This window comes from Streptococcus sp. OMI870, assembly GCF_047460295.1.
GTDB lineage: Bacteria > Bacillota > Bacilli > Lactobacillales > Streptococcaceae > Streptococcus.
On the sequence record NZ_JASHGM010000006.1, the window covers coordinates 1 to 56596 of the forward strand.

The 56596-nt window shown below is 41.1% G+C and carries 68 protein-coding genes and 1 pseudogene (1 of these 69 cut by a window edge); 9 read left to right on the forward strand and 60 right to left on the reverse strand.

Annotated features, from left to right (window positions below):
• Window positions 1-173: 173 nt before the first annotated feature.
• From QM968_RS09005 to tgt, 31 genes are all read right to left on the reverse strand, one after another.
• Window positions 174-1445, reverse strand: coding sequence for a gamma-glutamylcysteine synthetase (locus QM968_RS09005; RefSeq protein ID WP_414383613.1), 1272 nt, complete (start codon window positions 1443-1445; stop codon window positions 174-176).
• 254 nt (window positions 1446-1699) lie between these two features.
• Window positions 1700-2086 carry a 50S ribosomal protein L17 gene (gene rplQ / locus QM968_RS09010; RefSeq protein ID WP_003002399.1) on the reverse strand — a complete coding sequence of 129 codons (387 nt, stop codon included), beginning with the start codon at window positions 2084-2086 and terminating at the stop codon, window positions 1700-1702.
• Window positions 2087-2097: 11 nt separating this feature from the next.
• On the reverse strand, window positions 2098-3036 hold the full coding sequence (locus QM968_RS09015) for a DNA-directed RNA polymerase subunit alpha (protein ID WP_009732031.1): 939 nt from the start codon (window positions 3034-3036) through the stop codon (window positions 2098-2100).
• A 45-nt stretch (window positions 3037-3081) separates the two neighbouring features.
• Entirely contained in the window at window positions 3082-3465 is a 384-nt protein-coding gene (gene rpsK / locus QM968_RS09020; RefSeq protein WP_001118385.1) for a 30S ribosomal protein S11, read from the reverse strand.
• A 23-nt stretch (window positions 3466-3488) separates the two neighbouring features.
• Entirely contained in the window at window positions 3489-3854 is a 366-nt protein-coding gene (gene rpsM, locus QM968_RS09025) for a 30S ribosomal protein S13 (RefSeq protein WP_003009631.1), read from the reverse strand.
• Window positions 3855-3871: 17 nt separating this feature from the next.
• Complete coding sequence (gene rpmJ / locus QM968_RS09030; protein WP_001808836.1) at window positions 3872-3988, reverse strand: 50S ribosomal protein L36; 117 nt, start codon at window positions 3986-3988, stop codon at window positions 3872-3874.
• Window positions 3989-4011: 23 nt separating this feature from the next.
• Complete coding sequence (infA, locus tag QM968_RS09035; RefSeq protein ID WP_001029883.1) at window positions 4012-4230, reverse strand: translation initiation factor IF-1; 219 nt, start codon at window positions 4228-4230, stop codon at window positions 4012-4014.
• A 116-nt stretch (window positions 4231-4346) separates the two neighbouring features.
• Window positions 4347-4985, reverse strand: a complete 639-nt coding sequence (locus QM968_RS09040; protein WP_009732030.1) for an adenylate kinase — start codon at window positions 4983-4985, stop codon at window positions 4347-4349.
• Between the two features lie 96 nt (window positions 4986-5081).
• Window positions 5082-6392, reverse strand: a complete 1311-nt coding sequence (gene secY / locus QM968_RS09045; RefSeq protein ID WP_009732029.1) for a preprotein translocase subunit SecY — start codon at window positions 6390-6392, stop codon at window positions 5082-5084.
• Between the two features lie 12 nt (window positions 6393-6404).
• Window positions 6405-6845 (reverse strand): 50S ribosomal protein L15, encoded by a 441-nt coding sequence (gene rplO, locus QM968_RS09050; RefSeq protein ID WP_009732028.1) that lies wholly within the window; start codon window positions 6843-6845, stop codon window positions 6405-6407.
• A gap of 145 nt (window positions 6846-6990) precedes the next feature.
• A complete protein-coding gene (gene rpmD, locus QM968_RS09055) occupies window positions 6991-7173 on the reverse strand; it encodes a 50S ribosomal protein L30 (RefSeq protein WP_002894509.1) in 183 nt (60 codons plus the stop codon).
• A gap of 14 nt (window positions 7174-7187) precedes the next feature.
• Window positions 7188-7682, reverse strand: a complete 495-nt coding sequence (gene rpsE / locus QM968_RS09060) for a 30S ribosomal protein S5 (RefSeq protein WP_006595182.1) — start codon at window positions 7680-7682, stop codon at window positions 7188-7190.
• Window positions 7683-7699: 17 nt separating this feature from the next.
• Complete coding sequence (gene rplR, locus QM968_RS09065; RefSeq protein ID WP_003010871.1) at window positions 7700-8056, reverse strand: 50S ribosomal protein L18; 357 nt, start codon at window positions 8054-8056, stop codon at window positions 7700-7702.
• Between the two features lie 83 nt (window positions 8057-8139).
• Window positions 8140-8676: a 50S ribosomal protein L6 gene (rplF, locus tag QM968_RS09070; protein ID WP_009732027.1), complete on the reverse strand. Its 537-nt coding sequence runs from the start codon at window positions 8674-8676 to the stop codon at window positions 8140-8142.
• A gap of 192 nt (window positions 8677-8868) precedes the next feature.
• On the reverse strand, window positions 8869-9267 hold the full coding sequence (gene rpsH / locus QM968_RS09075; protein ID WP_003010897.1) for a 30S ribosomal protein S8: 399 nt from the start codon (window positions 9265-9267) through the stop codon (window positions 8869-8871).
• Between the two features lie 213 nt (window positions 9268-9480).
• On the reverse strand, window positions 9481-9666 hold the full coding sequence (locus QM968_RS09080; protein WP_001085699.1) for a type Z 30S ribosomal protein S14: 186 nt from the start codon (window positions 9664-9666) through the stop codon (window positions 9481-9483).
• 17 nt (window positions 9667-9683) lie between these two features.
• Window positions 9684-10226, reverse strand: coding sequence for a 50S ribosomal protein L5 (gene rplE, locus QM968_RS09085; protein ID WP_003009606.1), 543 nt, complete (start codon window positions 10224-10226; stop codon window positions 9684-9686).
• A 23-nt stretch (window positions 10227-10249) separates the two neighbouring features.
• Window positions 10250-10555 (reverse strand): 50S ribosomal protein L24, encoded by a 306-nt coding sequence (gene rplX, locus QM968_RS09090; RefSeq protein WP_003002315.1) that lies wholly within the window; start codon window positions 10553-10555, stop codon window positions 10250-10252.
• A gap of 74 nt (window positions 10556-10629) precedes the next feature.
• Window positions 10630-10998, reverse strand: coding sequence for a 50S ribosomal protein L14 (gene rplN, locus QM968_RS09095; protein ID WP_003002384.1), 369 nt, complete (start codon window positions 10996-10998; stop codon window positions 10630-10632).
• A 25-nt stretch (window positions 10999-11023) separates the two neighbouring features.
• Window positions 11024-11284: a 30S ribosomal protein S17 gene (gene rpsQ / locus QM968_RS09100; RefSeq protein ID WP_000440801.1), complete on the reverse strand. Its 261-nt coding sequence runs from the start codon at window positions 11282-11284 to the stop codon at window positions 11024-11026.
• Window positions 11285-11307: 23 nt separating this feature from the next.
• Window positions 11308-11514: a 50S ribosomal protein L29 gene (rpmC, locus tag QM968_RS09105; protein ID WP_003002350.1), complete on the reverse strand. Its 207-nt coding sequence runs from the start codon at window positions 11512-11514 to the stop codon at window positions 11308-11310.
• A gap of 9 nt (window positions 11515-11523) precedes the next feature.
• Window positions 11524-11937 carry a 50S ribosomal protein L16 gene (rplP, locus tag QM968_RS09110; protein ID WP_000960947.1) on the reverse strand — a complete coding sequence of 138 codons (414 nt, stop codon included), beginning with the start codon at window positions 11935-11937 and terminating at the stop codon, window positions 11524-11526.
• A 3-nt stretch (window positions 11938-11940) separates the two neighbouring features.
• Window positions 11941-12594 carry a 30S ribosomal protein S3 gene (rpsC, locus tag QM968_RS09115; protein ID WP_118228622.1) on the reverse strand — a complete coding sequence of 218 codons (654 nt, stop codon included), beginning with the start codon at window positions 12592-12594 and terminating at the stop codon, window positions 11941-11943.
• A 12-nt stretch (window positions 12595-12606) separates the two neighbouring features.
• The gene (gene rplV, locus QM968_RS09120; protein WP_000818139.1) at window positions 12607-12951 is read right to left on the reverse strand and encodes a 50S ribosomal protein L22; all 345 of its coding nucleotides are present in this window, start codon (window positions 12949-12951) and stop codon (window positions 12607-12609) included.
• An 11-nt stretch (window positions 12952-12962) separates the two neighbouring features.
• Complete coding sequence (gene rpsS, locus QM968_RS09125; RefSeq protein WP_000533766.1) at window positions 12963-13244, reverse strand: 30S ribosomal protein S19; 282 nt, start codon at window positions 13242-13244, stop codon at window positions 12963-12965.
• Between the two features lie 96 nt (window positions 13245-13340).
• The gene (gene rplB / locus QM968_RS09130; protein ID WP_000512900.1) at window positions 13341-14174 is read right to left on the reverse strand and encodes a 50S ribosomal protein L2; all 834 of its coding nucleotides are present in this window, start codon (window positions 14172-14174) and stop codon (window positions 13341-13343) included.
• A 17-nt stretch (window positions 14175-14191) separates the two neighbouring features.
• A complete protein-coding gene (locus tag QM968_RS09135) occupies window positions 14192-14488 on the reverse strand; it encodes a 50S ribosomal protein L23 (protein WP_003009593.1) in 297 nt (98 codons plus the stop codon).
• The gene (gene rplD, locus QM968_RS09140) at window positions 14488-15111 is read right to left on the reverse strand and encodes a 50S ribosomal protein L4 (protein ID WP_003009591.1); all 624 of its coding nucleotides are present in this window, start codon (window positions 15109-15111) and stop codon (window positions 14488-14490) included. The genes QM968_RS09135 and rplD overlap by 1 nt, the downstream gene beginning before the upstream one ends.
• A 24-nt stretch (window positions 15112-15135) precedes the next feature.
• Window positions 15136-15762: a 50S ribosomal protein L3 gene (gene rplC / locus QM968_RS09145; RefSeq protein ID WP_414383616.1), complete on the reverse strand. Its 627-nt coding sequence runs from the start codon at window positions 15760-15762 to the stop codon at window positions 15136-15138.
• Window positions 15763-15843: 81 nt separating this feature from the next.
• Window positions 15844-16152, reverse strand: a complete 309-nt coding sequence (rpsJ, locus tag QM968_RS09150) for a 30S ribosomal protein S10 (protein ID WP_003009585.1) — start codon at window positions 16150-16152, stop codon at window positions 15844-15846.
• A 378-nt stretch (window positions 16153-16530) separates the two neighbouring features.
• Complete coding sequence (gene tgt / locus QM968_RS09155) at window positions 16531-17673, reverse strand: tRNA guanosine(34) transglycosylase Tgt (protein ID WP_009732026.1); 1143 nt, start codon at window positions 17671-17673, stop codon at window positions 16531-16533.
• 154 nt (window positions 17674-17827) lie between these two features.
• Here tgt and QM968_RS09160 point away from each other — a divergent pair, with 154 nt between their 5' ends.
• Window positions 17828-18697 (forward strand): DUF975 family protein, encoded by an 870-nt coding sequence (locus tag QM968_RS09160; protein WP_414383618.1) that lies wholly within the window; start codon window positions 17828-17830, stop codon window positions 18695-18697.
• A 69-nt stretch (window positions 18698-18766) separates the two neighbouring features.
• Here the strand turns inward: QM968_RS09160 and QM968_RS09165 are convergent, their stop codons facing one another.
• From QM968_RS09165 to hisS, 16 genes and pseudogenes are all read right to left on the reverse strand, one after another.
• Window positions 18767-19219 carry a CoA-binding protein gene (locus tag QM968_RS09165; RefSeq protein WP_414383620.1) on the reverse strand — a complete coding sequence of 151 codons (453 nt, stop codon included), beginning with the start codon at window positions 19217-19219 and terminating at the stop codon, window positions 18767-18769.
• A 134-nt stretch (window positions 19220-19353) separates the two neighbouring features.
• Window positions 19354-21999, reverse strand: coding sequence for a DNA polymerase I (polA, locus tag QM968_RS09170; RefSeq protein WP_414383622.1), 2646 nt, complete (start codon window positions 21997-21999; stop codon window positions 19354-19356).
• Window positions 22000-22256: 257 nt separating this feature from the next.
• Window positions 22257-23720, reverse strand: coding sequence for an alpha-L-fucosidase (locus QM968_RS09175; RefSeq protein WP_414383624.1), 1464 nt, complete (start codon window positions 23718-23720; stop codon window positions 22257-22259).
• A gap of 136 nt (window positions 23721-23856) precedes the next feature.
• Window positions 23857-24633, reverse strand: coding sequence for a tryptophan synthase subunit alpha (gene trpA / locus QM968_RS09180; RefSeq protein ID WP_414383626.1), 777 nt, complete (start codon window positions 24631-24633; stop codon window positions 23857-23859).
• A 1-nt stretch (window position 24634) separates the two neighbouring features.
• Window positions 24635-25840: a tryptophan synthase subunit beta gene (gene trpB, locus QM968_RS09185; RefSeq protein ID WP_414383628.1), complete on the reverse strand. Its 1206-nt coding sequence runs from the start codon at window positions 25838-25840 to the stop codon at window positions 24635-24637.
• Window positions 25830-26417 (reverse strand): phosphoribosylanthranilate isomerase, encoded by a 588-nt coding sequence (locus tag QM968_RS09190; RefSeq protein WP_414326737.1) that lies wholly within the window; start codon window positions 26415-26417, stop codon window positions 25830-25832. Before QM968_RS09190 ends, trpB begins: the two co-directional genes overlap by 11 nt.
• Complete coding sequence (gene trpC, locus QM968_RS09195; RefSeq protein ID WP_414383630.1) at window positions 26404-27171, reverse strand: indole-3-glycerol phosphate synthase TrpC; 768 nt, start codon at window positions 27169-27171, stop codon at window positions 26404-26406. Before trpC ends, QM968_RS09190 begins: the two co-directional genes overlap by 14 nt.
• On the reverse strand, window positions 27168-28172 hold the full coding sequence (gene trpD / locus QM968_RS09200; RefSeq protein WP_414383719.1) for an anthranilate phosphoribosyltransferase: 1005 nt from the start codon (window positions 28170-28172) through the stop codon (window positions 27168-27170). The genes trpC and trpD overlap by 4 nt, the downstream gene beginning before the upstream one ends.
• Before the next feature lie 9 nt (window positions 28173-28181).
• Window positions 28182-28742 (reverse strand): annotated as a pseudogene (locus tag QM968_RS09205) (aminodeoxychorismate/anthranilate synthase component II); the annotation flags it as partial.
• Window positions 28739-30097: an anthranilate synthase component I gene (gene trpE / locus QM968_RS09210; protein ID WP_414383632.1), complete on the reverse strand. Its 1359-nt coding sequence runs from the start codon at window positions 30095-30097 to the stop codon at window positions 28739-28741. The pseudogene QM968_RS09205 and the gene trpE, both read right to left, overlap by 4 nt.
• 504 nt (window positions 30098-30601) lie before the next feature.
• Window positions 30602-30964, reverse strand: coding sequence for a DUF1304 domain-containing protein (locus QM968_RS09215; RefSeq protein WP_414383634.1), 363 nt, complete (start codon window positions 30962-30964; stop codon window positions 30602-30604).
• A gap of 15 nt (window positions 30965-30979) precedes the next feature.
• On the reverse strand, window positions 30980-31408 hold the full coding sequence (locus QM968_RS09220; protein WP_414383636.1) for a MarR family winged helix-turn-helix transcriptional regulator: 429 nt from the start codon (window positions 31406-31408) through the stop codon (window positions 30980-30982).
• Window positions 31409-31673: 265 nt separating this feature from the next.
• Window positions 31674-32303, reverse strand: coding sequence for an HAD-IA family hydrolase (locus tag QM968_RS09225; protein WP_414383638.1), 630 nt, complete (start codon window positions 32301-32303; stop codon window positions 31674-31676).
• Window positions 32300-33577 (reverse strand): MATE family efflux transporter, encoded by a 1278-nt coding sequence (locus QM968_RS09230; protein ID WP_414383640.1) that lies wholly within the window; start codon window positions 33575-33577, stop codon window positions 32300-32302. Before QM968_RS09230 ends, QM968_RS09225 begins: the two co-directional genes overlap by 4 nt.
• Before the next feature lie 50 nt (window positions 33578-33627).
• Window positions 33628-35112 carry a threonine synthase gene (thrC, locus tag QM968_RS09235; RefSeq protein ID WP_414383642.1) on the reverse strand — a complete coding sequence of 495 codons (1485 nt, stop codon included), beginning with the start codon at window positions 35110-35112 and terminating at the stop codon, window positions 33628-33630.
• Between the two features lie 161 nt (window positions 35113-35273).
• Entirely contained in the window at window positions 35274-36557 is a 1284-nt protein-coding gene (gene hisS / locus QM968_RS09240; RefSeq protein WP_414326750.1) for a histidine--tRNA ligase, read from the reverse strand.
• 172 nt (window positions 36558-36729) lie between these two features.
• On the opposite strand from hisS, the gene QM968_RS09245 reads away from it, so the two are divergent.
• Window positions 36730-37071: a metal-sulfur cluster assembly factor gene (locus QM968_RS09245; protein WP_223363937.1), complete on the forward strand. Its 342-nt coding sequence runs from the start codon at window positions 36730-36732 to the stop codon at window positions 37069-37071.
• 48 nt (window positions 37072-37119) lie between these two features.
• Here QM968_RS09245 and ilvD read toward each other — a convergent pair whose 3' ends face one another.
• Window positions 37120-38823, reverse strand: coding sequence for a dihydroxy-acid dehydratase (ilvD, locus tag QM968_RS09250; RefSeq protein ID WP_414383644.1), 1704 nt, complete (start codon window positions 38821-38823; stop codon window positions 37120-37122).
• A 191-nt stretch (window positions 38824-39014) separates the two neighbouring features.
• On the opposite strand from ilvD, the gene QM968_RS09255 reads away from it, so the two are divergent.
• The 4 genes from QM968_RS09255 (at window position 39015) to rpmG (ending at window position 40740) form a co-directional block, all read left to right on the forward strand.
• On the forward strand, window positions 39015-40037 hold the full coding sequence (locus QM968_RS09255) for an SPFH domain-containing protein (RefSeq protein ID WP_314837045.1): 1023 nt from the start codon (window positions 39015-39017) through the stop codon (window positions 40035-40037).
• A 2-nt stretch (window positions 40038-40039) separates the two neighbouring features.
• Complete coding sequence (locus tag QM968_RS09260; protein WP_003011522.1) at window positions 40040-40240, forward strand: PTS ascorbate transporter subunit IIC; 201 nt, start codon at window positions 40040-40042, stop codon at window positions 40238-40240.
• A 152-nt stretch (window positions 40241-40392) separates the two neighbouring features.
• Window positions 40393-40575 (forward strand): 50S ribosomal protein L32, encoded by a 183-nt coding sequence (rpmF, locus tag QM968_RS09265; protein ID WP_003009516.1) that lies wholly within the window; start codon window positions 40393-40395, stop codon window positions 40573-40575.
• Window positions 40576-40590: 15 nt separating this feature from the next.
• Complete coding sequence (rpmG, locus tag QM968_RS09270) at window positions 40591-40740, forward strand: 50S ribosomal protein L33 (RefSeq protein ID WP_001265622.1); 150 nt, start codon at window positions 40591-40593, stop codon at window positions 40738-40740.
• A 103-nt stretch (window positions 40741-40843) separates the two neighbouring features.
• On the opposite strand, the gene QM968_RS09275 is transcribed toward rpmG, so the two are convergent.
• The 7 genes from QM968_RS09275 to QM968_RS09305 form a co-directional block, all read right to left on the reverse strand.
• A complete protein-coding gene (locus QM968_RS09275; RefSeq protein WP_062004529.1) occupies window positions 40844-43120 on the reverse strand; it encodes an ATP-binding cassette domain-containing protein in 2277 nt (758 codons plus the stop codon).
• Window positions 43120-43575, reverse strand: coding sequence for a MarR family winged helix-turn-helix transcriptional regulator (locus QM968_RS09280; RefSeq protein ID WP_235287934.1), 456 nt, complete (start codon window positions 43573-43575; stop codon window positions 43120-43122). The genes QM968_RS09275 and QM968_RS09280 overlap by 1 nt, the downstream gene beginning before the upstream one ends.
• Window positions 43576-43692: 117 nt before the next feature.
• Complete coding sequence (locus QM968_RS09285; protein ID WP_045760134.1) at window positions 43693-45186, reverse strand: tyrosine-type recombinase/integrase; 1494 nt, start codon at window positions 45184-45186, stop codon at window positions 43693-43695.
• A 9-nt stretch (window positions 45187-45195) separates the two neighbouring features.
• Entirely contained in the window at window positions 45196-45444 is a 249-nt protein-coding gene (locus QM968_RS09290; RefSeq protein ID WP_045760133.1) for a hypothetical protein, read from the reverse strand.
• A 65-nt stretch (window positions 45445-45509) separates the two neighbouring features.
• Window positions 45510-46538, reverse strand: coding sequence for a replication initiation factor domain-containing protein (locus QM968_RS09295; protein WP_414383648.1), 1029 nt, complete (start codon window positions 46536-46538; stop codon window positions 45510-45512).
• A gap of 2 nt (window positions 46539-46540) precedes the next feature.
• Window positions 46541-46972, reverse strand: coding sequence for a hypothetical protein (locus QM968_RS09300; RefSeq protein ID WP_045760131.1), 432 nt, complete (start codon window positions 46970-46972; stop codon window positions 46541-46543).
• A gap of 273 nt (window positions 46973-47245) precedes the next feature.
• Window positions 47246-47701: a hypothetical protein gene (locus tag QM968_RS09305; protein WP_414383650.1), complete on the reverse strand. Its 456-nt coding sequence runs from the start codon at window positions 47699-47701 to the stop codon at window positions 47246-47248.
• A 323-nt stretch (window positions 47702-48024) separates the two neighbouring features.
• Here QM968_RS09305 and QM968_RS09310 point away from each other — a divergent pair, with 323 nt between their 5' ends.
• Together QM968_RS09310 and QM968_RS09315 are read left to right on the forward strand one after the other, a co-directional pair.
• Window positions 48025-48945: a helix-turn-helix domain-containing protein gene (locus QM968_RS09310; protein ID WP_414383652.1), complete on the forward strand. Its 921-nt coding sequence runs from the start codon at window positions 48025-48027 to the stop codon at window positions 48943-48945.
• Between the two features lie 20 nt (window positions 48946-48965).
• Window positions 48966-50084: a Fic family protein gene (locus QM968_RS09315; protein ID WP_414383654.1), complete on the forward strand. Its 1119-nt coding sequence runs from the start codon at window positions 48966-48968 to the stop codon at window positions 50082-50084.
• A gap of 808 nt (window positions 50085-50892) precedes the next feature.
• Here QM968_RS09315 and QM968_RS09320 read toward each other — a convergent pair.
• The 5 genes from QM968_RS09320 to QM968_RS09340 all read right to left on the reverse strand — a co-directional run bounded on the left by QM968_RS09320 (window position 50893) and on the right by QM968_RS09340 (window position 54766).
• Entirely contained in the window at window positions 50893-51678 is a 786-nt protein-coding gene (locus QM968_RS09320; protein WP_003013947.1) for an ABC transporter permease, read from the reverse strand.
• A 1-nt stretch (window position 51679) separates the two neighbouring features.
• On the reverse strand, window positions 51680-52474 hold the full coding sequence (locus QM968_RS09325) for an ABC transporter permease (RefSeq protein ID WP_003013825.1): 795 nt from the start codon (window positions 52472-52474) through the stop codon (window positions 51680-51682).
• A complete protein-coding gene (locus tag QM968_RS09330) occupies window positions 52471-53457 on the reverse strand; it encodes an ABC transporter ATP-binding protein (RefSeq protein ID WP_414383656.1) in 987 nt (328 codons plus the stop codon). The genes QM968_RS09325 and QM968_RS09330 overlap by 4 nt, the downstream gene beginning before the upstream one ends.
• Before the next feature lie 405 nt (window positions 53458-53862).
• Window positions 53863-54498, reverse strand: coding sequence for an SdpI family protein (locus QM968_RS09335; RefSeq protein WP_414383658.1), 636 nt, complete (start codon window positions 54496-54498; stop codon window positions 53863-53865).
• Window positions 54485-54766, reverse strand: a complete 282-nt coding sequence (locus QM968_RS09340; RefSeq protein ID WP_003009465.1) for an autorepressor SdpR family transcription factor — start codon at window positions 54764-54766, stop codon at window positions 54485-54487. The genes QM968_RS09335 and QM968_RS09340 overlap by 14 nt, the downstream gene beginning before the upstream one ends.
• Before the next feature lie 907 nt (window positions 54767-55673).
• On the opposite strand from QM968_RS09340, the gene QM968_RS09345 reads away from it, so the two are divergent.
• Window positions 55674-56596, forward strand: partial view of a CynX/NimT family MFS transporter gene (locus tag QM968_RS09345; RefSeq protein ID WP_414383660.1) — the 5' portion only. 247 nt of this gene lie beyond the right edge of the window; the window shows 923 of its 1170 coding nt (coding positions 1-923); its start codon is at window positions 55674-55676; the stop codon falls past the right edge of the window.

The following is a 56596-nucleotide window of genomic DNA, read 5'->3' on the forward strand; positions in this document are numbered from 1 at the left end:
CGTCTTGTTCAGTTTTCAAAGGTCTTTGTCGCTCTCTCGCGACAACTATATTAGTATATCACGTACACTTTTACTTGTCAATAACTTTTTTTAAAAAATTTTACTTTTTTGAAAGTTTTTTTAAAATGATAAATTGTAAAAAGAAAAAAACCTGTAAACACAAGCTTTTTATCTCAATCTATCTCCTTATTAATCAATAAGTATTGTTCTTCACCATATTCTCTTTCTAATAATCCTGCTTTAGATATTTCAATAAGATCTTTTGAAAACTTTTTTATACTTTCCGTTTCTTTTTCACTTAATTTTTTCTTTGAGTATTTTTTTCGGAGCTCTCGATAGTTTGTTCCTTCCGTTGCAAAAAATGGACAGGTCTCTAAATAGTTTTCTAGTTTCTCTAACTGAACGAATAGGCCTAATTCGAATGCTATTGGCGCAAATGTCCTTTCTAATGCTTGAGTACAGACACTTCTAAACTCTATCGTTCCCCGAGCTGTCAGATCTTGAAATTGGTAACTTCGATGGTGTTTTAGATCCTCTTCTAATGGTGTGATGATAACTTCTACTCCATCAGCTGTATAGGCCTTTATTTCCCTTTTTTCTAGATAGTTTTCAACTCGAATTGGTTTAAAATAAAGGGATTTGTTTTCCCGTATAGCGGTAAAGATAGCTGTTTTAGAAAGATGATGAAAAAAATCTTCTTCGTTTTTGTAGTCCTGTGGATATACGCCCACATTTTCTTTAAAATACCCATGCAATGATTTTTCCCAGAAAATATCTCTTGCGACTCTTGTATCCCATTCTTCTTCTATGAATTCTGAATTTGAAAACAAGTAAGCCTTTGCTGCTTCAATTTTATTAAAAGCATTAATGATCCGAAGATAATTATCTCGCCTAACATCCAATTGAACTTGGTTTCCGCAAATAAAGGCTCCATATGAAGGATAGCAGTGGGTTTGCATCTCTGTGTCTTTCATTGCAAGAAAAGCCATCAACATTTTGTATCGTTCAATTTTCACCGGACGATTATCGTTTTCTTTCCACTGAGGATGGATTCCTTTTCCTTGGATTTCATGGTTATCCTCTTGTAAAATGGGTTGTATCACACTTAAATAGGAATCAAAGCGTTCAGCAACCTCACGAATAGAATGAGCTCTATCAAATGCAAATTCAATTGTATTGTAACTTAATTCAAATAAGATGCGATCTTTTGATGCTATATGAACTAATTGTATAGGGTTATTGTCTTGATCTTTTTTTTCGATCTCAAATTCAGGAAAATCTGCTAAGGTTTGAAATAATTTTTTCGTTACTTCAATATTTGTTTTGTTTCCGTTTATTTCTACGATTGGAAACTCTAACTCGACGCCAACAAAGAGTTCAGTGCTTTCTTTCATGTTACTTAGGTATTTATCTTTTAGTAATTTGATTGCTTGTTGTTTTGTCATTGAATCCGTTTCTTCTATTTAAGATATGGCTTTCATTATATCATTTTTTGTTTTTATAGACTACTGATGAAAACAAAAAACAAAACGCCTGCTTACGAAATTGTTTTAATTTAAAGCAATTTCGTAAACAAGCGTCTACTATTCATCTAGTATGATGAGTGTTCCCGCTGGGGAAAATCCCCAGCGGTAGACCAGAGCTAGACTAAGAATAACAGTGTATTCCATCATCATAACACTCAACAAAATTGATGATATTATACCAATTCGATGATAGCCATTGGCGCAGCATCACCACGGCGTGGTTCAGTTTTAAGGATACGAGTATATCCACCATTGCGCTCAGCATAACGAGGTGCTAATTCAGAGAACAATTTTTGAAGTGCAGTTGTTTCTGAATATTTACCTGTTTCTTCATCAAAGTTTTGTGATGCAACTTCGTTACGTACGAATGCAGCAGCTTGACGACGTGCATGCAAATCACCACGTTTACCCAAAGTAATCATTTTTTCAACTGATTTACGGATTTCTTTTGCACGTGCTTCAGTTGTTACAATTGCTTCATTGATGATAAGATCTGTAGTCAAATCGCGAAGCATTGCTTTACGTTGTGAGCTAGTGCGTCCTAGTTTACGGTAAGCCATGTATTCCTCCTCTATTTATCGTTTTTTAACCCAAGGCCTAAGTCGGCAAGTTTGATTTTAACTTCCTCAAGACTCTTACGTCCCAAGTTACGAACTTTCATCATTTCTGCTTCAGATTTTTCAGTCAAATCGTAAACAGTATTAATGCCAGCACGTTTCAAACAGTTGTATGAACGAACTGAAAGATCTAATTCTTCGATGGTACGTTCTAAAATGCGATCATCAGAAGTTGTATCTACTTCCTTCATGACATCTGTTGCAATAGCAATTTCAGTCAAGTTTGTAAATAGATTAAGGTGTTCTGTCAAAATACGAGCAGACAAACCTAAGGCATCTTCTGGAATAATTGTCCCATTTGTCAAAATTTCAAGGGTTAGCTTGTCAAATCCATCGTTGCTACCAACGCGAGCTGGTTCAACTTGGTAATTGACTTTTGTCACTGGCGTATAGATTGAATCTACAGCAAGTGTGCCCACTGGTGCATCATCTTTTTTGTTTTGATCAGCTGGAACATAGCCACGTCCACTGTTTACAGTAAGCGTTGCTTTCAAAGATGCTCCTTCTCCGATTGTAAATAGATAATGATCAGGGTTTACAATTTCGATGTCACTATCTGTAAGAATATCACCAGCAGTAATTTCTGCAGGTCCTTCTACATCAAGTTCAATAATCTTTTCGTCTTGGACGTAAGACTTAACAGCGATTCCTTTAACGTTAAGAATAATTTGCATAACGTCTTCACGGACTCCTGGAACGGTATCAAATTCGTGGAGTACACCTTCAATGTTGATTGAAGTGACAGCTGCACCTGGAAGTGAAGCTAGAAGTACACGACGAAGTGAGTTTCCAAGCGTTGTACCATAACCACGTTCAAGTGGCTCTACTACAAATACGCCATAATCTTTATTTTCATCAATTTTTGTTATATTTGGTTTTTCAAACTCAATCATTTGCTATACTCCCTCTTAAACGAAAAGCTGTGTAATTGTTGATGATTATACACGGCGACGTTTTGGAGGACGAGCACCATTGTGTGGTACAGGAGTTACATCGCGGATTGCAGTTACTTCAAGACCAGCAGCAGCAAGTGCACGAATAGCAGACTCACGACCTGAACCAGGACCTTTAACAGTTACTTCAACAGATTTAAGTCCATGTTCTTGAGCAGATTTCGCAGCAGCTTCTGAAGCCATTTGAGCAGCAAATGGTGTAGATTTACGAGAACCTTTGAATCCAAGTGCACCTGCAGATGACCAAGCGATTGCGTTACCATGCACATCAGTAATCATAACAATTGTGTTGTTAAATGTAGCGTGAATATGAGCAATACCAGATTCGATATTCTTTTTCACACGACGTTTACGTGTTGGTTTAGCCAAGATTTTTACCTCCTTATTTTATTTTATTTTTTCTTACCTGCAATCGCAACAGCTTTACCTTTACGAGTGCGAGCATTGTTTTTAGTGTTTTGTCCACGAACTGGAAGTCCACGACGGTGACGGATACCACGGTATGAACCGATTTCCATCAAACGTTTGATGTTCAAGTTTACTTCACGACGAAGGTCACCTTCAACTTTAATTGCGTCAACTTCACGACGGATAGCATCTTCTTGATCTGGTGTAAGGTCACGAACACGAATATCTTCAGAAACGCCTGCAGCAGCAAGAATTTTCTTAGATGTTGGAAGTCCAATACCGTATACATAAGTCAATGAAATTACTACACGTTTGTCATTTGGAATGTCAACTCCAGCAATACGAGCCATGTTTTCTCCTTTCTATCTTATCCTTGACGTTGTTTGTGTTTTGGATTTGCTGGGCAAATTACCATAACACGACCATTACGACGAATTACTTTACAGTATTCGCAAATTGGTTTGACCGATGGTCTTACTTTCATTTTTATCCCTCCAAGTTTTTCGATTATTTAAAGCGGTATGTGATACGTCCACGTGTCAAATCGTACGGACTCATCTCCACTGTAACACGATCTCCCGCTAAAATACGAATATAGTTTTTACGAATTTTACCAGAAACTGTTGCTAAAATCTGATGTCCATTTTCAAGTTCAACCGTAAACATAGCATTCGGCATTGTATCGACTACTTTGCCTTCTACTTCAATCACATCGTCTTTTGCCACGCAAAAGTACCTCCATAAATTTCGATTCATTCCTCTGAGCACAGAGGTAACAATTATAAGTCAGACTAACTAATTGTAACACTTGTTGTCAAATATTGCAAGTGACTAAAACGTTTTTATTTCAAATTCTCTAAGACTTTTTGGATATCTTTGAAGACGTCGTTGATGTCTTGATTTCCTTCAATATCATGTACCAATCCTTTTCCACGATAATGAGCAAGAATCGGCTCACCTTGAGCAATATTCACATCCAAGCGGCGTTTCACTGTTTCTGGTTTGTCATCTTCACGTTGGTAATAGTCTTCTTCCTTGTAGTCAGCTGGTGGGTTGAATACTTTATGGTAAGTTTCACCTGTTTCGCGGTGAATAATACGACCACTCAAGCGTTCAAGAAGGCAAGATGGATCCACTTCGATATTGATTACTCCCTCAAGCTCCAAACCAAGATCAACCAAGATTTGATCCAAGGCATGAGCTTGTTCGATCGTGCGAGGAAAACCATCCAAAAGGAATCCTTTTTCCTTAATGTCGTCTTGAGCCAAACGTTCTTTTACAATCCCGTTTGTCACATCATCTGGCACCAATTCACCTTTGTCGATGAATGATTTTGCCAATACACCCATTTCAGTTTGGTTAGCCATTGCTGCGCGGAACATATCACCGGTAGAAATATGCGCTACGTGAAACTCTTCCACGATTTTCGCTGCTTGGGTCCCCTTACCTGCTCCAGGCAATCCCATAATTAAAAGATTCATGATGAATCCTCCTTATTTTGTTTTTAAATGGAAGCAGGAGCAAATTCCTATTTCCATTTAATAACAAAATAGAAGGCTGACAAAGTCAACCTTATTCTATTCTGTTGTTGTGTCCATAAATCCGACATACTTACGTTTTAATAAGTAGCCTTCCAATTGTTTCATTCCTTCAATACCTGTTGAAATAATGATTAACAAACTCGTTCCTCCAAGAGCAACCGCATCTGTTAAACCAAATACATCACGAGCTAAGATTGGAATGATGGTAATAAAGCCAAGGAATACTGATCCAACACATGCTAAACGACGTAGCAAGCGAGACATAAATTCTTCTGTTCCCTTACCTGGGCGAACACCTGGAATATAGGCACCGCTCTTTTGAAGGTTTTCTGCCGTTTTTTCAGGATTGATCTGAACAAACGTATAGAAGAATGTAAATAGAATGATCAGTAAGGCGTACATAGCAACACCCGTAGGTGTGTTTGTAGCCAACATGGCTTGTGCTGTTTTCACCCATCCTGCATTATAACCCATGGCGCTAATGACTTGAAAAATTGCAGCAGGTGCTGCTGTAATCGAACTAGCAAAGATAACTGGGATAACTCCCGCTGGGTTAACTTTTAAAGGTAGGTAAGAACTTGATGGAGCTCCTTGGGCAATCTTTGTATATTGGATTGGAATCTTGTATTGAGCTTGCTCTACAAAGGTTGTAAAGTAAACAATGACCAAGATAGCAAGGATTAATACTCCAACAAAGATAAGTGAATTGGTCAATTGACCAGAGCGAACATTTACAAATGCATTTTCATAGATTTCTTTGATCATCTCCGGAATCGATGACACAATCCCTGCAAAGATAATCATTGAAACACCATTTCCGTATCCTTTATCGGAGATTTGCTCTCCGAGCCAAGTGACAATCATTGAACCAGTCGTTAGAATGGCACCGATCAAAAGATAGGTCTTGGTATTTGGAGTAGCTACCAATTTCGCTTGAGACAACGTATGGAAAGTCGCTGTAATCCCAATGGATTGGACAAAGGCTAAAAGCAAGGCGATGTATCGTGTTGCTTGATTTAGCTTTCTTCGACCAACTTCCCCCTGTTTGCCCCATTCGACAAACTTAGGTAACAGATCCATTTGTAAAAGTTGCACAACGATGGAAGCTGTGATGTATGGGCTAACCCCTAAAGCGAAAACTGAGAAGTTCCTCATAGCATTCCCAGAAACTAAACTGAGCATGTTCAAGAAGGACACATCTTGAAGGCTATTCAAAATTTTCGCATTTACACCAGGCACTGTAATCGTGGTTCCAATGCGGAAAACAAGAATGATAAAGATTGTAAATAAGATCTTTGAACGTACTTGTTTTACTTTAAATGCATCTTTTAATAATTTTAAAAACATAGGTCACCTCACTTAGATGACTTCAACTGAACCACCTTTAGCAGTGATAGCTTCTTCAGCTGATTTAGAGAATTTAGCTGCTTTTACAGTCAACTTCTTAGTCAATTCTCCGTTACCAAGAATTTTGATACCTGATTTTTCAGCTTTTACAATTCCTGATTCAACAAGTACTACTGGAGTTACTTCGGCACCATCGTCAAAGGCGTTCAATTGATCAAGGTTTACAATCGCATATTCTTTAGCGTTGATGTTTGTAAATCCACGTTTTGGAAGACGACGGAACAATGGAGTTTGTCCACCTTCAAAACCAAGACGTACACCGCCACCGCTACGAGCTTTTTGACCTTTTTGACCACGGCCAGAAGTTTTACCATTACCAGATGAAGTACCACGACCAACACGGTTGCGGACTTTACGTGAACCTGTAGCAGGTTGTAATTCATGAAGTTTCATTATTTATTTTCTCCTCTTTTGTAAATTGCTAACGCATGCAATCAGGAAAAGGTGTCCCGACTACAAACTCGCCTATACTTATATTTAGTTTTAGGGGATGAGAAACTTCCCATACCCCTGAAAACCTTTTTCTATTATAAATAGATTATTTTACTTCTTCAACTGTTACCAAGTGAGATACTGCAGTGATCATTCCACGTACTGCTGGGTTATCTTCTTTAATAACAGAGCTGTTCAATTTGCCAAGTCCAAGTGCTACAACAGTTTTACGTTGTGACGGGATGCGTCCGATTGGAGACTTAGTCAAAGTAATTTTAATTTGAGCCATTTGAATCTCCTTTCTTAAGCCAAGTCAGAAACTGAAATACCACGAAGGGCAGCAACTTCTTCAGCGCGTTTCAATTGAGCTAATCCTTCCACTGTTGCACGAACAATGTTGATTGGAGTGTTTGATCCAAGTGATTTAGATGTTACATCTGCAATACCTGCCAATTCGACAACGGCACGAACTGCACCACCTGCAGCAACCCCAGCCCCTTCGATAGCTGGTTTCAACAATACACGAGCTCCACCAAATACTGATGTTACTTCGTGAGGAATTGTTGTTCCAACCATAGGAACTTCAATCAAGTTTTTCTTAGCATCTTCTACTGCTTTACGGATTGCTTCTGGTACTTCTTGAGCTTTACCTGTACCAAAACCAACACGTCCGTTACGGTCACCAACAACTACAAGAGCTGCAAAGCGAAGACGACGTCCACCTTTAACAACTTTTGTAACACGGTTGATGGCAACTACGCGTTCTTCAAGTTCAACTGCATTGTCTTTAAATGCCATTTTCTAGTGTCCTCCTATTAGAATTTCAATCCGTTTTCACGAGCTGCATCAGCCAAAGCTTTAACACGTCCGTGATATAGATATCCACCGCGGTCGAACACCACTTCAGAAATACCTTTAGCAACTGCACGTTCAGCAACAAGTTTGCCGACAACAACGGCTTGTTCAGTTTTAGTTCCTTTAGAAACTTCTTTGTCAAGAGTTGAAGCGCTTGCGAGCGTTACACCCGCTACGTCATCAATTACTTGAGCGTAGATGCCTGTATTAGAACGGAATACGTTCAAACGTGGGCGATCAGCAGTTCCAGAGAGTTTTCCGCGAACGCGACGGTGGCGTTTTTGACGGATTTTATTTTTATCTGGTTTCGAAATCACAATTTTCACCTCTTAATTTTAAAATCATGTGCTAAGCACTGAGTTGGAAAATAGGTGGGTGGTTGATAAGCAACCACTCAACATTATTTACCTGTTTTACCTTCTTTACGGCGAACGAATTCACCAACGTAACGGATCCCTTTACCTTTGTAAGGTTCTGGTGAACGAAGGCTACGTACGTAAGCAGCTGTTTGACCAACTACTTCTTTTGAAATTCCACTGATAACGATAGTCGTTGGGTTTGGAAGTTCAAAAGTAATTCCTTCTGGAGCTTCAACTTCATCTGGATGAGATTTACCTACAGCCAAGACAAGTTTATTTCCTTGAAGTTGTGCACGGTAACCAACCCCGCGCATTTCAAGTTCTTTCTTGAATCCTTCTGATACACCAACAACCATGTTGTTCAAAAGGGCACGAGTAGTTCCGTGGATAGTTTTCATTTCTTTTGAATCGTTTGGACGGTGAAGAGTTACTTCAGTACCTTCCACACGGATTTCAATATCTTTTGAGAACTCACGAGTAAGTTCTCCTTTAGGTCCTTTTACAGTTACTACGTTGTCATTGTTAGTGAGTTCAACACCAGCAGGCAACACGATAACTTTATTACCAATACGTGACATGTTTTTATTCTCCTGTTAAATTGTCAGGCCTTTGAAGGCCAGTTTTCACGGGGTTAAGATACTTATTTAGTTCAATAGCTAAACTGAACACGCTCTAAGAACTGTGCAAAATAGATAAGTTGGCTCGTTTGTAAACAAACTGCCCCAACTTCCTAATTTTGCTTTGTTCTTTACGAGCTTTGTATCTTGATTTTACCAAACGTAAGCGATAACCTCACCACCAACATTCTTTTGGCGTGCTTCTTTATCAGTAAGCAAACCTTCAGAAGTTGAAAGGATAGCAATTCCAAGTCCGTTAAGAACTTTTGGAAGATCTTCACGTTTTTTGTAAACACGCAAACCTGGTTTTGATACACGTTTCAAGTTTGTGATAACTTTTTCACCGTTTTGTCCGTATTTCAAGAATACACGGATGATGCCTTGTTTGTCATCTTCGATGAATTCAACGTTTTTTACAAAACCTTCGCGTTTAAGGATTTCAGCAATTCCTTTTTTGATGTTTGATGCAGGCACTTCAAGTACTTCGTGTTTTGCTTGGTTAGCGTTACGAATACGTGTAAGGAAGTCTGCGATTGGGTCAGTCATAACCATTTTTTATTTCTCCTCTTACTAGTAGTTTGCAAGTTGCACTTGCTAGTTAATGATTGAGCTAGGCTCAGAAAATTTTGATACATGCAAACGAGAATATACTCATTTGAACACGAGCCACAATCTGGGCAAAAAAGCTAGGTTTGATTCGGAACTCCGCTCCGTCACCAAATCTCCTATTTTTGCTGAGGTTGTTACGCTCTTTGTATCATACTATTACCAAGATGCTTTTGTGACACCTGGGATTTGACCTTTGTATGCCAATTCACGGAAGCAAACACGGCAAAGTTTAAACTTGCGGTAAACTGAGTGTGGACGTCCACAACGTTCACAGCGAGTGTATGCTTGAGTAGAGAACTTCGCTGGGCGTTTGTTCTTAGCAATCATAGATTTTTTAGCCATTAGTTTTACCTCCTATATTATTTTGCAAACGGCATACCGAGGCCAGTAAGCAATGCACGTGATTCTTCGTCTGTGTTCGCTGTAGTTACGATTACGATATCCAAACCACGAGTTTTATCAACATCATCAAAGTTGATTTCTGGGAAGATCAATTGTTCTTTCACACCAAGTGTGTAGTTTCCACGTCCATCAAATGATTTTGTTGGGACACCATGGAAGTCACGTACACGTGGAAGTGAAACTGTTACCAATTTATCCAAGAATTCGTACATACGTTCACCACGAAGGGTAACTTTTGCACCGATCGCAACACCTTCACGAAGACGGAAGCCGGCGATTGATTTTTTAGCCTTAGTGATCAATGGTTTTTGACCCGAGATCAAAGCAAGCTCTTCAGCAGCTTTTTCAAGGTTTTTAGCATTTGATACTGCATCACCAACACCCATGTTCAAGACAATTTTATCAACTTTTGGCACAGCCATAACAGATGAATAGTTGAACTGTTCAGTCAATGATGGTACTACTTCATTAAGGTATTTTTCTTTTAAACGATTAGCCATTATACTTCTCCTTTCCTTCGTGATTAGTCAAGCACTTCGCCTGATTTTTTGTTGTAGCGAACTTTTTTGCCGTCTACAAATTTGTAGCCAACACGTCCAGCAACACCGTTTTTGTCCAACACTTGAACGTTAGAAGCATGAATTGGAGCTTCTTTTTCAACGATAGCACCTTGAGGGTTTTCGTTATTTGGACGTTGGTGTTTCTTGATGATGTTTACACCTTCTACAACAACTTTATTTACTTTTGGAAGAGCAGTAAGAACAACAGCTTCTACGCCTTTGTCTTTACCAGCGATAACGCGAACTTTGTCGCCTTTTTTTACAAACATTTTATTCTCCTTTTATTCTTACGCCCGATGGGCACCCTGGCTAAGCCAGGGGACTGTGTTTGTTTTTTTATTGATTAAAGTACTTCTGGAGCAAGTGACACGATCTTCATGAAACCACCGTCACGCAATTCACGTGCAACTGGGCCAAAGATACGAGTTCCGCGAGGAGTTTTGTCGTCACGGATGATTACTGCTGCATTTTCGTCGAATTTGATGTATGAACCATCTTTACGACGAGCACCTGATTTAGTACGAACGATAACAGCTTTTACAACGTCACCTTTCTTAACCGCACCACCAGGAGTAGCTTGTTTTACTGATGCAACGATTACATCACCGATGCTCGCGAATTTACGTTTTGAACCACCAAGAACTTTGATTGTCAAGATTTCGCGTGCGCCACTGTTATCAGCGACTTTCAAACGAGTTTCTGTTTGAATCATTTACGTTTTCTCCTTTCAGGTATGATTAGATGATGACCGCTTCTTCAACGACTTCTACAAGACGGAAGCGTTTTGTAGCTGAAAGCGGACGAGTTTCCATGATACGAACGATATCGCCTTCTTTAGCAACATTGTTTTCATCATGAGCTTTGTATTTTTTAGAATAGTTGATACGTTTACCATAGACTGGGTGGTTACGTTTAGTTTCAACTACAACTGTGATTGTTTTGTCCATTTTGTCAGACACAACGCGTCCAACAAGAACTTTACGATTATTGCGTTCCATTGAAATTCTCCTTCCCTAGTCTATTATTTAGCTTCTGATTGAACAGTTTTGATACGAGCGATTTGTTTTTTCACTTCTTTCAAACGTCCAGTTTGTTCCAATTGACCAGCAGCCGCTTGGAAACGAAGTTCAAACAATTCTTTCTTCAATTCATTTTCACGCTTCGCGAGTTCTTCTTGAGAAAGACCACGAAGTTCTTTAACAAATTCTTTTACTTCTGTAAGTTTCATGACCTCTCCTTATTCTGCTTCACGTTTCACAAATTTAGTTTTAACTGGCAATTTGTGGCTAGCAAGACGAAGCGCTTCGCGTGCGATCTCTTCAGATACACCAGCAATTTCGAACATCACTTTACCACGTTTAACTGGTGCTACCCAACCTTCAGGAGCCCCTTTACCAGATCCCATACGTACCCCGATAGCTTTAGCGGTGTATGATTTGTGTGGGAAAATCTTAATCCAAACTTTACCACCACGTTTCATGTAACGAGTCATGGCGATACGAGCAGCTTCGATTTGACGGTTTGTGATCCAGTGGCTAGTTGTAGCTTGAAGACCGTATTCACCGAATGCTACTTCTTTTCCACCTTTTGCTTCACCGCGCATTTTACCACGGAATTCGCGACGGTGTTTTACACGTTTAGGTACTAACATTGGTTATTTACCTCCTTTAGCGTCTTTACGAGCTGGAAGAACTTCACCACGGTAGATCCATACTTTAACACCAAGTTTACCGTAAGTAGTGTCTGCTTCTTCCCAAGCGTAATCGATATCAGCGCGAAGTGTGTGAAGTGGAACAGTTCCTTCAGAGTATCCTTCTGCACGGGCAATATCTGCACCGTTCAAACGACCTGATACTTGAGTTTTGATTCCTTTAGCTCCAGCACGCATAGCACGTTGGATCGCTTGTTTTTGTGCACGACGGAAAGCAACACGTTGTTCCAATTGACGAGCAATTCCTTCACCAACAAGGTGAGCATCCAAGTCAGGACGTTTGATCTCAACGATGTTGATGTGTACTTGTTTACCAGTCAATTTGTTAAGAGCTGCACGAAGTGCATCAACGTTTGCTCCACCTTTACCGATAACCATACCTGGTTTAGCAGTGTGAAGTGAAACGTTAACTTTGTTTACTGCGCGTTCGATTTCAATAGTTGAAACGGCTGCGTCAGCCAATTCTTTTTGAATGAATTTACGGATTGCAAGATCTTCATGAAGGTAATCCGCGTATTCTTTTTCAGCATACCATTTGGCATCCCAATCACGGATGATACCAACACGCATACCAATTGGATGTACTTTTTGACCCACGAGTTTACCTCCTTATTTTTCTGCAACAGCTACTGTGATGTGAGCTGTACGTTTGTTGATTGGTGAAGCTGAACCTTTCGCACGTGGACGGAAACGTTTCATAGTTGGTCCTTCGTTTGCGAATGCTTCAGATACTACCAAGTTAGCTTTTTCCAAACCAAAGTTGTTTTCAGCGTTTGCTACTGCTGAGTTCAACACTTTAAGGATGATCCCTGCAGCTTTGTTTGGTGTGAATGTCAAAATAGCGATGGCATCGGCTACGCTTTTACCACGGATGTTGTCAAGAACAAGACGTGATTTACGAGGTGAAACACGCACTGTACGAGCCATTGCTTTAGCTGAAGTAATTTCTGCCATTTATGTTCTCCTTATTTTCTACGTGTCTTCTTGTCGTCTGCCGCGTGACCTTTGTAAGTACGAGTTGGTGCAAATTCACCAAGCTTGTGACCTACCATGTCTTCTTGGATGTAAACAGGTACATGTTTACGTCCATCATAAACTGCGATAGTGTATCCGATGAAACTTGGGAAGATCGTTGAACGACGTGACCAAGTTTTAATTACTTTTTTCTTTTCGTCGTTTGCTTGAGCTTCAACTTTTTTCATCAAATGCTCATCGACGAAAGGTCCTTTTTTAAGACTACGTCCCATTTTGTAATTTTCTCCTTTAAAATTTAGTACCACAGCGGCTTGCGCTGCTATGCAGCGCTACCGAGCTGGCGGAAAGTGTAAGCTAGTTGCTTATGATTATTTTTGGTTGCGACGACGAACGATAAGTTTGTCAGATTTCGCTTTCTTGTTACGAGTTTTAAGACCAAGCGCAGGTTTACCCCAAGGAGTAGATGGCGCTTTACGTCCAACTGGTGCTTTACCTTCACCACCACCGTGTGGGTGATCATTCGGGTTCATTACAGAACCACGAACTGTAGGGCGAACACCTTTCCAGCGGTTACGTCCCGCTTTACCAAGGTTTACAAGTCCATGTTGTTCGTTTCCGACAACACCAACTGTAGCACGGCAAGTTCCAAGAATCATACGAACTTCGCCTGATTGAAGACGAACAAGTACATATTTACCTTCAGAACCCAATACTTGAGCAGAAGCTCCAGCAGCACGTACCAATTCTCCACCTTTACCAGGTTTCAATTCAATGTTGTGGATCAAAGTACCAACTGGGATGTTAGCAAGTGGAAGAGCGTTTCCGACTTTGATATCTGCTTCTGGTCCTGATACGATACGTTGACCTACTTCAAGACCTTTAGGGGCAATGATGTAAGCTTTCACACCGTCAGTATAGTGTACAAGCGCGATGTTAGCTGAGCGGTTTGGATCGTATTCGATCGTTTTAACGACTGCTTCAACTCCATCTTTGTTACGTTTGAAATCGATCAAACGGTAATGACGTTTGTGTCCACCACCTTGGTGACGAACAGTGATACGACCGTTGTTGTTACGACCTGCTTTGTTTTTAAGAGAAACAAGCAAAGTTTTCTCAGGTGTGTTTGTTGTGATTTCAGCGAAATCCAAAGAAGTCATATTACGGCGACCGTTTGTTGTTGGTTTATAAACACGAATTCCCACGATATTTCCTCCTTAGATTATTCAGCTTCAGTAGCAAACAACTCGATTGCTTTAGAATCAGCTGCAAGCGTGATGATAGCTTTTTTAGTTTTTGAAGTAAAACCAGTGTAACGTCCAACGCGTTTTGCTTTAGGTTTTACGTTTACAGTGTTCACATTCGCAACTTTTACACCTTCAAACGCAGCTTCAACAGCTTGTTTGATCAAAAGTTTGTGAGCGCGAGTGTCAACTTCGAATACATATTTGCCTGCTTCAAGTTGAGCCATTGACTTTTCAGTGATAACAGGTTTTTTGATAACATCATACAAATTCATTATGCAAGAACCTCCTCGATTTTAGAGATAGCTGCTTGAGTAACAAGAAGTTTGTCACTATTTGCGATGTCAAGAACACTTGCAGTTGTAGCAGTCGCAACTTTCACGTTTGGAAGGTTACGAGCTGAAAGAGCTGCGAATTCGTTTCCTTCTTCAAGAATAACAAGGACTTTAGAATCGATGCTCAAAGCTGCAAGAACTTTTGCAAATTCAGCAGTTTTTGGAGCTGTAAATTCAAGAGAATCAACGGCTACAAATTTGTTTTCAGCAACTTTTTCTGAGTAAACAGATTTAAGTGCAAGGCGACGAACTTTTTGAGGAAGTTTGTACGCATAGCTACGTGGAGTTGGTCCGAAGACGATTCCACCACCACGCCATTGTGGAGAGCGGATAGAACCTTGACGAGCACGTCCAGTTCCTTTTTGACGCCATGGTTTGCGTCCGCCACCTGAAACGGCTGAGCGGTTTTTAACTGCGTGAGTTCCTTGACGAAGACTAGCACGTTGGCTGATGATCACATCAAATACAACTGCTTGGTTTGGTTCGATACCAAAGATCGCATCGTTAAGAACAACTTCGCCCGCTTGTTTACCAGTTTGGTCGAATAATGTTACATTTGCCATTTTGACTGTATTCCCCTTTCCTTATTATTTACCAGCTTTAACTGCTGACTTGATAGTGATAAGAGATTTCTTAGCACCTGGTACGTTACCTTTGATAAGGATAACGTTCTTTTCTGGAACAACTTGTACAACTTCAAGGTTTTGAATTGTTACACGATCGCCACCCATGCGTCCTGCAAGGTTTTTACCTTTGAATACGCGGTTAGGTGCAACAGGTCCCATAGAACCTGGACGACGGTGGTAACGAGAACCGTGAGCCATAGGTCCACGTGATTGTCCGTGGCGTTTGATAACACCTTGGAAACCTTTACCTTTAGAAGTACCAGTTACATCAACAATGTCTCCAGCTTCGAAAGTGTCAACTGTGATTTCAGCACCAACTTCCAAGCCTTCAACGTTTTTGAATTCACGAATGAAGCGCTTAGGAGCCGTGTTAGCTTTTGCTACATGTCCTTTAGCAGGTTTGTTGCTCAATACTTCGCGTTTGTCATCGAAACCAACTTGGATAGCGTTGTAACCATCTGTTTCAACAGTTTTAACTTGAAGAACAACGTTTGGAGTTACTTCGATAACTGTTACAGGGATCAATTCGCCAGCTTCAGTGAAGATTTGAGTCATTCCCACTTTTTTCCCTAAGATTCCTTTTGTCATGAGAAAATAGTTCCTTTTCTATAGTTTTTTATTCAAAAAGTTTTTAACGAGCGTTTTTCATGCTCTTGATCAAGCTTTAGATTAAAGTTTGATTTCTACGTTTACACCACTTGGGAGATCCAATTTCATCAAAGCGTCAACTGTTTTTTGAGTTGGGTTGATGATGTCGATCAAACGTTTGTGTGTACGCATTTCGAATTGTTCGCGAGAATCTTTGTATTTGTGAGTCGCACGAATAATTGTGTAGAGGCTACGCTCAGTTGGAAGTGGGATTGGACCCGCAACTTGTGCACCTGTACGAGTAGCTGATTCTACGATTTTTGCAGCCGCTGTGTCGAGTGTACGGTGTTCGTACGCTTTCAAACGGATGCGGATTTTTTTGTTTGCCATCTTTTTCTCCTTTTCGTCTATTTAAGATAATAGGCTAGCTCCACAAGAAAACCGACGCGCGTTGCGTGGCAATGCAACCGAGCGTGTCGCAACCTCTTGCATCAAAGCTAATAGCTGTTTTTCACAGCACCATAGTAGTTTAACACAATGAAAGCCTCAATGCAAGGGATTTGAGAAGATTTTTTTCGTTTTTTTAATGAAAGTGTTTTCTCAAAGGAAAACGTGCTAAAAAAGTTGCTATTATATAGAAAAAAGTTCTACTTTTTGTAGAACTTTCCATTCTTTTCAACATGAAACTGATCTTGTGATGTGTTGACAAGGCTATCTGCTTCATCTTTCATTTTTACCAAAGCGGTCTGTCATCTTTCGTGATTCATCCTAGAAATTCCGCCCTGACTTGTTATAGCCATATTTTTCGACGAAATGCTCCCGGAATTCTAAGAGATTGTCATCCATGATGGCTTGACGGACCTGCTTCATGAGGTTAATCAAGAAATAGAGGTTGTGATAACTAGTCAAGCGAATGCCGAAGGTCTCATCTGCCTTGAGGAGGTGGCGAAGATAAGCCCTGGTGTAATTCTTACAAGTGTAGCAATCACACTCGTGATCTAGTGGCGTAAAGTCTTCAGCAAATTGTGCATTTTTCACCACCAGGCGTCCTTGACTAGTCATACAGGTACCATTTCGCGCAATCCGCGTCGGCAAGACACAGTCAAACATGTCCACTCCACGAATAACGCCATCGATCAGACTGTCTGGAGCTCCTACTCCCATGAGATAGCGAGGCTTGTTCTCTGGCAAGAGCGGAGTTGTGAAATCCAGCACCGCATTCATCTCTTCATGGCTTTCCCCAACAGCTAACCCACCGATAGAATAGCCTGGGAAGTCCATACTGACCAGATCACTCGCAGACTGACGACGCAAGTCTTCAAAGCCAGCCCCTTGAACAATCCCAAAAAGGCCTTGATCATGAGGGCGACGGTGAGCCTTAAGGCCACGTTCTGCCCAACGACTGGTCCGTTCGATTGATTTTTTCACATAATCATAAGGCTGATAGAACTGGGGACATTCGTCAAAGGACATCATGATGTCACTACCTAGATTGTTTTGGATCGAGATGGCTTTTTCCGGAGAAAGGAACATTTTCGAGCCGTTGAGGTGGTTTTTAAAGGTCACCCCTTCTTCAGTGATATTGCGGGTATCCGCTAGTGAATAGACCTGGAAACCTCCACTATCCGTCAAAATTGGCTGATCCCAGTTCATGAACTGGTGCAGGCCTCCTGCTTTTGCGACCAAGTCATCCCCTGGACGAAGCCAGAGATGGTAAGTATTAGCCAAGATAATGCCCGAGCCCATCTCTTTAAGTTCTTCTGGCGATTGGGTCTTAACGGTTGCCTGAGTCCCTACAGGCATAAACATGGGGGTTGGGAAAGTCCCGTGGGGGGTGATGATTTCTCCTAACCGCGCTCCTGTATGCTTTTCTTTTTTGATTAATCGATATTGAATCGGTGAATCTGTCATGGTTACCTCCGTACTGGGAAAGACAGTCCCAGCCTTCTTTTTTCCTGTCACAGGATTTTTCCTGTGAGCACCTGTACGATTGTACCAAATTTTACCAGCTCTGTCACGGACTTATGTTATAATAAAAAGTATTACTATGAAGAGAGTATCATCTATGAACCTTAAATTAATTCGCCTTCGAGCACGCACCATGCAAGTCCAGCAACCGGGCTTAGCTATCCTATTTGCCCTGCCAGTCCTATTGACCATTCTTGCTAACTTTCTCTTAAGCGGGCAAAATCTGATTGATTTGCTAGCAGATATGACCTTACAGCAAGCAAGTATCTACATGATACAGCTACAGCTCTTTCCCTCTGTTGTTGCCTTCATCATCTCCATTTTAGTGGTTGGTGCGACTTTTAGCTATCTGGATGCGCTCAATCCCAAGATCGAACACCGAGCACGGGTCTTGGATATCTTTCAACAGGATCGCTTCACCCCTGTCTTCATCACATTGTTCTTAAAGCAAGTCATCCTCTTTTTATGGGGGCTCATCCTCTATGCCGGGAGTCTCGTTAGCACCTATGCTAGCACTCAATTCTTGGCTATTTACGACAAGGTCAGCAATCCCAGCACTTTGACGGCTGCTAGTCCTGAATTTCAGGCCATGATGCGTCAAATGCCTCTGATGACAGCAGGTGTCGTTCTAGGCCTGCTTGGTCTCCTCTTTTACTTGCCACAGTACTATAGTCTCAGCCTTGTCGAATTGATCCTCTACGAACAACTACGAGACGGCGACTACAAGGGAGCTTTGGGAGTCCTTCGTCAAAGTCGTGAAACCATGAAAGGCTTCCGCAGCAATCGCCTGGTACTCGATTTAACCTTGTTTGGATGGTACTTCCTGAATTACTTCACGCGCGATGTCATTGGTTTTTATACTATGCCTTATTTTATCAACTGCCAAATTGCATTTTACGATCAAATCAAGCAGATCAAACAAGGGCCGCGCCATTTCACAGGCCATCCAAGCTATGAAGTTAAATAAGATGAAGAAGAGAACCCCAGTTTCCTGCTGGGGTTCTCTTCTATAATTTTACTGTCAATTTCTTGTCACTTATACTCCGTATAGGGAGTCTCCTAAGATCAGTCGGGTGTGTTCCCGTTTGATACAGCGATTCATCACAATATCTTCTCGTCCAGCTCCACGAAGGATTTCTTCTGCTTCTTGATTTTCCAGCTCCAATTGTGCCCAAAAAATCTTCGCATCTGTCTCGATGAAGTCACGCGCCACATCTGGCAAAAATTCACTGCGACGGTAAACATCGACGATATCTAGTGGGAAAGGGATCTCCTGTAAGCTAGCGTACACCGTTTCTCCAAGGATCTGGCCACCAGCTACACGAGGGTTAACGGGAATAATCCGATAGCCCCGCTCTTGCATCTCCTTGCTAACACGATGACTGGTCGTCTCTTCACGGTCAGATAATCCAACCACAGCGATGATCTTGCTGGTTTCTAGGTAATGTTTGATAATGCCATCACTAGGATTGCGAAATGAATAAGCCATATGAATCTCCTTTTGTATGCGTTTCCTTTCTTTAAATAGTATAACAATACGGAAGGCATTGCAAGTGTTTGTCGTTAAAAGCGGTAGGAAACTGAAAAGTCTCCTACCGCTTTCTGTTTTGAACAAACTCAATTTTATTTGGCTTCATACCATGTCTTGCCTTCGTTTTCATCGGCTTCCAGTGGTACTGCAAGTTCGATAGCGGATTCCATGGTCTCTTTGACGAGTTCTTTGATCGCTGCCAGTTCATCACTTGGTACTTGCAGAACGATTTCATCGTGCACTTGAAGAAGCATCTTGGTCTTGTATGCTCCTCTTTCTAGCGCTTGGTCCAAGTGGATCATAGCAATTTTCAAGATATCGGCTGCCGATCCTTGGATCGGTGAGTTGATAGCCGTCCGCTCCGCAAAGCCTCGAACATTGAAGTTGCGAGAATTGATATCTGGAATCTCCCGACGACGCTTGAAGAGAGTCTCCACATAGCCTTTATCACGCGCTTCCCGCACCACTCTCTCCATATAGTCCTTGATGCCAGGGTAGCGTTCGAAGTAGGTCTCAATGTAGGCCTTAGCTTCTTTTCGGCTGATCCCTAGGTTGTTAGACAGTCCAAAGTCGGAAATTCCATAAACCACACCGAAGTTTACTGCCTTGGCATTGCGACGGTCATTCGGTGTCACGTCTTCTGGTTTTTCAATATTGAAGACCCGCATCGCAGTCGATGTATGGATATCTGCCCCATGTTTAAAGGCATCAATCAAATGCTCATCTCCCGAAATATGGGCTAAGACGCGCAATTCGATCTGTGAATAGTCTGAACTCAACAAGACACTGTTTTCCTCTTCTGGGACAAAGGCCTTGCGAATAAGACGGCCTTGCTCCAAACGGACAGGGATATTTTGCAGGTTGGGATCCACGCTGGACAAGCGTCCTGTCTGCGTTAAATCCTGTACATAGCGGGTATGGATCTTTCCATCTTCCAAAATCCAGTCTTGAAGACCGATGACATAGGTCGATTGGATCTTAGCAATTTGGCGGTATTCAAGAATCTTAGACACGATCGGGGCGATTGGAGCCAGGCGTTCCAAGACATCAACAGCTGTGGAATAGCCGGTTTTGGTCTTCTTGGTGTATTCAAGAGGGAGTTTCAATTTTTCAAAGAGGATGACACCCAATTGTTTTGGAGAATTGATATTAAATTCTTCTCCAGCAAGCTCATAGATTTCTTGAGTCAAGCGCTCCAAGACTGCTTCGTTTTCCACCTGCATATCTTGAAGGGTCTGGCGTTCCACCTTAATCCCCGCGATTTCCATCTTGGCCAAAACAGCTGCTAGTGGTTGCTCCATATCATAGAGCAGATCTAGTTGGTCGTGAGCTTTTAGTTGCTCCATCATAGGCTCTTCAGTGTCTAGCAAAACAGCGACTTTTCGGGCCAAATGCTCTAATAGGACCGCCTTTTCTGGAATGGCTTTTTTTGCTCCCTTGCCATAAACGACTTCGTCCAGCGGTAGTGCAATCTGGCTATAGAGACTGGCAATGGTTGAAATTTCATTGTCCTCTACGGTCGATAAGAGATACTTGGCCAATCGACTGTCAAACGCGGGATTTTGAAGGGTAATGCCCAAGTGGGTAAGCAAGACTTTGGCCCGTTTGAAGTCATAGACCTTGAGCGGTGTTTTTTCTAAAAATTCTTTGAAAATCGGTGTTTGTAAAAGACCAGTATCTGTACTCGCGTAGAGCTGACCTTTTGTCCCCCATGCAAAACCAATGATGGGTTCTGTATGGTAGTTGTCACCAAACATCTCAAAATGGAAGAAACTATCTTCCGTGAGCATATCGGAAGTGACTTGCTCGACTTCTGTGTAGTCAAGGGCTACAGGAGTTGTCGCTTCTCCGCTCAAATCCAAGGCCTGACGGAGTTGCTTAAAGCCCATCTCCTCATAAAATTTGGCGAGATTTTCTAGATGAGGACCCGTATAGGTGATATCGTCCAGCCCAATTTCAATAGGCGCATTGGTATCGATGGTCGCCAAAGTCTTAGACAGATAGGCCTGTTCCTTATCGTTGATGAGGTTTTCCTTCATCTTAGAAGCCTTCATCTCATCGATATGCTCATAAATGCCATCGAGAGAGCCGTATTCTAGGAGTAGTTTAATCCCGGTCTTTTCTCCAATCTTGGTGACACCTGGGATATTATCCGACTTATCTCCCATCAAGGCCTTGAGGTCGATAAATTGCTCTGGTGTCAGTCCCATCTTCTCTTTCAGATAGGCTGGAGTGAATTCTTCAAACTCTGCCACTCCTTTTTTTGAGATTTCAACCACTGTGTTGTCATCTGTCAGCTGGATCAAATCTTTATCCCCAGAAACGATGGTCACATCAAAAGGAACAGAAGTTGATTCTGCCAACTTGTCCAGCGTTCCAATAATATCATCTGCTTCATATTGAGCTAGCTCATAGTGGCGAATTCCTAGATGGTCTAATTGCTCGCGAATGAAAGGGAACTGCTCACGGAATTCATCTGGTGTTTTTGCACGGCCCCCTTTGTAGTCGGCATACATCTCCGTCCGAAAAGTGGTCTTTCCTGCATCGAAAGCAACAAGAACATGGGTCGGTTGGATGCGCTCTAAGAGATGGCTCAACATAAGGTTAAAGCCATAGACCGCATTGGTATGCAGACCATTGGCATTTTTGAAGCGATCGATTTGATTATAAAGTGCGAAAAAGGCACGAAATGCGACGGAAGACCCGTCGATGAGTAACAATTTATTCTTTTTTTCCATAGGCCTATTATACCACGAATCACAAGGTCCCTGGTACATAAAAACTCTACCCTTTCAGGTAGAGCCTTCTTTAGGAGTTTCTTATGAAAAATGAAGAGAAGCGTTTATTCGCCGTAACAAGACCCTTGTTGTGGTAATTTCTTAAAGCGTTTTGGATAATTGACTGAGATTTTCATTTTCTGCACCTTATTTCTTATTGGATGAGTACAGTATACAAGAGAAACCTAAATGATTCCTTATAGAAAGCTTCAAGAAAACTAAAAACTGAGACGCAAAACACGCGGTTGTTTTTTGCTGCAAGCTGGTAACTGAAGGTGGAGCCCTTGGTCATCTTGGCTCCAAGAAAGGGGCTGGCTTTTTCCAAGGAGCTCTACCTGCCGAATACGCGCATGAAGGATTCTCGGTTGCTTGAGATCATAGGCGAGAGACGGCAAGGTCAACTCTTCTGTCCGTCCACTTGGTTCCAGCTGGATAGCATAAAGTAGGCCTTCACGCATGGTATAGCGGAAATCTTGGTTGGTATAGAGTGGCGCTTCCCCATCTGAGAAGGAACCTTCCTGGGCCTCGGTCGGTCCGTCCGATGACACCCGCCAAGGCCGGCTCTGATAAATGGCTTCTCCATTTACCGCCAGCCAGTCTCCGATCTCTGTAAGGATGTCTTGATCTTGCTCAGGGATGGTGCCATCTGCCTTGGGTCCAATATTGAGCAGAAGATTGCCATTTTTGGCCACAACATCAACTAAATTTTGCAACAATTCCTTACTGGTCTTATAGGCAAGACCCTGGGTATAGCACCAAGAATTACGGGCAATCGCAGTATCCATTTGCCACGGAAAAGCTTGCGTCTCCCCGTAGCCCCCCCGCTCCATCTCGACGATTCCTGAACCAAAAGGTAGGGCATCCTGTTTGTAACAAACGGCCACCTCGCAATCCTCTTGTGCTGCTAGATTGTAATAATAAGCCAAAAAGCGCATTAAGTAGGGACGGAAACTCTCATGCTGGATCCACCAATCGAAATAAAGGAGCTCTGGCTGATAATCCCGCACCAGTTCACAGGTTCGCAAAAGCCAGTCTTCCAAAAACTCTTCACTTGGATAGGGCTTAGAGGTGAGATCAAAATGATCCTTCGGTTCTGGCTCTGCTGGCCAATAGAGGCTGTCTCTTGGGACTTCTTGCAGAATATCACTGGCAAACTCCTTGCCATGTGAAAAGAAAAACTGGTGCTCTGCCCGGTGAGAAGACGTACAGAAGTGTAGACCACGTTTTTCTGCTTCCGCCCTCAGCTCTCCCAAGACATCTCGTCTCGGCCCCATTTCTAAGCTATTATAAGGCGAGAGAGTAGAGGCATACATCTGAAAACCGTCGTGGTGCTCCGCAACTGGAAAAAGATACTGAGCTCCCGCTTTTTGAAAGAGATCCAGCCAAGATGCCGGATCAAATTGATCTGCTGTAAAAAGAGGAATGAGATCCTTGTAACCCAAGCTAGCCTGATCTCCAAAATGCTCTCGATGGTAGTCATAGCAAGGATTCCCTTGGATATACATATTTCGTGAATACCACTCTGATCCAAAGGCAGCTACACTGTAGACACCCCAGTGGATAAATATTCCAAATTTGGCATCCCGATACCAGTCTGGACAGACTTGATGGCTAAGAGAGTCCCAGCTTGGTTCAAAAGGGCCCGACTTGACGACTTGATCAATCTCTTCAAGGCTTATCATTCTCTTTTCCTCTTTTCTTGTTACTATCTCTATTGTAACGAGAAACCCTCGTTTGTAAAGACAAACGAGGGCAATGTTTAAAATAGTAGACAAAGAGCTTGTTCTAGGAGAATCAAGCTGATGATAAATGAACCTTCTAGCCCTTCACTGCTTGAGAAATAAAATGAGCGATGGCATCTGTCTCCCCTTGGTGGAGAGCCTTAACGATTTTAGATCCCACAATAACGCCATCTGAGACCTTGTTGAAACGGTGAATATCCTCCATGCTGGAAACTCCAAAACCTGTTAAAACAGGAATCGAAGCTATTTCGTGTAATTGGGCCAAGTGGTGGTCCAGATCGTCTCGATAGCTACCAGCTTTCCCCGTCACACCATTGACAGCAACAGCATAGATAAAGCCTTCTGCATCTTGGATCAATTTCTTTTGACGCTCGATTCCTGTGGTTAAGCTCACGAGCGGCACCAAGGCGATGTCTTTATCCGCTAATAGAGGCTCTACCAGATCCGCATGCTCATGAGGGAGATCGGGGATAATCACTCCCTTGACCGCTGTTCCTTCTAAATCTCTAAAGAAGTTTTCGAGACCATATTGGAACAAGGGATTGAAATAGGTCATGATGACCAAAGGAACAGTTGTCTCCAGACGCTGGATTGTTTGCACCAGTTCCTCTGTCGTCGTCCCATGGGCTAAACTTCGCAATCCTGCCTCTTCAATCACAGGGCCATCTGCCACTGGATCTGAAAAAGGAATGCCAACCTCAATAGCTGAGACACCAAGCTCCTCCAAAAATTGGATGGTTTCCTGCAAACCTGCTAAGCCTTTTTCATGATCTCCTGCCATGATATACGGAACAAAGATCCCTCGTTGCTGATCTTTCAGCTTTTGTAAATGCTCTGTTAAGGTCTTTCCCATCTTACTCCCCTCTCTCTTGTTCTAGGCGGTCTTTGACTTGTACCACATCTTTGTCCCCACGACCTGATAAGCAAACGATCATGGATTTTTCAGGACCCATCTCCTTGGCCAATTTCACCGCATAGGCGATAGCATGGCTCGATTCCAGGGCTGGAATGATTCCTTCCACTTTTGAAAGCAATTGAAAAGCTTCTAGGGCTTCTTGGTCTGTCACAGGCACATAGGTTGCCCGCTTGATGTCATGGAAATAAGAATGCTCTGGCCCAATCCCTGGATAATCGAGACCTGCTGAAATCGAGAAGGCTTCTAAAATCTGTCCATGGGCATCCTGTAAAACATCCATCAAGGCGCCGTGAAGGACTCCTGGACGTCCCTTGGTCAAGGTTGCTGCATGCTGGTCTGTATCTACCCCAAGTCCAGCTGCTTCCGCACCATACATGGCAACAGATGTATCCTCTACAAAAGGATAGAAGAGACCAATGGCGTTCGATCCGCCTCCTACACAGGCTAGGACGGCATCTGGCAGAGCCCCGTCATTTTGCTCTGCAAATTGGCGTTTAGCTTCCCTGCCAATGACACTTTGAAAATCACGGACAATCTCTGGGAATGGATGAGGCCCTAGAGCAGATCCCATGATATAGTGGGTATCCTCCACGTTTGCTACCCAGGCTCTAAGGGCAGCATTGACTGCATCCTTGAGGACACGCGACCCATCTGTTACCGATTGAACCTTTGCCCCCAACAACTCCATCCGAAAGACATTAAGGGCTTGGCGTCTGACATCTTCTTCCCCCATGTAGATGGTGCATTCCATATCAAATAAAGCAGCGGCCGTTGCCGTTGCAACACCGTGCTGTCCAGCCCCTGTTTCTGCGATGATCTTCTTTTTACCCATTCGGTGTGCCAGCAAAACCTGTCCTAGAGCATTGTTAATTTTATGAGCTCCTGTGTGGTTGAGATCTTCTCTTTTAAGAAAGATCTTGGCTCCACCGACATATTTGGTAAGATTTTTAGCATAATAGAGCGGTGTTTCCCGACCGACATATTGTTTCAGAAGCTGATCCAATTCTGCTTGAAAAGAAGGATCTGCTTGACTTTCTCTGTAGGCTTCTTCTAATTCTAAAACTGCTGTCATCAAGGTTTCAGGGACAAATCGTCCCCCGAACCGCCCGTAAAATCCGTTTTGATCTGGTTGTTTATATGCCATGCTTGACCCTTTCTATAAATCGTTTTATCTTTTCTTGATCTTTTATTCCATTTGTCTCGACCCCACTGGATACATCCACCGCATAAGGATGAAAGAAGCGGATGGCATCTGCTACGTTGTCTTCCGTCAAGCCTCCTGCAATAAAGAAGGGCTTTGTAACGTTTTGACTTTCGAGCTTTTTCCAGTTAAAAGTCTCTCCACTTCCTGCTACAGGAGCATCAAAGAGCAGATAGTCGGCACTGGTATCAGGAAGTGCTGCATCTTTCCCCACTTGAACAGCGCGAATCGTTTGTTGGGGAAACTCTTGCAAGATGGCATCATCCATCGGTCCATGCACTTGTATCAGGTCCAAGCCCACAACTTGGCAAGCTTTCTCCACTTCTTCTCTTTGTGGTGATACAAAAATTCCGACTTTTTGAACTCTCTCTGGAATCCCTGTAGCCAACTGCCGAGCTTGCTCTAGTGTCACTTGCCGTTTGCTTGGTGCAAAGACAAAACCAATGTAATCCGCACCTGCCTCAACAGCTGTCTGGACAGCTTCTGGGGTGGATAATCCGCAAATTTTAACCTTTGTCAATCTGCAACTCCTTTACTTTTTCAGCCACATTATCTGCCTTCATGAGGGCTGTCCCAACGAGAATGCCATTAAAATAAGGAGCGAGCATGCGCGCATCTGCTGCTGTAAAAATAGCAGACTCAGAGATGTAAACCGGTTCTTGTTCAAAATTGGTCGCCACTTCAAGGCTAGTATGGAGATCTGTCTCAAAGGTCACCAAGTTGCGATTATTGACCCCTATGATCTGAGCCCCAATCCGGTGAGCTACCTCTAGTTCTGTCAGATTATGGGTCTCCACCAAGACCTCCAGGCCAAGATGGGTCGCAAACTCATAGAGTTCCTTCAGACGAGCCTCTGATAAGGCTGCAACTATCAACAAGATCACGGTTGCCCCTGCGTTTCGCGCCCGAATTATTTGCTTTTCATCCACAATAAAATCTTTATTGAGGGTGGGGATACGTACTTGACTAGATATTTCCCGGAGATACTCGATACTGCCCTTGAAAAATACTTCATCGGTCAAGACAGAAATCATCACAGCCCCATTTTCTTCGTAAGTCTTAGCCTGCGCGACGATATCCACATCGACATGAATATCTCCCAGACTCGGACTAGCCTTTTTCACCTCTGCGATGACCTGAAGCTTATCTGGATGACTCTTTAGGTAATCATACAAGCGGTAAGTTTCGCGCAAAGGTTGGAGCTCCTCTTCTTTCATCACAGCCACTTCACGCGCCTTTTCCTTTAGAATCTTTGGTAAGAATTCTTGACTCATTTTTGATACTCCTGTAATAATCTCAATTTCTCAAGGGCAGCCCCACTGGCAATCACTTCACGTGCCAAGGCAATCCCCTCCTTGATAGAATCTACCTTGCCGTTGGCATAAAAACCAAGGCCTGCATTTAAGACCGTCACCTCTAAGAATGGACTCGCTTCATTCTTCAAGACACTGAGCAAAATTTCTGCATTGCGTTTAGCGTCTCCACCTCGTACTTGATCAATTTCGATGCGCTCCATTCCCATATCTTCTGGTTGAAAGCTGGATAAGGTTACCTGTCCATTTTCCAAAATAGCGAGTTGGGTTTCTCCATCAAGGCCTGCCTCGTCCAAACCTTGTGGGCCACTCACTACCACTGCGCGTTTTCGACCCAAATTCTTTAGAATCTCTGCCGTACTTTCCAGCATATCCGGACGACTGGTTCCCAATAGCTGGGTTTCTAGAGGAATCGGATTAATGAGAGGACCGGTCAAATTCATCACCGTTGGAACTCCTAGCGCCAAGCGAGCTGGCATAATATAGCGCATGCCAGGATGCAGATTTTTGGCAAATAGAAAGACAATGCCCGCCTTTTCAAACACTCGTCCTAAATCTTCTGGACCCAAATCAAGGTTAATCCCTAGAGCTTCTAGGACATCAGCAGAACCGGATTTGGAAGAGATCGAGCGATTCCCGTGTTTCGCCATCTTGACACCACCACCAGCGAGAACAAAGGCAGCTGTTGTTGAAATATTGAAACTATAAGAACGATCGCCCCCCGTTCCACAATTGTCCATCGCTCCTTGAACTTCTGTAGGAATAGCGACTGCATAAGCCTGCATCACTTTTGCAATAGCCGTCCGCTCCTCAACCGTTTCTCCCTTCATTTTGAGACCTAGAAGAAGGGCCGTCACCTGCGCTTCTGAAGCACGACCAGCAACGACTTCCTCCATAGCCGCTTCTAATTCTGCGCCGGTTAGATCTATTCCTTCCGCTACCTTTGCAAGCACTTGTTTCATCTTCCGCTCCTTGACTAGTTTGACAAAATTTTCGATGGTCTTAAGCCCATCTGGTGTCCCGATACTTTCTGGATGGTATTGGAAACCATAAATCGGTAAGCTGCGGTGTTGGATCCCCATAATCGCTCCATCATCCATCGTCCGAGAGGTAATGACAAACTCCTCTGGCATGTCTTCAATCGTCAGCGAATGGTAGCGCATGACTGGAACTTCTTTTGCGATACCCGCATATAGCGGAGAGGGAGCTTCTAGCTGGATCTGGCTTTGTTTGCCATGCATGACCTGAGGGGCCAATCCTAAGCGTCCTCCAAAAACTTCCGCAATCGCTTGATGTCCCAAACAAATCCCCAAGATTGGTTTGACCCCCGCGAAATCTCGGATCATCTCCTCCATCTTGCCCGCATCCTTTGGCCAACCTGGACCTGGAGAAAAGACCAAGGCATCTGCTTCTTGGGCAACTTGGTACAGATCCGGATCATCATTTCGAAGCACCTGGACCTCATCAAATTTCCCGATATACTGTGCTAAATTGTAGGTAAATGAATCGTAATTATCAACTAATAAAATCATCCTTCTTCTCCAATCCTTGTCATCGATTTTGCCTTATTGACGGTTTCTTGGTATTCATTTTCAGCAATCGAATCATAAACAATTCCTGCTCCTGCCTGCACATAAGCCTTCTTATTTTTGAGGATCATGGTTCGAATGGCAATAGCAAAATCGAGATCCCCCGTCACAGAGAGATAGCCAATAGCCCCCGCGTAGACGCCTCGTTTCTCTTTTTCTGCCTCATAGATTCGCTTCATAGCCCGAATCTTGGGAGCACCCGAAACGGTCCCAGCAGGAAGAGTTGCCTTCAGAGCCTCAATGGAGGCTAGCCCCGGAAGTAATTGTCCCTTGACAACACTGGTCAGGTGCATGACATAACGAAAGAATTCCACTTCCATATATTTGGTCACTTCAACCGTCCCATTTTGAGCGATACGACCAATATCATTTCGCCCTAGATCCACCAACATGCGGTGTTCTGCGACTTCTTTAGGATCTCCTGTCAAATCAGCTGCCAACTGCCGATCAGCCTCTTCATCGATCCCTCTTGGACGCGTGCCGGCAATAGGGTTGGTCGTCACCACTCGATCCTTGACCGACACCAGACTTTCTGGACTAGCACCGATAATTTGGTACTCCCCAAAATCATAAAAGTAGAGATAATTCGAAGGATTGGTCACACGCAAATTGCGGTAATAATCTAGCGGTTTCCCCGAAAAATCAGCTGAAAAACGTTGACTGAGCACGCATTGGAACATATCTCCTTTTCGAATATAGTCCCGCGCTAGGGCCACCATTTCCTCAAACTCTTTTTTCTCCAAATGATTGTGGAAATGAAGAGCATGCAGATCCTTGTCCTGAAACTCTTCCTTTGCAGGTCTTGCCAACTGCTCTAACACTTGCTCTAGACTCGAGGCCTGCTCTGCTTCACTTCGCCCACTATAGAGGTTCTCTTCCACCACATAGACTTTTTCCTTTTTGTGGTCAAAAATCACATAGCTTTCATATAAGAAAAAGTGGAGATCTGGAGTGCTGATCGTATCTTCAGGAATAGAGCCAATATTCTCATAGAGGCCAATCAAGTCATAGCCGACAAATCCAATCGCCCCACCGTTAAAGGGAAGCTCTTCTGAAGTTTTCGTTTTGACTGTGATGCGATTCAAAAAGTTCAAAGGATCCTCTTCGACAATCTGATCATTGTAATAGAGAATGCCATGTTCAAACTTGACTTCACTGACTGGCCGATAGGTCACAATTGAAAAACGCGCATTCTCTTTTTCACGAGGGATCGACTCCAGGATCATTTTATGGGGCGCATCCAAACGCATATAAGCCAAAATTGGACTCAACACATCAGCAGATAAAACTTTTTTCATATCAGAAACCTCTCTTTTAGAACTCTTTTTCTAATGAATCGTAACGTCGCTTGCTAAGGCTGTCAAGGTTATCCCATCGCTCTGTTTGCGCTTTGGGATCAATGTGCCTAAGCTCGCTTTGCTTGCTAAGGCACATAGAAAAGCCCTCACACAAAAAACTGTGTGAGGGCGTAGTGTCCGCGGTGCCACCTCTTTTATAGGGAAAAATAGCTGGTCTTTCCCTACATCTCTATCTCCTCTATCAAGGAGTTGCACGGTAAGGGGTGCCAACCGAATTCACATGGGTTAGAATTCATTGATCATAACAGTCCAATTTTCATCAGTCGCTATTGCTTGTTCACAATTCCCACAAGCTCCCTGAAAATAGCTGACTCATTACTTTTCTGTTGCTACCATTATAACCCTTTTTCTTCGAAAGTCAATAAAATTTTTAGTCTTTTTTTATACTTTTTTCTACACTAATTTAATACAATCAGCTCAAAGAGCCCTAGCGGCCCGTCCTTTTTATCCCAATAATAGGATACTCAACAAAGCTAAAATTGCAGGACCGCCTTGGGTCAAGATAATCTTTTTATTGGCTGTCATCGCACCGTAAGCCGCTGCTCCAATAATAAAGAGCACAAAAATCGTAACGACTTCAATATTTTTGGACACAAACAATCCATACAAGAGGAAGACACCAATCAAGGCATTGTATATTCCTTGATTTTTAAATAAGGAGGTCACAGATGGTCGAGCGAGTTCTTCTTTATCCATGTTGAAAACTCGACTGGTGGCATCAGATGTGGTTTGGATGCTCTCCAAATAAAATATGTATAAATGCTCCAGTGCAGCAAGACTTGCTAAAACAATTGTTAGTGATGACATCGTAGATTCTCCTTTTTATTCAACTGTTATTTGTTCAATACCAGATACCAATTTATCCAGTAAGTTAGAAAATTGCTCTTGTTCCTGAGCGCTTAAAATGCGGCTCATCTGATCTTTTACTACCAAGTGATGGCGAGGAGGTCGATTAACCAAACGATTATAGGCAGTATCTGTCAGATGGATTACAATTTCCCGCTGGTTCTTTGGATTTCGACTCCGATGGACAAATCCTTCCTTTTCTAGTATTTTGAAATGCCGGGTTAAAGCTGCTGGATCAATCTGCAAGCGCTCCTGAACCGCGATCTGATTACAAGGTGCTTGTTCTAATAAATACTGTAAAATTTGATAGCGTGTTAGGCTAATCCCTAGCCGCTTTTCAAAGAGTTGTGTAGTCGATTGCTCTGCCAAACGTAGTTGGTAGAGCAAATCATTTATTTCTGCCATATTCCTTCTCTATTTTTTTGATAAATCAACAATTGATTGGTCAATTGTAAACTATTTCTCATCTCCTGGCAAGAAAAAGAGCTTGCACTATTTTTTCGCACAAAAAAAGCCGCCTGATTGGGCGACTCTTAGGGAGATTATTATGAAAAAGAAAAGTTTTAGGATTTTTCTAAACAAAGTTAGGAGGTCTTTGTTTATGATTCTATTATAGCGGACATTTCTTAAAGAAAGCTTACGACTTTGTTTCAAAATGAAAACAAATTCTTTACAGATTCTTTTCAACGTTTAAAATAGCTGGAATATCTAATAAACTTTCCATCTGATGATTACCTTCATAGTCTGATGTCAAGAAATTGATACTCTGAATCTGGCTATTTCTTGCAAAGTCAATATCCAGGCTCCGATCCCCAATATAGTAGATCTTTTCTGGATGTAGCTCGTACTTATTCATCAGATAAATGGCTGCTTCTGGGTTAGGCTTGCGGGCAAAACCACTTTGACTGGTCAAAATCTCTTTAAAAAAAGATTCCAAACCCAAGTCCCGTAGGATGACCAAGGCATTCTCTCCCTTATGGGTATAGACAAACTGCTCGATCCCAGCATCCTTCGCCCAGGACAGGACATCACGCGCCCCCTCCATCAGAAGGACCTGGGCATTTTTCTCTGCTAGACTTTCTGCTCGGCGATGATTTAAGTCAGTCACATCCAGATGATGCTCCTCCGCCACCGCTACTAAAAGATCCTGAACCGAATGCTTTAAGATGTAGTCTTTAATGCTGGCTCGGTCAAACGGAAGCTGATAAGATGCATAAGTCTCCTCAAGACCCGCCAAAATAGCATCATAGGAATCCAGCAAGGTCCCATCCAAATCCCAAATAAGGGCTCGTTTTGTCATTTTCTCTCTCCTACTTTTCGTCTATAAAGTTGACTCAAAAACAGCCAACGGAAACCATTGTCCAGCAGCGTCCCCGTCCAGACACCTGGAAGGCCAAAGCCAAGGGTTACTCCAAGCAGATAACCGGCTCCAATTCGAATGACCCACATGCCAATGCTCGTTGCATAAAATGGAAGTTTCCCATTTCCCAAGCCTTGCCAAACAGCTGTATAGATGACCGTTCCTGCTGTAAAGGGTGTTCCTAACAAAGAAAAGAGGACGACCAAAAGGCTAGCTTCTACCGCTTTCGCATCTTGTGTGTAGAGATAGGTCAGAAAGGTGCCCCCAAAAAAGATTCCCAAGGCAATGGGCAACATCAACATGAAAGACAGCCAGTAAGACTGCTTTCGAAGGTGCTCAATCTGCTCAAGATCACCTTCACCGAGGCTCCGTGCTACGAGCATGACCGTCGCTGTGGCCACTCCAAATACCGGCATGTAGTTAAACTGAGTCAAGGTCTCTCCAATGGCATTGCCCGCGACTGCCTCGGTACCAAAAGCGACCACGATTGCAATGATCACTATATCTCCAGCCCGCATCATCAGCCGCTCTCCGGCAGCTGGCAGCGCTAAATTTAAAAGCTTACGGTCCAATCCCCAACGAAGGGGAGCAAAGGGCAGCTGGACCTTTTGCCACAAGAGGATAACGCCAATCAGACGCGCTAGCACAGTCCCCAAAGCTGCTCCAACAACTCCCCAGCCAAAAAGGAAAATGGCCACAGAGGAGAATAGAGCATTTAAAACATTGGTTAACAAGCTGATATACATAGGCAGACGTGGATTGTTGGCCACCCGAACCAAGGAGCCCAAGGTCGTCATCAAGCCTAAGAGAACAATAGTCCCACCGACCAAGGAAAGGTAAATTCCTCCACTTTCAGCTACTGCAGCTTCAGTCCCCAACAGCGAAATCATCTGGCGCCCAAATAACAGCGAAGCCCCTCCTAAGAGAGCACTCAACAGTAAGGTCACCTTCAGCGACTCTGTTGCATGGTAGGCAATGGTTTCTTGATTTTTTTCACCCAAGCTTTTAGACATGACACTGGCAACTGCTGCACCCAGTGCCAAAAAGATGGCTTGATAGATGGTGATGATATTCCCTGCGACGGAAACACCTGAAATGGCAATCAAGCCCAGGTGAGCCACTAAATAAGAGTCCACCATGCCCATCAGCATTTGTAAGAAATTTTCACCCATGGCAGGAAGGGCGATGTTTAAGATTTTTTTGTATGAATTCATGAGTATATAAAAGAGCCAAACGGCTCTTTTGATCTTTCTAATAGGGAGAATTACAGTCCCAAGTAGTCTTCTACGGCTGCTTGCATGTCTTTAGCTGCCACGCTTGTACGATGGCGAACCGGTGCAGTTTCAAGACCGTCTACAGCAGGTGGTACAGGGACACCTGAGAGGGTGTGTAATTTGGCCAAGGCTTCGAAATCGCCTAGACCTGTCTCGCCTGTCACCGCTTCTACTGCTACAACTGGGAATTTGTAAGGACTTGCTGTAGAGGCAATGACTGTTTTAGCAGTATCCCCTGTTTGAGTCCGGTATTTTTGATAAACGGCTGATGCTACGGCTGTATGAGGGTCTTCGATGTAATCAGACGCTTCATAGACCCGCTTGATCTCTGCGGCAGTTTCTGCTTCATCTGCGTACGCAGCCGCAAACAAATCTAAGATGTCTGCATCAAAGTTGGACAATTGGTACTGACCTGTTGCAAGGAGGCTTTCCATCAATTCTTTGGTCTTTGTGGCATCATTGCCAACCAAGTGGAAAATCAAGCGTTCCAAGTTTGAAGACACTAAGATATCCATCGATGGACTAGTGGTTACTTTGAAGCTGCGTTTCTTATCATAGACGCGTGTTTTAAAGAAGTCTGTCAAAACATTGTTTTCGTTTGATGCACAGATCAATTTTCCAACTGGAAGACCAATTTGTTTGGCATAGAAAGCAGCTAAGATATTTCCAAAGTTTCCTGTTGGAACAGTGAAATTGACTTTTTCTCCAGCTGTGATTTGACCTGTCTTGACCAATTGAGCATAGGCGTATACGTAATAGACAACCTGAGGAACCAAGCGGCCAATGTTCATCGAGTTAGCTGATGAAAACTGCATCTTGTTGGCTGCTAATTTTTCACGAAGGGCCACATCATTGAACATGTGTTTGACATTGGTTTGGGCATCGTCAAAGTTTCCATCGATGGCGATGACATGGGTATTGTCCCCAGTTTGAGTCGTCATTTGCAACTCTTGTACCTTGCTGACACCGTCTTTTGGATAAAAGACGATAATTTCCGTACCTGGAACATCGGCAAAACCTGCCATGGCAGCTTTACCTGTGTCTCCAGAAGTCGCGGTTAAGATGACAATCTTGTTTTCCAAACCGTGCTTCTTGGCAGCTGTCGTCATAAAGTAAGGCAAGATAGACAAGGCCATGTCTTTAAAGGCAATGGTTGAACCGTGGAAGAGTTCCAAGTTGTATTGGCCATCGAGTTTGACAAGAGGCGCAATGACTGGTGTATCAAACTTGCTATCATAGGCGTTGGTGATACAGTAGTCCAACTCTTCTGCTGTAAAGTCGTCCAAAAAGGCTGACAAGACAAGCTTAGCCACTTCTTGGTAAGAAGCGTCTTTGAGGGTGTTAAAATCTAACTCTACTTGAGGGTATGCAATGGGGGTAAACAAGCCACCATCCGTCGCCAAACCTTGAAGGATGGCTTGACTAGCTGTTACAGTATTTTTTTCATCTCGTGTTGATTGGTAAACTAATGTCATGACTGATTCATTCCTTTACTTGTTATCTTCTCATTATATCATAAAAGGCTTGAAAATTTATTGGCTTTTCACCAAATGTTCGGAATTGATGCTCTTAGAAAGCAGAAAATCCGGATCTTTTCTGAACACACAGAAAGAGCAAGCTCTGGGCTTGCTCTTTTTTATGCTAATCCTAATTCAACTAAAACGGCTTGGAAGTCCTGCTTCAAGCTTTCAAGAGCAACTGTCACTTCTTGACGGGTTTGATTGTTTTTCACGGTTACTTGACCGCTCTCAACCTCACTACCTCCCAAGGTAATTAAGGCCTTGGCTGCAAAGACATCGGCTGACTTAAATTGTGCCTTGAGCTTACGTCCAAGATAGTCACGCTCTACTTTGAAACCTTGGATTCGAAGAGCTTGAACCAAGCTAAGGGCTGCTTCATTGACCTCATCTCCTAGGACGGCGATATAGGCATCTAGACCTGTTTCGATCGGTAATTCGATGCCTTTCTTTTCAAGGACGAGAAGAATCCGTTCCAGACCAATCCCAAATCCAAAACCAGCTGTCGCAGGGCCACCGAAGTATTCGACCAAACCATCATAGCGACCACCCGCACAGACAGTTAATTCATTGCCTTCAATTTCTGTAATAAACTCAAAAATCGTGTGATTGTAGTAATCTAAGCCACGCACCATGTTGGTATCAATGACATAGGCCACCCCCAAGTCTTCCAACATTCGACGAACCGCATCAAAATGTGCTTGGCTTTCTTCATCTAGATAGTCTAAGATGGAAGGAGCTTGTTCAACAGCCACCTTGTCTTCTTTTTCTTTTGAATCCAAGACACGAAGAGGATTTTCTTCTAAACGGCGTTGACTATCCTTAGACAATTGATCCTTCATTGGCAAGAGGTAGTCGATCAAGGCTTGACGATATGCCTGACGACTGGCTGGACTTCCCAAAGTGTTCAAGTGCAAGGTTACATTGTCAATTCCCAATTCTTTAAGGAATTGTGCCGCCATCGCGATCGTTTCAACATCCGTTGCAGGATTGCTCGATCCAAAGCATTCTACCCCAATTTGGTGGAATTGACGTAAGCGCCCTGCTTGAGGACGTTCATAGCGGAACATTGGACCGATGTAATAAAATTTACTAGGCTTTTGTACCTCAGGCGCAAAGAGTTTATTTTCTACATACGAACGAACAACAGGGGCTGTTCCTTCTGGACGAAGTGTGATATGACGGTCTCCCTTGTCATAGAAGTCATACATTTCCTTAGTGACAATATCCGTCGTATCTCCTACTGAACGGCTGATGACTTCATAATGTTCGAAGATCGGCGTACGGATCTCTTCATAATTGTATCTCGCAAAGACCTTGCGTGCAAAACCTTCTACGTATTGCCATTTAGCTGAATCGCCAGGAAGAATATCCTGGGTTCCTTTTGGTTTTTGTAATTTCATAGCCTTCATCCTTTGTCTTACTTTTGCCTCTATTTTACCACAAATTCGAAGAGAAATGGAGGCTGGACTGTTTTTCGTTCGGCTCAATCGGTCAAATGACGGATCTATTCTTGCTTTATGATCGGAATTGTGAGAAAATAGTTTTCATCATACAGAGGGAAAGGATAGCGAGATGAGAGAGGATATCAAGATTAACGACCGTGCCCTAGCACTAGAGAAACAATTAATTGAGAAGTTGGAGCTTGTATTTGATACAGATGTTGAGTTAGATGTCTATAACTTAGGACTTATCTACGAGATCCATCTAGATGAGACCGGTACTTGCAAGGTAGTCATGACCTTTACCGATACCGCATGCGACTGTGCGGAGAGTTTGCCTATCGAAATCGTCGCTCGCCTAAAAGAAATTGATGGGATTGAGGATGTCAAGGTCGAAGTAACTTGGTCTCCCGCTTGGAAAATTACACGAATCAGCCGGTATGGGCGCATCGCCCTTGGGCTTCCACCGAGATAAATCAATAAAACTCACTTTACAAATTCGTAAAGTGAGTTTTTTCATATCTTATTGTTTACCAGACTGTTCCATATTCCAGAAGTCGGTTACGGCACCACGTGAGGCTGAAGACACGATGTGGGCGTATTTACCGAGAACCCCACGGCTATATAGTGGTGGCAAGGTTGTTTCTGCCTTCCGTTTGGCCAACTCTTCGTCTGAGATGTGCATAGTAATTTCTTTAGTATCTTGGTCAACTGTTACCAAATCCCCTGTATGGAGGTAGGCGATTGGACCGCCGACCTGAGCTTCAGGCGCGATATGTCCAACAACGAGACCGTAAGTACCACCAGAGAAGCGTCCGTCTGTCAAGAGGGCCACCTTATCTCCTTGGCCTTTCCCAACGATCATGGATGACAAGGACAGCATTTCCGGCATACCAGGACCACCCTTAGGACCTACGAAGCGGACAACAACAACGTCGCCATCCACGATTTCATCCGAAAGAACCGCTTCAATGGCAGCTTCTTCGGAGTCAAAGACCTTAGCAGGACCCGTGATGTTACGAACTTTCACACCTGATACTTTGGCAACCGCTCCTTCTGGAGCCAAGTTCCCTTTCAAGATGATCAATGGACCATCCGCACGTTTCGGATTTTCAAGTGGCATGATGACTTTTTGACCTGGTGTCAAATCAGCAAAGTCTTCCAAGTTTTCAGCCACCGTTTTACCAGTACAGGTGATGCGATCCCCATGAAGGAAACCATTCTTAAGAAGGTATTTCATGACAGCTGGCACACCACCAACATTGTAAAGGTCTTGGAAGACATATTTCCCTGAAGGTTTCAAGTCCGCCAAGTGGGGCACACGCTCTTGGAAATCGTTGAAGTCTTCCAGTGTCAAGTCCACATTGGCCGCATGAGCGATCGCAAGCAAGTGAAGGGTCGCATTAGTAGAACCACCAAGCGCCATGGTCACTGTAATGGCATCTTCAAAGGCTTCACGGGTCAAGATATCTGATGGTTTAAGACCTAGTTCAAGCATTTTGACAACAGCACGACCCGCTTCTTCGATATCGGCTTTTTTATCCGCTGATTCAGCAGGGTGAGAAGAGGAACCTGGTAAGCTCAACCCAAGGACCTCAATCGCTGTCGCCATGGTGTTGGCCGTATACATCCCACCACAGCCACCAGGGCCAGGGCAGGCGTTACATTCTAATTGTTTCACTTCTTCAGCGGTCATATCACCGTGATTCCATTTCCCGATCCCTTCGAAAACAGAAACCAAGTCGATATCCTTGCCGTTCAGATTACCTGGTGCAATGGTCCCACCATAGGCAAAGATCGCTGGGATATCCATATTGGCAATGGCAATCATCGAACCAGGCATGTTCTTGTCACAGCCACCGATGGCTACAAAGGCATCTACGTTGTGCCCCCCCATTGCCGCTTCGATAGAGTCCGCAATGATATCACGAGACGTCAAGGAGAAGCGCATCCCTGGTGTTCCCATAGCGATCCCGTCCGCAACCGTAATGGTGCCGAATTGGACTGGCCAAGCTCCCGCATCTTTGACACCTTCTTTTGCCAATTTTCCAAAATCATGGAGGTGGATGTTACAAGGTGTGTTTTCAGCCCAAGTAGAGATTACCCCTACGATTGGTTTTTCAAAGTTTTCATCTGTCATCCCAGTTGCCCGAAGCATGGCCCGGTTAGGGGATTTGACCATACTATCGTAGACACTACTACGATGGCGTGTATCTAATTCTGTCATCTGATTCCCTCTCATCGTTTTTCTATTATTATAGCACAATTTACGGCCCAACGACAGAAGAAAATTCTTGAATTTTCAGACAATTTAGCTCAATTGCTTGCTTGCTTGCTAAAATAGTTTACAGTTATATCTTGACTTTTAAAAACAAAGTGATATCATTTAGATATCATAAAGAAAGAAGGGCTCGTCCCATGGAAGAAAAAATTTTAACCCAAAAGAAAAACGGCTTAGCTGTCCTTGTAGGCTTGCTAGTTGGAGATCTTGTTTTAGTTTTTGCCTTTATTAGTGCGATTGCTAGTTTACCAGAAGGTTTCCCGCTTGCAATTGGAGTTATTACCTGTATTTTTCTCTTTATTGCTAGTCTGGTGTGCTATGCGGGGATCAAAATTATTAAACCGCAAGAGGCCTTGGTCTTGACCTTGTTTGGGAACTATATTGGAACCATTCGTGAAGCGGGTATTTACTTTGTCAATCCCTTCTGTGTCGCTGTCAATCCTGCCAATAACACCCGCTTGGGCCAAAGTGGTGATGTCACCACCAAGTCCCCCATGTCTGTCAGTAAAACAGCAGAAGGCAACAATATTTCCATCGAGACAGGTAAAAAGAATATTTCCTTAAAAGTGATGACCTTAAACAACTCTCGCCAGAAGATTAATGACTGCTTAGGGAATCCTGTAGAAATTGGTATTGCAGTTACTTGGCGCGTAGTGGATACGGCTAAAGCAGTCTTCAATGTGGATAACTACAAAGAATATCTCTCATTGCAGTGTGATAGTGCCCTTCGTAATATTGTCCGCATCTATCCTTATGATGTAGCTCCTAATGTCGATACGACAGGAGACGGCCAGGCAGATGAGGGTAGCCTAAGAGGCTCCAGTGAAATCGTGGCCAGTCGTATTCGAGAAGAGATTCAAGCACGTGTAAAAGATGCTGGGCTCGAAATTCTAGAGGCTCGCATTACTTACTTGGCCTATGCTCCAGAAATCGCAGCTGTCATGCTTCAACGCCAACAAGCGTCTGCCATTATCGATGCGCGGAAGATGATTGTCGATGGAGCAGTTGGGATGGTTGAAATGGCCCTTGAACGCTTGAGCGAAGGAGAGATTGTAGAGCTAGACGAAGAACGGAAGGCTGCCATGGTATCGAACCTTCTAGTCGTTCTATGTGGCAATCATGATGCACAACCAATTGTCAACACAGGAAGTCTCTATTAAGAATGGCTGATCAAAAGAAAAAGCAAATTCCACTTAGACTGTCAGCCAAGTTATATGCTGCTATCGCATCATGGGCAGAAGATGACTTTCGATCGGTCAATGGTCAGATCGAGTACCTGCTGACAGAATGTGTCAAGCAACGAAAAAAGGATGGCAAATACGTTTCGGAAACGATTGATGAGCCATTTGAAATAGATCTTTAAGGAGAACTCCTGTCCCATTTGATGAGGCAGGAGATTTTTTTTAATAATTTTTTTGTCAAGTAACTTTACTTTACAAAAAAGTTTTGTTATACTGTTACAGTTGATGAAAATCAAACCTAATTGAATTTATATCTTAAAAGGAGAAAAACGAAATGGCAGTACCTGCACGTCGCACATCAAAAGCGAAGAAAAACAAACGTCGTACGCACTACAAAGTAACAGCTCCATCTGTAAACTTTGACGAAGCAACTGGAGATTACTCACGTTCACACCGTGTATCACTTAAAGGATACTACAAAGGACGTAAGATCGCTAAAGCTGCATCAGCTGAATAATAGAAGGGAGATACCATGCGCGTAAATATTACACTTGAACACAAAGAATCTGGTGAACGCTTGTACCTTACTTCTAAAAACAAACGTAACACTCCAGACCGTCTTCAATTGAAGAAATACTCACCAAAACTTCGCAAACACGTTGTGTTTACAGAGGTTAAGTAAGACAATATACCAAAAGCCTATGAAATCAACGTTTCTAGGCTTTTTTTGTTTTTATAATGTGGTTTTGTCTGATTTTTGTCTGATTAGAAGCAATTGACGTATTTTAACTGAAATTTAAAATTTCTTTCAAATATTTCCCCGTTTGAGACTCTTCACAACTGATAATATCTCTTGGTTTGCCTTCGAATAAAATATACCCCCCATTCTTTCCGCCCTCGGGTCCTAAATCAATTATCCAATCAGCTTGAGCAATAAGTTCTAAGCGATGTTCAATCATCACAACCGTATTCCCTTGATTGACGAGGCGTCTTAGTAAACTAAGCAGTTGTTCAACATCCTTACTATGCAGACCTGTGCTTGGTTCGTCGAGAACAAAGATTTGTCCTGACTCTTGTAACTTACTAGCTAACTTAACCCGTTGCACTTCTCCACCTGACAAGGTACTTGTAGGCTGACCTAAAGTCAGATAATCTAAGCCAACTTCCTTCATGACTGACAGAGATTGACAAATCTTATCGTTCGAAGAAAAAACTGTTAATGCTTCTTCGACAGTTAGATTCAAAATCTCTTCAATTGTGAAATTCTGATAACGATAGCTGAGCGCTTTAGGATTATAACGGTGACCCCCGCACTCCTCACAAACGACCTCAACTGAATCCGCAAAAGCCATGTCATAAACGATTTTTCCAGTTCCCTTGCAAATTGGACAAGCACCTTTTGAATTATAGCTAAACCAACTAGGGGTTACATTGTTGGCTTTGGCAAATAATTTTCGAATTTCATCCATTATTCCTAAGTAAGTTGCTGGTGTGGAACGAATGGAGGTACCAATAGGTTTTTGATTGATGATAATGGCATCTGGATAATTTTCGATAAATTCGACACCAATCAGAGAGCTCTTCCCTGAACCCGCGACACCCGTTACTGCGGTCAAGATTCCCTTAGGGATTTTTGTATTAACCTGTTTAAGATTATTTGCAGTAGCATCTTTGATGGCAAAATATTCTGTCCAAGCTAGTGGGTCTTGATTCAGTCTAAGTGGTTGATTTAGGGCACGGGTTGTGTAGGTGTCAGCTTTTTGCAACTCTACAAGACTTCCTTGAAAAATTAGCCTACCGCCTTCCCGACCAGCCAATGGTCCCAATTCAATGACTTCATCCGCTAAAGCTAACATTTGTCGGCTATGTTCCACAACCAAAATATTGTTGTGCTTATCTCTTAAATCCAACAAGAGCTGACCGATTTTCTCGGCATCATGAGGGTGCAGACCTGCAGTCGGTTCATCAAAAACGTAGTTGACATTACTTAGGCTGGAACCGATGTGTCGCACCAACTTGACCCGTTGCATCTCACCACCTGATAAGGTTTCTGTCTTCCGAGACAAAGATAAATAACCAATCCCAACCGTCTCCATCCGCTTAATAGCTGACTTGATTTGTGCAACTAATGATTGACCTAAAGGACTATCAACTTCTTCAAGTAAAGGCAAGAGTTCACTGACTGATAAGTTCATATAGTCAACAATATTATGCCCGTTTATCTTAGAAGCTAAGGCCTTGGGGTTTAGTCCTGAGCCTTCACAACTGGCACAAGGTACCTGAATGACAAGAGATAGCACTTCTTCTTGCAATGATTTTTTCAGCTTAGAAATATCCCTTTTCAGATAGAGGCGGTAGAAACGCGGAATGACACCTTCATAGTCAACACGGTCCACACTCCCCGTATTATTAGAACGAAATTCAACCTTGACTATTTCATCGCTTCCTTCTCGCAAAATCTGCCATTCTTCCTCAGAAAAATCAGCTAACTTTTTATCTGCATCAAGTAAAGGATTATTTTTGTAAAGATAAGCCTGCCAGCCACTCGAAAATTGGCTAAAATTAATAGCACCTTCATTCAATGATTTTGTGGTATCAAAAATCTTATCCTCAATTAACTGATAAACCTTCCCAATCCCAGTACAAATAGGACACATCCCTGCAGGATGATTGAAAGAATAAGCCATTGAACCACCCGCACTCGGTTGACCAACCCGTGAAAACAGCAGACGAATAAGCGGAGCAATGTCCATAGCCGTCCCGACTGTTGAACGAGTATTAGTCCTTAAAGCTTTCTGATCGACAACGATAGATGGGGGTAAATTTTTAATTTCGTCTACGTGAGGACGCTCATAGTGAGGTAGCTTGTTCCGTAAAAAGAGAGGATAACTATCCTGCCACTGTCTACTACTTTCTCTTGCTAGCGTATCAAAGACAAGGGAAGACTTCCCCGAACCTGAAACACCTGCAAAAACCACTAGCTTATTCTTAGGAATCGTCACATCAAAGTCTTTTAGATTGTGCTCTTTAGCACCAAAAATTTCAATACTATCTGTTTCCATCAATTATTCTCCATATCGTCAGTTAAAGTTAACAGCTCAGCTTTAGTAAATTCATTCTTCACAAGAGTTAGATATTTTCCTTGAAGTTCAACATATTTTTGCATATCCTCTTGCCCCATGGCCCTTATTGCTTCTTTTTCTGCTTCCACCATTTTAGCAACGGTCATCTCTATATAAGTTTTGCCTTTTTCAGTCAAGGACAATTTCTTGCTCTTACGAGAACTTGGTAGTGGCGTCACCCTTACATATTGGTCAGCACTCAACTTTTTTACCGAAGAGTGAATGGTTTGTTTTGGGAACATCATCTGTTCAACCAAGTCCTGCTGAGTGATATCACCACTATTTACTAATAAAAAATAACAGACCCACACGCTACTCTCAGATAGCCCAAAATTCTTAGCCATGACACGATAAAGAGATGAGAATTCTTTCTCTTGTACTGATAATTGCTTCATAAAATCTGTTTCCAAAATAATTCCTTACCTCTCTTTTGGTCTGATTACAGACTAAATTATATCCTAAAAAAATATCTATGTCAAATAGAAAAGGAGGCAGTATCCTCCTTTCCACACTTAGTTCTTATTATTAATCAATTTTTCCAGCCTTTCTACAGCTCCTCTCATGGTGTCTTTTTGCTTTTTAATCACATGGAGATAGACACGCTCAATCTCCTTGGAATCCTCCGAGTGTCCAACAAATTCTCGAATGGTGGAGAGGTCTATACCTTCGCTAGCCATAATGGAGATAAAGCTATGGCGGAACATATGAGGGATAACATGAATCGGTCTGCCAAAGTCTAGGAAGCTATCTATGTCCTTATAGGGTTTACCAGATTTTTTATTATATTTTGCTGACTGACTAGAACCACCTCTCAGGAATTGTGAGAGTTCATTATGATAAAGCGGAGAGCCTTGCCGATTACCTGTTCTGATATAGGTTCTGGTAAAGAGATAGCCTAGGTCTTGATAAGTAGGGTTAAATTGAGCTTGAAACTTATTTCTGTCTATATAATGTCGCAAAATTTTCTCTACCTCAGGACTCATTGGAATCGTTCGGACACTTTCCTTGGTCTTAAGGTCTGCTCGGTAGCGTTCCTTTCCGTCAAGATTAAGTGCTTCCATTACCTCATCTGATTTATTTTTGCTTGCCCTCTGCCAATGAACCTTTATCCACTTCTCCTCAAAATCAAGCATATCCTCATTCAAACCCAGAACTTCACTTGGTCTCATACCTGTTAGAAAAATCATTCTCAGCACATCTGCGATAAGTTGATTATCAGGACGGTTAGTCCAGCTTTCTATCAGTCGGAGAACGTAGTTAACCTCACTTGCTTCTAGGTATTTTTCTGCAATATCTTCACGTTTCTTGTTTTGCTCCTCACTCTTTGTCAGAACCCGCCTTTTAACCTTATTGTTGGCAATCGGGTCTTGTGTAAGAGTAATCTGTCCGTTTTCGACTGACCAATCAAAAACCATCTTAAGATAAATATGCAGGTTTCTTGCCATGTGCATGGAAGAAGCATTGATTAGATTTTGAATTTCCTCTGTCATAGAGGCAAATTTTGTGATAGACATTCTGGTATCAAAATTAGGCACGATATAGCGGTTATAGATAGTAACCCTTGTTTTAAGAGTATTATTGGCTGGTTTGACCCTTTCATACCATGCTTTAAAGGCTTTACCATAAAGACTTCCATCTTCATCATAGGGCTTAGCGATTTCTTCTAGGGTTAAAAGTCTCTTGGCTTTCTTAGGCTTAATACCTGTTACCTCAGCGATATAGTCATCAACTAATTTGTTCAGTTCTTGCGTGACCTGTGTAATCAATTGTGAGTTTTTAATATCGCTGACCAAAAGACGTTCTTTTCCAGAAGATGTCTTTTTACTTGGTCTTGCCTTAGTGGTAAACCACCCTTTACCAGCACCTGTAGAAAGGTATTTCTTGTGAGATTTTTTAGTAATAGGGTGGGTAAATCGCATAGCGAACTTCACCAAGACATTGCCTGCTTTATAAGGGTCTGTTCGCCAAGAACTGATGATGAGTACTCTTGAACTATTATCTCTCATAGGTATTACCTACGCCATCTTTGCGACATATTGATTGGCAATTTTGTAGTCAAACCATGCCACGAAGACTTCTGAGTGAATAAAGACATTGCCATGTGTTCCTTTAATACCGAAAGAGTATGGGCTGTCCTTCATCTGACGAATATAGCTATTGAGCGTTGCAACGGTCATGCCATGCCAGAGTTCATCTAGAAAGACGGATTTACGGTACCAGTTACGGGTCAAGTCAAAATCATGTTCTGTTTTTAATGTTGCCATTGAATTCTCCTTCTATTTTGGTTATAATCAAGTTAGTTATTTTTGGAAAGGCGATTTGTAGTTTGCTACAGGTCGTCTTTTCCTATGCCCCAATAGGCTGAGCTTTGTTGCTCTTGTTTGTACTGCTGAATATCAGTCTCATCTGTTTCCGTTAGTTTGGATATCCCAATCTCAAGTAAGTGTTGAATATAGCCATTTGCCTTTTCTTGTCCGTAAGATTCTGCTTTTGCTACATAGAGTTTTCCAAGTGTTCGTGAGACTTGCTTCTCTGTCCATAGCTCAGACCGTTTTAGGGTGGGTTTTGTCCGCTTTACACTTAAGACCGTCTTTTCTTGTGTTTCTAAGTAGTCATTCCACCATTTTACGTTTTTTCTTCGCCAACGGTTGGAATCCTTATCTCTCGGACTGACAAAGCGATAGTGTCCATTAATCGCTTCAAAGTAAATCTCTTTAAGGGGACGTCCTTTTTTTATCTGTTGAGCCAGTAAGTTTGCCTTTTCTTGCCAACATCTAAGCTCTGCTCTTGTCCATGATGAGGGCATTTCTGGTAAATCTTTATCCAGTTTTTGTTCTAATAGCTTATTATAGATGCACCATTGCTGAGTACCTCTAACACCAATCGTTACCATTTCACCAACCTTTTCACCATTTTCAAGAATACTCTTTTCATGGTAATCAAAGGTTTTAGCGGTTGATATGCAGAGTTGCTTTTTACAATAACTATAAATAAGCGGGACGGATAGGCTATCATCAAAAATATCATTGGCGATATCTAGTCTTGTAAAGTTACTATGGCATTCAGAAATGCGTTTCATCAGGGTTACCCAGTTATTGACATTGCTTTCCATGTATTCTTCATACTGACGGCACCCCTGCCCTCTCAGTTCGATAAAAACTCCCATTTTTGATTCCCAGTCTTTATTGAAGTAAACCTTTATCTCTGAGAAGGCATAATGCCTTTGGTACTTGTTTATCCCCCATTCATTGAGAACAAACTTATCTTTAGGAAGAATGAGGATTTTCTCAATGACATCATCTGGAGCTAAGCCTTTAATCGTTGCGGCTAAGTAGTCTAACATCACTGAGTTATCCATGTCTAGGCTCCAATAAATTTAATATCAGTTGCCACTAGTTTTAAGCCTCCCCAATTTCCACCACCATTATTATTAGCTCGCCAACTAAGGTGGACTTCTGGATTGACAAGTTCTACTACAAGTGAGTTCAGCTCATCCTTTTCAACGGATTTAGCCAACTTGTCAAGGTTGTCTACAATCTCCAAGCGAATACCCTTGAGGTCATCAGGGGAATAGCCCAGGTCTTTCAAGGCTTGGATTTTGTCTGTATCTTGTACAGAGCAAGTAATTTTAGCTACTTCATCTGTCGAAATGCTTTCGCCATTGACATTTTTATAGACTGGTGCAACTCGTGAAGAAAGGATGGTCACTTTCTTTGGAATGTCAAATTGTGATTTATCCAATTTCAAGTCGCCAACTTTTATAGTTTCGTCTGTTAAGTTAAATTTTGTCATGTTTTTTCTCCTATTCATAAAAGCTACGCCTACATGAAATCAATCGTAAACCGTTGATATCATAGGCTTCATAAATGTTTTTTCGTGAAATTTGCTTCAAATCACTGAACCCCTTGCGTATCAAGGAATTTGACCACATTTTATGTATGTGTGCACCCCCTAATAGGGACTGGGGTGCAAATGTCAAATCGAGTTCAGCCGTTTGCCACCTTTCCCACCTGCTCTGGGCTACCGTGTTGACCACTCGCCCAGTGGTGGGGTGGCGAACCGTCTTCATCGATGAAAGAAGCCAAGTCTCTTAGATGATTTCTTTTCATTCTCTTTCTCTAAGGTCTGGATTCTATCCAGAAGCACTTCTAACTCCTGTTTCAACTTTGCTAGGTTCCTTCGATAATCTTCTCGGATTTCCTTAAAGGAGACCTCTAGCTCATCAACAAGTTCTCTAATAGGTTTTTGATAATCATTTTCTTTAGAAAACCCATAAACACTTAGAATTGCTCTTTCCAGTCCCAACGAAGACTTCTTATCAGCAATCGCTTGAAAATGATTTAGGTCATCTTCTGTAAAAAGATAAACTTTAGAATAAGATTTTCGACCCGTTCTCACTCTACTTTCATTGAATTGAGTACCAGTTAGACTTTCAATCTTTAACCGCCACTTTTTCAATGTTGAGACTGAGTTGAGACCATCAACCCTATCTACAACTTCTTGATAATCGTATTTACTCATTAGTTTACCTGTATTTTCTGATTCTGCATTCAACTAGCGTTTATCCGAAATATCTGGTATAATTACAGCAATTAGATTTACTGTCCTTGAACGATGTACCAGATTGTTCAAGGATTTTTTGTACCCTCCTTTCTTTTTTGATTGTTGGGTTAGCTCCTCTCTAACACACATGTACGATTTTATGTACGTTTGGTGTAAAATTTTTGAGCAACCTTAATGCTCATTAATAATTATATACGATATCATACACGAAGTCAAGCGTTTTTCTCAAAAAATGTACGATTTTATAAACACCTGTGTTATAATAGTCTGAGAGGTAACCTATGTTTGAAATACTTAAACCTGATAAAAAGACTGTTGGTCAAAGATTAAGACAAGTCAAAGATGAATTAAATTTGTCTTTTACTGAATTTGGAAACCGTCTTGGATTAAAAAAATCAACGATTAACGCATATGTAAGAGGAGATAACTTAGCTCCTCTTGAAGTTTTAGAGAAAGTGTCAAAAATCTATGGAAAACCCGTAGGTTGGTTTTACTACGGAGAATTGGAAGAATATATTGAACTTTACCTTAGAAAACTTGGTTATGGCACATTCCTAGATGAGTATCCTGATACTCCATTAAAAATAAAAGAAGAGCTTTTTAGAATAAAAACAAATCCAATACAATCGGTCACAAGAAGTGGGGGAGTAACCATTGGAACATTTGAAAATCCTGACTGGGAAAATGAATTTGGATACCCAAAAGAAGGGTACCTAGATGATATCTTTTTTGAAATGCTTTATGATACGCTGAGGGACACAATTAGGAAGGAAGCCAAAACCTACTTAAGCCAGCAAGACGGACTTGATGATACTAAAATCAACGAACTTTCTGATTACTTTGCTAACCAAATCTATACTTCATATGATTTTATCGGAAATCTAGAAATCCTTTCCAAAGATAAAATCAAAAAAGAAATTAAAAAGGGCTATGAACGCCTGATTAAAGATTCGCCATCAGCAGGTGTAGAAGTTAGCTATGATTCCAATTACCTACTCGGTTTTCTAATCAATACACTTGCGGATGGCCAAACAACAAGACAGCTGCTTTCAGATATGTCCCAAGCAACAGTCGGTATGCCTTTTTCACAATTTCATGAAGGACATGAATTAGTTGAAATTATCCAATCTGTCAGACCTCGATTGATAGAACTTTACAATAACACGTCCTTTGATGATTGGACTGACTGGGTGGAAAAATAACTTTAGATAGGAAGATGAAAATGGATAGATTTAAAAATATACCCAAACCACATTTACCACAAAAACTCCCTTTTGACTATACTTCAATATATACTGACCCTCAAATTATTAAGCTAGTCACCAAAGCCAATATTGCTATTGGTACTTATGAAGGATTTTTAGAATCCATCATTAACCCTATGTTACTGATTTCTCCCTTGCTTAGCCAAGAAGCCGTTCTCTCCTCAAAACTTGAAGGAACTCATGCTACTTTGGAAGACTTACTTAATTATGAAGCAGGTAATAAAGTTGATATTGAGCGTGATGAATTGCATGAAATCATTAACTACCGAAAAGCTCTCTTTTATGCTCTAGAAAACATTTCCACTATCAATAACAACGATTCTAAAGGATTGCCATTATCCAATAGAATTATTAAAGAAATGCACAAAATTCTTCTAGATAATGTTAGAGGCAGTAGTAAAAATCCTGGTAATTTTAAGAGAAATCAAAACTATATCGGTAGCATAGCTTCTATATCATACACTCCTGTACCTGCGGAACAAACACCCGAATACATGTCTAACTTAGAGCAATATATACATTATGATGATTTAGACTTGTTGGTTCAGTCGGCAATTATTCATGCTCAATTTGAAATGATTCACCCTTTTGAAGACGGTAATGGACGAATTGGGCGATTGCTCATACCACTGTTCTTATATTATCAGGAACTCCTTTCTTACCCAACCTTTTATATGAGTTCATACTTTGAAAAAGATAGGTCTCTTTACATATCCCATCTGTCAAATATTTCAAAAAACAACAACTGGAAAGACTGGTTTAAGTACTATCTAGAAGGAGTGATATTGTCCGCAGAAGAGAGTACAAAAAAAGCTCAAGACATACTAAACCTATATAGCATTATGAAGGAACAAGTCATCCCTAAGCTTCATTCTATATCAGGTATCCAGCTTCTTGACTTTATATTCTCGGCTCCAATCTTTAAGGCAGAACAAGTTAGTGAACACCTAAGAATTTCTAAGAGAACTACCTACACTTTACTGAATAAGTTAATTGATGAGGGTTATATTTCAACAGATAATGCTCAAAGGAATAGAACCTACTATTGTCCTCAACTTCTTTCAATCGTTCAATAAGCTATCTCCTAATGAAGTAATATTCATTCCTGCTTCACTTATTTCTTCTTTAGTGAAGCGAAAGCCCTCTTTACTTCATTTATTCATTTCTTAGTGAAGCGAAACCCGTTTTGACTTCACTTAGTTTTTGTTATGTGAAGCAGAGTTGGTTTTGACTTCACTTAATTAAAGAGTGGATTTTGTCTTATTTTTGTCTGATTAAAACTAAAGCAAGGTCAAAATCACCCAATTTCATCAATAATTGAAAGATTGAAAAGCCCATAAAATCAACGTTTCTATACATCATGAAACTTGCTAAATTACATATTACGCTTACAGAGGTGAAATAGGGGTTCACTACACGTCAATAGATGTTAGAAACCTTGATTTTAAGCGATTCTTGAAATTCTAAATTTCACTACATTGCAATATAAATCAACCGAATCACTACCTTTTTCACTACCTTTTTTGAAATAAGAATAATGATTCGGATATTTAAAAGAAGAGGAACTTTATTGTGAAGCTCCTCTTTTTGTTATGTGTTCTTTTTCTCACAGATCGTATGACCTGGTTTGGCACAGTTGGATTTCAGGTACTTTCAGTTTAGCTTTATATCAACCATCATCAAAATCCAACTATTTTCTTATTTTAAAAAATATGAATAAGTTTGATTGAATGAGGGAATTTCTTTAAATTTTCTCTTAGCACCTATAAGTTAATAATACTATTCTTTAAATTATAGTTTATAATTATCTGATGTTTCAATGACCACAAAACAAAGTACAGCGAATCACTTCCTTTAGTCAAACATATAACTGAACAACATTGTTTATCTTCCTGCACTTTCATATTTTTTCAATCCTTTTCTAAAAATTGTACGACTGATAATAATCAAAAAAACTGTAAAAACTATTTGATAGAAAAATAGGTTCAATGTATCTTTCCCTAAAAATATTAATACTGCAGGATTGGCAATTAATAAATTGGGAACAAATAACATAGTGATCAATCTGTTAATACCTGTAAAAATATTATATGGATACTTAGAAATTCCAATATAATTCAAAAATACATCTACTTTTGAAAATTTAGTTGGGAACCAAAATGAACTAATCGTTATTAGAAACCAAATTGAATAATATATAATACAACCACACATTAAAGAAAGGATATAAAATAATATTTTTAATGAATTTAAATGTACATTTAAATTTCCATAACTTATAAAAATGATCGCAAGACCAAAAAAAGTATTCACGAATTGAACTAAATTAAATGATCTAAAAATATAGAACAACTGAGTATCAAACGGCCTCAATAAAATTTGATCCAAGTTACCACTCAAAATATCTGATTCTAAAATTCCCATACTTCTAATTAACAATCCCATCATAACTCCATCTACAATAGTGTAGGAACCTACCAAAAATAAAATTTGATAATAGTCCCAACCATTAAAAGAGTCTATGTTTAAGAAAATCAATCTAAAAAATACAATAGGTAAACCAATCCACAGTATCGACGAAAATAGACCACAAAAGAAGTCAAAATGAAAATTCATATCAGATTTAAAACCAAAATGAAGTAGCCTAAAAATTACTTTTATTCTAAACATTTTATCCTCCCACATTTGAGAAGTGCTCCACTCCTTTTCTCAATATGAATCTTGATATAATATAAAAAATGATGCACCAAATCAATTGAATACAAATAATTCTCAAATAGTCTATTAATTTATATGTATCATTACTAAACATCTGAAGCGGTTCATATACTAAGTATTTAAAAGGTAATACATCTAAAAACAGACGAAAATTATTTGAAAAAAAACTTAAAGGCAATAATATTCCTGATAAAAACTGAATTACTATTTCTTTAACAGTAAGGACAAAAAATATATTTTCTAACCAAAAAGAAAGCATACCTACACAACATGATATTAAAAACCATAGAACCATAGATAGAATAATTGCAATACTTCCTAAAATAAGAATTTCAATGGTTAATAACTCATTCTTGTAATAAACACTGGAGAATAAAATGACAGGAATGATGATAAATAATAAATGAGCAAGCCTATCTCCAAGCATTTTACAAAAATAATACTTATAAAAAGTAACAGGTTTTATTAATATGCTAAAAAAATTTCCTGAATGAACATCGTCATTGATTTCCCAATCAACTGGATAAAAAACAAAATATGAAAAAATTATAGTTCCCAAATAGTATTGAACCATTGAGGTAAAATCATATCCTGCTATATTTATCTGGTTACTCTGATATATATACGTCCATAAAAATACTGATATCATAATTTGTATACTTGCCTGTAACATTAACAATAGTACACTTGATTTATAGTTCAAAATAGATCGAAATGATATCAGAATAATAGACATTTCTTTTTTCAATTGTGCTCCTTTTTTGTAAAATAGTTTTGTAAAATAATTTCTTCTAAAGAAAGATTTGATATTTCAAAATCTTCTATATCTACAAGCTTATTGATTGATTCTAATGTCTCAAAGACAAAATCTCTAGGTATTTTTAGTATACATTCCGATTTTGTTTGAGAAATGACTACTACTCCTTTAACAGAGCATAACTCTGGTACCAAATCTAATGTCATTTTTATCTTTAAATATTTAAAATCAGAAAATTTAGATAAAATAACATCCATTGACTCCTGCAAAATAATTTTTCCTTTGTCAATGACGATTAATTCGTCACAAACAGACGAAATATCATCCATATCATGACTCGTTAAAATAATAGTAGTATGACATTCTTCATTCATTTTCTTTAAAAATATTCTGATATCTTTTTTAGACTGTATATCTAACCCTATAGTAGGCTCGTCTAAAAATAATATTTCCGGACTTGTTAAAGATGCCGCGATAAACTCCATTTTCATTTTTTGTCCAAGAGAGAGGGTCCGGACCTGCTGGTAAAGCTGATCTTTTACATTCAACAAATTGCTTAATTCCTGAATTCGTTCTTGTAAAATCGCCGGTTCTACCTCATATAAAGTACCAATCAATTGAAAATAATCCATAGCCGAAACATCTTGAAATAACTGTAATTTATTTCCTACTACTATTGAAATTTTTTTTCTAAAATTTATACTTCTTTTAAATGGAATTTCTCCATTCACTTCTAATTTTCCGGAACTAGGATAAAGAGTCCCAGTCAACATTTTAATCGTTGTGGATTTACCAGCTCCATTACTCCCAATAAAGCCAACTATACTCCCTCTCTTAATCGTAAAACTAATATCTTGAACAGCTCGAATCGTTATTTGATTACGTTTCAAAAATCTCTTGATAAATGGGAGTCTTGAATCAAAATTATAAAAATTTTTAGATAAATTCTGAGCATTAATAACTATTTCACTCATATATCTCTCCTTTCGATAAAATATATTTACTTGTACTTTTTCCATACTTTACCAAAATGCTACATCAAACACTGTCGCCATTATAAATCTCCTATATTATCTAGCCTCAATTTCAATTCGATTATAGCATAATTCTCCACCTAGTTAAAACTAAAAATTAATTATAAAATGTACATTTGAAAAATTTTTAGTTTTCACTTAAATAAAGTACATAATTAAGGATAATTAGCTCTAAAAAAATTTTTGGTTATATGGCTCCAGAATTCTTCTTAGATTATTATTCTCACGTATCTTTCCGAAAAATAAGTATTTTCCTGAAAGTTTTAAATTTGAAACGATGAACAAGCAAAAACAACCGGAAAAGAAACAGTTCACGACTGCTTCTTCTCTGGTTGTTTTTTCATACTAACGATTTTTCCGACTTAATTGATAAGAGTACATTACAGGGATAAGGACAATAGCGAGGATGACCAGCACCAGTACATAAGAAAGAGCGAATTGAAGGCCTGCTTCAAGTAGAAGGATCAAACCTCCGAGGACCCACAATTTCCCTGCCAAGCGATGGGTTTTGTGCCAGTTATCTTCACTCTGCAAGGTCCAAGGCAGACGGATCCCAACCGTGTGATTCACTTTCAACTTAGGCATGTAATTGCCCATGATTACAAAGATGAGGCCTAGCAAAACCGAAACAACAATAGAGGGATTGGTCGTAGAGCCTAGCGCCTTACTATAGATGAGATAGAAGACACTTAAGGAAACGATTGGAGTCAACCAGTGGTTTACTTTGACCATTTTTTCATTCATCGTGCGATTCTTAGGATCACGTCTGATCATAAAGATCACAAACAGATGCACCAAGAGAAGGAGGATAGGAAGGCCAAACACAACCAGGGGTTTTGATTGGAAGTTATTGGCCTGACCAGCAACATTAAAGTGAATCGGGATTTGGTTAGGCAATTGTGGCCAAATGATCAATCCCCAAAGTATGGGGAAAAGTATCACCATAGAAGTTAATATCAATAGTTTTTTATTCGTTTTCATCAGTAGAGTCTCCTTTCAAATCAACGAGCCAGACCATTAAATCCTCCAAGACAGAAGTATTGAGTTCATAGTAGATAAAATTCTTCTCTTTTTCCTCTCGAATTAAATCTGCCTGCTTGAGGAGGCTTAAATGATGGGAAATGGTCGCTCCTGCCACATCAAAGTGACCAGCGATATCGCCAGCAGATAATTTCCCCGCCTTTAGCAGTTCTAAGATACTTCTTCTTATCGGATTCGATAAAGCTTTAAATGTTTGCGCAAAGTTCATTCTCTATCTCCTCTAATCTATTTAGATATCTTTCTAAATAGAAAGTAAACCTTTCATATGATTTTGTCAACTCTATTTAGAAAAAAATCTAAATAGTTTCTGTTGTAAAAAATTATCAGACCTAAGACCGATTCTTATAAACAGCGTCTTTTCTTAAGTTTTCTTTAAGAAATCAGCCTTATAATAAAACCATCAAATGAAGACCTCCTAACTTTGTTTGATAGAAAATCCTAAACTTTTTCATAATAATCTCCCTATAAGAGCCACCAAAACCGGTGGCTTTTTCTACGTACCTTTACGAACATCAGCGAGTTTAGGTACGTTGACGCAGTTCGAACGACAGTGAGAACTACGATCCTTATAATACTTAATGAGGTGAACTCAGAGAGTTCAACCGAATTTAGAGATATTGATGCAGTTTGAGCGAAGCGAAAACTACGGTCCTTGTTCTCTTTTCGAACGTTTATGAGCTTAGGTACGTTGATGCAGTTCGAACGCTAGTAAGAACTACGATCTTTATTATTTTAAATAAAAAACGCATCCTGTTTATGATACTGGCTAATGTATTTTCTCAGACTTCAGACCGATTCTTTCCATTAGAGACTTTTCTTAAGTTTTCTTTAAGCAAGATGCCTTATAATGAAATCATCAAATGAAGACCTCCTAACTTTGTTTGATAGAAAATCCTAAACTTTTTCATAATAATCTCCCTATAAGAGCCACCAAAACCGGTGGCTTTTTCTACATCTCTTAATGAGGTGAACTCAGAGAGTTCAACCGAATTTAGAGATATTGATGCAGTTCGAACGACAGTGAGAACTACGATCCTAACCCTTCATTTGTACAATACTCCAATTTCTCTTCAATCTATGTTATAATGAAGAGAATTTTTGTCTGAGGAGGATTTATGAAAAAAACACATTCTATGCTATTCATCCCGGGCATCATTATGCTTGGGATTATTTTACGAACACCATTTACTACGCTTCCGACGGTCTTGTCTGACATCGCAGCTGGTTTGGGGGTTGATGTGAGCTCTCTGGGACTATTGACTAGCTTGCCACTTCTCACCTTTGCCATTTTCTCACCTTTTGCGATTCAATTTGCTCAAAAATTAGGGATTGAGCGTCTCTTCTTTCTTGTCTTGATTGCAATGACGATTGGATCTGCCATTCGAACGATCAACCTCCCCTTTCTCTATCTGGGAACTATCTTGATTGGAGCAAGTATTGCTTTTCTCAATGTTCTGCTTCCAAGTCTGATCCAGGCAAATCGACCGAAGCAACTCGGTATTTTAACCACTTTATACATCACTTCTATGGGGATGTCTACAGCGATCGCAGCTTCTGTGGCTGTTCCCATCACCCAAGCTACTTCTTGGCAAGGGCTAGTCAACATCTTGACTGTCGTCTGTGCACTGGCTTTACTCATCTGGATCCCCAACCTTCGCTACAACCACCATCTTAAAAAGACGATGACTAGTGAATCTAGTAGTAAATGGTATACCAATAAATACGTTTGGGCTATCATGATTTTTGGTGGACTTCAGTCTCTACTTTTCTATACAAGCATGACCTGGCTTCCAACTATGGCTGTTCAAGCTGGTGTTTCACAGGTTGAATCTGGTCTTCTTGCTACGGTTTATACTCTTATTAGCCTTCCCTTTTCCTTGACTATCCCAAGTTTAACGACACGATTATCCGATCGCAATCGACGCTTGATGCTTACTATTGTTGTTGGAGCAGGGATTCTGGGAGTAGCCATGCTCTTAATCCCGACCAGCAACTTCTTCTACTGGCTCGTCATCAATGCCCTGATAGGAAGTTCCGT

Bases quoted from the DNA above. Each gene is read 5' to 3' on its own strand.
- QM968_RS09005 (WP_414383613.1), bottom strand. From the start codon at position 1,445: ATGACAAAACAACAAGCAATCAAATTACTAAAAGATAAATACCTAAGT.
- rplQ (WP_003002399.1), bottom strand. From the start codon at position 2,086: ATGGCTTACCGTAAACTAGGACGCACTAGCTCACAACGTAAAGCAATG.
- QM968_RS09015 (WP_009732031.1), bottom strand. From the start codon at position 3,036: ATGATTGAGTTTGAAAAACCAAATATAACAAAAATTGATGAAAATAAA.
- rpsM (WP_003009631.1), bottom strand. From the start codon at position 3,854: ATGGCTCGTATTGCTGGAGTTGACATTCCAAATGACAAACGTGTAGTA.
- rpmJ (WP_001808836.1), bottom strand. From the start codon at position 3,988: ATGAAAGTAAGACCATCGGTCAAACCAATTTGCGAATACTGTAAAGTA.
- QM968_RS09040 (WP_009732030.1), bottom strand. From the start codon at position 4,985: ATGAATCTTTTAATTATGGGATTGCCTGGAGCAGGTAAGGGGACCCAA.
- secY (WP_009732029.1), bottom strand. From the start codon at position 6,392: ATGTTTTTAAAATTATTAAAAGATGCATTTAAAGTAAAACAAGTACGT.
- rplO (WP_009732028.1), bottom strand. From the start codon at position 6,845: ATGAAACTTCATGAATTACAACCTGCTACAGGTTCACGTAAAGTCCGC.
- rpmD (WP_002894509.1), bottom strand. From the start codon at position 7,173: ATGGCTCAAATTAAAATTACTTTGACTAAGTCTCCAATCGGACGCATC.
- rpsE (WP_006595182.1), bottom strand. From the start codon at position 7,682: ATGGCATTTAAAGACAATGCAGTTGAACTTGAAGAACGCGTAGTTGCC.
- rplF (WP_009732027.1), bottom strand. From the start codon at position 8,676: ATGTCACGTATTGGTAATAAAGTTATCGTGTTGCCTGCTGGTGTTGAA.
- rpsH (WP_003010897.1), bottom strand. From the start codon at position 9,267: ATGGTTATGACTGACCCAATCGCAGACTTCCTTACACGTATTCGTAAC.
- QM968_RS09080 (WP_001085699.1), bottom strand. From the start codon at position 9,666: ATGGCTAAAAAATCTATGATTGCTAAGAACAAACGCCCAGCGAAGTTC.
- rplE (WP_003009606.1), bottom strand. From the start codon at position 10,226: ATGGCTAATCGTTTAAAAGAAAAATACCTTAATGAAGTAGTACCATCA.
- rplX (WP_003002315.1), bottom strand. From the start codon at position 10,555: ATGTTTGTAAAAAAAGGCGACAAAGTTCGCGTTATCGCTGGTAAAGAC.
- rplN (WP_003002384.1), bottom strand. From the start codon at position 10,998: ATGATTCAAACAGAAACTCGTTTGAAAGTCGCTGATAACAGTGGCGCA.
- rpsQ (WP_000440801.1), bottom strand. From the start codon at position 11,284: ATGGAACGCAATAATCGTAAAGTTCTTGTTGGACGCGTTGTGTCTGAC.
- rpmC (WP_003002350.1), bottom strand. From the start codon at position 11,514: ATGAAACTTACAGAAGTAAAAGAATTTGTTAAAGAACTTCGTGGTCTT.
- rplP (WP_000960947.1), bottom strand. From the start codon at position 11,937: ATGTTAGTACCTAAACGTGTAAAACACCGTCGCGAATTCCGTGGTAAA.
- rplV (WP_000818139.1), bottom strand. From the start codon at position 12,951: ATGGCAGAAATTACTTCAGCTAAAGCAATGGCTCGTACAGTGCGTGTT.
- rpsS (WP_000533766.1), bottom strand. From the start codon at position 13,244: ATGGGACGTAGTCTTAAAAAAGGACCTTTCGTCGATGAGCATTTGATG.
- QM968_RS09135 (WP_003009593.1), bottom strand. From the start codon at position 14,488: ATGAATTTGTATGATGTTATCAAAAAACCTGTTATCACTGAAAAGTCA.
- rplD (WP_003009591.1), bottom strand. From the start codon at position 15,111: ATGGCAAATGTAACATTATTCGACCAAACTGGTAAACAAGCGGGCGAA.
- rplC (WP_414383616.1), bottom strand. From the start codon at position 15,762: ATGACAAAAGGAATCTTAGGGAAAAAAGTGGGAATGACTCAAATCTTC.
- rpsJ (WP_003009585.1), bottom strand. From the start codon at position 16,152: ATGGCAAACAAAAAAATCCGCATCCGTTTGAAAGCGTACGAACACCGT.
- tgt (WP_009732026.1), bottom strand. From the start codon at position 17,673: ATGACAGATTCACCGATTCAATATCGATTAATCAAAAAAGAAAAGCAT.
- QM968_RS09160 (WP_414383618.1), top strand. From the start codon at position 17,828: ATGAACCTTAAATTAATTCGCCTTCGAGCACGCACCATGCAAGTCCAG.
- QM968_RS09165 (WP_414383620.1), bottom strand. From the start codon at position 19,219: ATGGCTTATTCATTTCGCAATCCTAGTGATGGCATTATCAAACATTAC.
- polA (WP_414383622.1), bottom strand. From the start codon at position 21,999: ATGGAAAAAAAGAATAAATTGTTACTCATCGACGGGTCTTCCGTCGCA.
- QM968_RS09175 (WP_414383624.1), bottom strand. From the start codon at position 23,720: ATGATAAGCCTTGAAGAGATTGATCAAGTCGTCAAGTCGGGCCCTTTT.
- trpA (WP_414383626.1), bottom strand. From the start codon at position 24,633: ATGGGAAAGACCTTAACAGAGCATTTACAAAAGCTGAAAGATCAGCAA.
- trpB (WP_414383628.1), bottom strand. From the start codon at position 25,840: ATGGCATATAAACAACCAGATCAAAACGGATTTTACGGGCGGTTCGGG.
- trpC (WP_414383630.1), bottom strand. From the start codon at position 27,171: ATGAGTCAAGAATTCTTACCAAAGATTCTAAAGGAAAAGGCGCGTGAA.
- trpD (WP_414383719.1), bottom strand. From the start codon at position 28,172: ATGAAACAAGTGCTTGCAAAGGTAGCGGAAGGAATAGATCTAACCGGC.
- trpE (WP_414383632.1), bottom strand. From the start codon at position 30,097: ATGAAAAAAGTTTTATCTGCTGATGTGTTGAGTCCAATTTTGGCTTAT.
- QM968_RS09215 (WP_414383634.1), bottom strand. From the start codon at position 30,964: ATGTCATCACTAACAATTGTTTTAGCAAGTCTTGCTGCACTGGAGCAT.
- QM968_RS09220 (WP_414383636.1), bottom strand. From the start codon at position 31,408: ATGGCAGAAATAAATGATTTGCTCTACCAACTACGTTTGGCAGAGCAA.
- QM968_RS09225 (WP_414383638.1), bottom strand. From the start codon at position 32,303: ATGACAAAACGAGCCCTTATTTGGGATTTGGATGGGACCTTGCTGGAT.
- QM968_RS09230 (WP_414383640.1), bottom strand. From the start codon at position 33,577: ATGAATTCATACAAAAAAATCTTAAACATCGCCCTTCCTGCCATGGGT.
- thrC (WP_414383642.1), bottom strand. From the start codon at position 35,112: ATGACATTAGTTTACCAATCAACACGAGATGAAAAAAATACTGTAACA.
- hisS (WP_414326750.1), bottom strand. From the start codon at position 36,557: ATGAAATTACAAAAACCAAAAGGAACCCAGGATATTCTTCCTGGCGAT.
- QM968_RS09245 (WP_223363937.1), top strand. From the start codon at position 36,730: ATGAGAGAGGATATCAAGATTAACGACCGTGCCCTAGCACTAGAGAAA.
- ilvD (WP_414383644.1), bottom strand. From the start codon at position 38,823: ATGACAGAATTAGATACACGCCATCGTAGTAGTGTCTACGATAGTATG.
- QM968_RS09255 (WP_314837045.1), top strand. From the start codon at position 39,015: ATGGAAGAAAAAATTTTAACCCAAAAGAAAAACGGCTTAGCTGTCCTT.
- QM968_RS09260 (WP_003011522.1), top strand. From the start codon at position 40,040: ATGGCTGATCAAAAGAAAAAGCAAATTCCACTTAGACTGTCAGCCAAG.
- rpmF (WP_003009516.1), top strand. From the start codon at position 40,393: ATGGCAGTACCTGCACGTCGCACATCAAAAGCGAAGAAAAACAAACGT.
- rpmG (WP_001265622.1), top strand. From the start codon at position 40,591: ATGCGCGTAAATATTACACTTGAACACAAAGAATCTGGTGAACGCTTG.
- QM968_RS09275 (WP_062004529.1), bottom strand. From the start codon at position 43,120: ATGGAAACAGATAGTATTGAAATTTTTGGTGCTAAAGAGCACAATCTA.
- QM968_RS09280 (WP_235287934.1), bottom strand. From the start codon at position 43,575: ATGAAGCAATTATCAGTACAAGAGAAAGAATTCTCATCTCTTTATCGT.
- QM968_RS09285 (WP_045760134.1), bottom strand. From the start codon at position 45,186: ATGAGAGATAATAGTTCAAGAGTACTCATCATCAGTTCTTGGCGAACA.
- QM968_RS09290 (WP_045760133.1), bottom strand. From the start codon at position 45,444: ATGGCAACATTAAAAACAGAACATGATTTTGACTTGACCCGTAACTGG.
- QM968_RS09295 (WP_414383648.1), bottom strand. From the start codon at position 46,538: ATGGATAACTCAGTGATGTTAGACTACTTAGCCGCAACGATTAAAGGC.
- QM968_RS09300 (WP_045760131.1), bottom strand. From the start codon at position 46,972: ATGACAAAATTTAACTTAACAGACGAAACTATAAAAGTTGGCGACTTG.
- QM968_RS09305 (WP_414383650.1), bottom strand. From the start codon at position 47,701: ATGAGTAAATACGATTATCAAGAAGTTGTAGATAGGGTTGATGGTCTC.
- QM968_RS09310 (WP_414383652.1), top strand. From the start codon at position 48,025: ATGTTTGAAATACTTAAACCTGATAAAAAGACTGTTGGTCAAAGATTA.
- QM968_RS09315 (WP_414383654.1), top strand. From the start codon at position 48,966: ATGGATAGATTTAAAAATATACCCAAACCACATTTACCACAAAAACTC.
- QM968_RS09320 (WP_003013947.1), bottom strand. From the start codon at position 51,678: ATGTTTAGAATAAAAGTAATTTTTAGGCTACTTCATTTTGGTTTTAAA.
- QM968_RS09330 (WP_414383656.1), bottom strand. From the start codon at position 53,457: ATGAGTGAAATAGTTATTAATGCTCAGAATTTATCTAAAAATTTTTAT.
- QM968_RS09335 (WP_414383658.1), bottom strand. From the start codon at position 54,498: ATGAAAACGAATAAAAAACTATTGATATTAACTTCTATGGTGATACTT.
- QM968_RS09340 (WP_003009465.1), bottom strand. From the start codon at position 54,766: ATGAACTTTGCGCAAACATTTAAAGCTTTATCGAATCCGATAAGAAGA.